Source organism: Prochlorococcus marinus CUG1417, from assembly GCF_017695975.1.
GTDB lineage: Bacteria > Cyanobacteriota > Cyanobacteriia > PCC-6307 > Cyanobiaceae > Prochlorococcus_A > Prochlorococcus_A marinus_AG.
Map to the genome: position 1 here is coordinate 634,388 of NZ_JAAORN010000001.1, position 53,141 is coordinate 687,528.

The 53,141-nt window shown below is 29.7% G+C and carries 83 protein-coding genes and 1 other RNA gene (2 of these 84 running past the window's edge); 37 read left to right on the forward strand and 47 right to left on the reverse strand.

Translation table 11 applies throughout. The annotated features are described in order from the left end of the window. A protein-coding gene (locus HA140_RS03550; protein ID WP_209039760.1) for a CPP1-like family protein crosses the window boundary here: on the forward strand, positions 1–241 show its final stretch. It extends 434 nt beyond the left edge of the window; 241 of the gene's 675 nt are visible here — the last part of the coding sequence; its start codon lies beyond the left edge, outside the window; its stop codon occupies positions 239–241. Here HA140_RS03550 and hslO read toward each other — a convergent pair. Further along, positions 236–1,144: an Hsp33 family molecular chaperone HslO gene (hslO, locus tag HA140_RS03555; RefSeq protein ID WP_209039761.1), complete on the reverse strand. Its 909-nt coding sequence runs from the start codon at positions 1,142–1,144 to the stop codon at positions 236–238. The genes HA140_RS03550 and hslO overlap by 6 nt on opposite strands. Then, positions 1,134–1,781, reverse strand: a complete 648-nt coding sequence (locus HA140_RS03560) for an ABC transporter ATP-binding protein (protein ID WP_209039762.1) — start codon at positions 1,779–1,781, stop codon at positions 1,134–1,136. The genes hslO and HA140_RS03560 overlap by 11 nt, the downstream gene beginning before the upstream one ends. A gap of 83 nt (positions 1,782–1,864) precedes the next feature. On the opposite strand from HA140_RS03560, the gene HA140_RS03565 reads away from it, so the two are divergent. The 3 genes from HA140_RS03565 to HA140_RS03575 are packed head-to-tail and all read left to right on the forward strand — an operon-like array spanning position 1,865 to position 3,840. Further along, complete coding sequence (locus tag HA140_RS03565) at positions 1,865–2,308, forward strand: DUF3531 family protein (RefSeq protein WP_209039763.1); 444 nt, start codon at positions 1,865–1,867, stop codon at positions 2,306–2,308. Between the two features lie 8 nt (positions 2,309–2,316). Beyond that, positions 2,317–3,090: a 16S rRNA (uracil(1498)-N(3))-methyltransferase gene (locus tag HA140_RS03570; protein WP_209039764.1), complete on the forward strand. Its 774-nt coding sequence runs from the start codon at positions 2,317–2,319 to the stop codon at positions 3,088–3,090. Between the two features lie 6 nt (positions 3,091–3,096). Next, positions 3,097–3,840, forward strand: coding sequence for a TIGR00297 family protein (locus HA140_RS03575; protein ID WP_209039765.1), 744 nt, complete (start codon positions 3,097–3,099; stop codon positions 3,838–3,840). Between the two features lie 16 nt (positions 3,841–3,856). Here the strand turns inward: HA140_RS03575 and HA140_RS03580 are convergent, their stop codons facing one another. The 5 genes from HA140_RS03580 to HA140_RS03600 are packed head-to-tail and all read right to left on the reverse strand — an operon-like array spanning position 3,857 to position 8,880. After that, positions 3,857–4,501 carry a GDSL-type esterase/lipase family protein gene (locus tag HA140_RS03580; protein ID WP_209039766.1) on the reverse strand — a complete coding sequence of 215 codons (645 nt, stop codon included), beginning with the start codon at positions 4,499–4,501 and terminating at the stop codon, positions 3,857–3,859. Positions 4,502–4,550: 49 nt separating this feature from the next. Next, on the reverse strand, positions 4,551–6,053 hold the full coding sequence (locus tag HA140_RS03585; RefSeq protein ID WP_245156185.1) for a phosphonate ABC transporter: 1,503 nt from the start codon (positions 6,051–6,053) through the stop codon (positions 4,551–4,553). A 4-nt stretch (positions 6,054–6,057) separates the two neighbouring features. Beyond that, complete coding sequence (locus tag HA140_RS03590) at positions 6,058–6,798, reverse strand: ATP-binding cassette domain-containing protein (protein ID WP_209039767.1); 741 nt, start codon at positions 6,796–6,798, stop codon at positions 6,058–6,060. Next, positions 6,795–7,688: a putative selenate ABC transporter substrate-binding protein gene (locus HA140_RS03595; RefSeq protein WP_209039768.1), complete on the reverse strand. Its 894-nt coding sequence runs from the start codon at positions 7,686–7,688 to the stop codon at positions 6,795–6,797. Before HA140_RS03595 ends, HA140_RS03590 begins: the two co-directional genes overlap by 4 nt. A gap of 13 nt (positions 7,689–7,701) precedes the next feature. Then, the gene (locus HA140_RS03600) at positions 7,702–8,880 is read right to left on the reverse strand and encodes a pyridoxal phosphate-dependent aminotransferase (protein ID WP_209039769.1); all 1,179 of its coding nucleotides are present in this window, start codon (positions 8,878–8,880) and stop codon (positions 7,702–7,704) included. Positions 8,881–9,041: 161 nt separating this feature from the next. On the opposite strand from HA140_RS03600, the gene HA140_RS03605 reads away from it, so the two are divergent. The 3 genes from HA140_RS03605 to HA140_RS03615 all read left to right on the forward strand — a co-directional run bounded on the left by HA140_RS03605 (position 9,042) and on the right by HA140_RS03615 (position 12,194). Further along, the gene (locus tag HA140_RS03605; RefSeq protein WP_209039770.1) at positions 9,042–9,545 is read left to right on the forward strand and encodes a uracil-DNA glycosylase; all 504 of its coding nucleotides are present in this window, start codon (positions 9,042–9,044) and stop codon (positions 9,543–9,545) included. 34 nt (positions 9,546–9,579) lie between these two features. After that, on the forward strand, positions 9,580–10,797 hold the full coding sequence (ispG, locus tag HA140_RS03610) for a (E)-4-hydroxy-3-methylbut-2-enyl-diphosphate synthase (RefSeq protein WP_025890605.1): 1,218 nt from the start codon (positions 9,580–9,582) through the stop codon (positions 10,795–10,797). A gap of 62 nt (positions 10,798–10,859) precedes the next feature. Then, positions 10,860–12,194: a S41 family peptidase gene (locus tag HA140_RS03615; RefSeq protein ID WP_209039771.1), complete on the forward strand. Its 1,335-nt coding sequence runs from the start codon at positions 10,860–10,862 to the stop codon at positions 12,192–12,194. On the opposite strand, the gene nadA is transcribed toward HA140_RS03615, so the two are convergent. Continuing rightward, positions 12,191–13,150, reverse strand: a complete 960-nt coding sequence (gene nadA, locus HA140_RS03620; protein ID WP_209040233.1) for a quinolinate synthase NadA — start codon at positions 13,148–13,150, stop codon at positions 12,191–12,193. The two genes, HA140_RS03615 and nadA, sit on opposite strands and share 4 nt — an antisense overlap. A gap of 118 nt (positions 13,151–13,268) precedes the next feature. Here nadA and HA140_RS03625 point away from each other — a divergent pair, with 118 nt between their 5' ends. After that, the gene (locus HA140_RS03625; protein WP_245156187.1) at positions 13,269–14,042 is read left to right on the forward strand and encodes a TIGR04168 family protein; all 774 of its coding nucleotides are present in this window, start codon (positions 13,269–13,271) and stop codon (positions 14,040–14,042) included. Between the two features lie 23 nt (positions 14,043–14,065). Here HA140_RS03625 and HA140_RS03630 read toward each other — a convergent pair whose 3' ends face one another. Continuing rightward, a complete protein-coding gene (locus HA140_RS03630) occupies positions 14,066–14,863 on the reverse strand; it encodes a TPM domain-containing protein (RefSeq protein ID WP_209039772.1) in 798 nt (265 codons plus the stop codon). A 31-nt stretch (positions 14,864–14,894) separates the two neighbouring features. On the opposite strand from HA140_RS03630, the gene HA140_RS03635 reads away from it, so the two are divergent. After that, positions 14,895–16,085 carry an SAM-dependent methyltransferase gene (locus HA140_RS03635; protein WP_209039773.1) on the forward strand — a complete coding sequence of 397 codons (1,191 nt, stop codon included), beginning with the start codon at positions 14,895–14,897 and terminating at the stop codon, positions 16,083–16,085. Here HA140_RS03635 and aroB read toward each other — a convergent pair. Beyond that, positions 16,082–17,173: a 3-dehydroquinate synthase gene (aroB, locus tag HA140_RS03640; protein WP_209039774.1), complete on the reverse strand. Its 1,092-nt coding sequence runs from the start codon at positions 17,171–17,173 to the stop codon at positions 16,082–16,084. The genes HA140_RS03635 and aroB overlap by 4 nt on opposite strands. Positions 17,174–17,298: 125 nt before the next feature. Between aroB and HA140_RS03645 the strand changes: the two genes are divergently transcribed. From HA140_RS03645 to HA140_RS03665, 5 genes are all read left to right on the forward strand, one after another. Beyond that, the gene (locus tag HA140_RS03645; RefSeq protein ID WP_209039775.1) at positions 17,299–18,489 is read left to right on the forward strand and encodes a 5-(carboxyamino)imidazole ribonucleotide synthase; all 1,191 of its coding nucleotides are present in this window, start codon (positions 17,299–17,301) and stop codon (positions 18,487–18,489) included. Between the two features lie 17 nt (positions 18,490–18,506). Further along, positions 18,507–18,691: non-coding RNA, 6S RNA (gene ssrS / locus HA140_RS03650), on the forward strand. A gap of 161 nt (positions 18,692–18,852) precedes the next feature. Then, positions 18,853–19,152, forward strand: coding sequence for a DUF1651 domain-containing protein (locus HA140_RS03655; protein WP_209039776.1), 300 nt, complete (start codon positions 18,853–18,855; stop codon positions 19,150–19,152). Next, complete coding sequence (locus HA140_RS03660) at positions 19,149–19,289, forward strand: hypothetical protein (protein WP_012007506.1); 141 nt, start codon at positions 19,149–19,151, stop codon at positions 19,287–19,289. Before HA140_RS03655 ends, HA140_RS03660 begins: the two co-directional genes overlap by 4 nt. Continuing rightward, positions 19,264–19,431: a hypothetical protein gene (locus HA140_RS03665; RefSeq protein WP_209040252.1), complete on the forward strand. Its 168-nt coding sequence runs from the start codon at positions 19,264–19,266 to the stop codon at positions 19,429–19,431. Before HA140_RS03660 ends, HA140_RS03665 begins: the two co-directional genes overlap by 26 nt. Positions 19,432–19,554: 123 nt before the next feature. Here HA140_RS03665 and HA140_RS03670 read toward each other — a convergent pair whose 3' ends face one another. From HA140_RS03670 to HA140_RS03685, 4 genes are all read right to left on the reverse strand, one after another. Continuing rightward, positions 19,555–20,304 carry an NAD-dependent DNA ligase gene (locus HA140_RS03670; RefSeq protein ID WP_209039777.1) on the reverse strand — a complete coding sequence of 250 codons (750 nt, stop codon included), beginning with the start codon at positions 20,302–20,304 and terminating at the stop codon, positions 19,555–19,557. Next, positions 20,305–20,499 (reverse strand): hypothetical protein, encoded by a 195-nt coding sequence (locus HA140_RS03675; RefSeq protein WP_245156188.1) that lies wholly within the window; start codon positions 20,497–20,499, stop codon positions 20,305–20,307. It lies immediately after the preceding gene. A gap of 43 nt (positions 20,500–20,542) precedes the next feature. Next, positions 20,543–20,800, reverse strand: coding sequence for a Notch domain-containing protein (locus tag HA140_RS03680; RefSeq protein ID WP_209039779.1), 258 nt, complete (start codon positions 20,798–20,800; stop codon positions 20,543–20,545). 69 nt (positions 20,801–20,869) lie between these two features. Continuing rightward, positions 20,870–21,106, reverse strand: coding sequence for a hypothetical protein (locus HA140_RS03685; protein WP_209040235.1), 237 nt, complete (start codon positions 21,104–21,106; stop codon positions 20,870–20,872). 194 nt (positions 21,107–21,300) lie between these two features. Between HA140_RS03685 and HA140_RS03690 the strand changes: the two genes are divergently transcribed. Together HA140_RS03690 and HA140_RS03695 are read left to right on the forward strand one after the other, a co-directional pair. Continuing rightward, positions 21,301–21,591, forward strand: coding sequence for a DUF1651 domain-containing protein (locus HA140_RS03690; RefSeq protein ID WP_209039780.1), 291 nt, complete (start codon positions 21,301–21,303; stop codon positions 21,589–21,591). Between the two features lie 2 nt (positions 21,592–21,593). Then, entirely contained in the window at positions 21,594–21,827 is a 234-nt protein-coding gene (locus HA140_RS03695; RefSeq protein ID WP_209039781.1) for a hypothetical protein, read from the forward strand. A 489-nt stretch (positions 21,828–22,316) separates the two neighbouring features. Here the strand turns inward: HA140_RS03695 and HA140_RS03700 are convergent, their stop codons facing one another. From HA140_RS03700 to HA140_RS03735, 8 genes are all read right to left on the reverse strand, one after another. Further along, the gene (locus tag HA140_RS03700; RefSeq protein ID WP_209039782.1) at positions 22,317–22,496 is read right to left on the reverse strand and encodes a hypothetical protein; all 180 of its coding nucleotides are present in this window, start codon (positions 22,494–22,496) and stop codon (positions 22,317–22,319) included. A gap of 6 nt (positions 22,497–22,502) precedes the next feature. Then, complete coding sequence (locus HA140_RS03705; protein ID WP_209039783.1) at positions 22,503–22,700, reverse strand: hypothetical protein; 198 nt, start codon at positions 22,698–22,700, stop codon at positions 22,503–22,505. A gap of 98 nt (positions 22,701–22,798) precedes the next feature. Then, positions 22,799–23,053, reverse strand: a complete 255-nt coding sequence (locus tag HA140_RS03710; RefSeq protein ID WP_209039784.1) for a chlorophyll a/b-binding protein — start codon at positions 23,051–23,053, stop codon at positions 22,799–22,801. Positions 23,054–23,569: 516 nt separating this feature from the next. Further along, positions 23,570–23,740, reverse strand: coding sequence for a hypothetical protein (locus tag HA140_RS03715; RefSeq protein WP_209039785.1), 171 nt, complete (start codon positions 23,738–23,740; stop codon positions 23,570–23,572). 98 nt (positions 23,741–23,838) lie between these two features. After that, entirely contained in the window at positions 23,839–24,051 is a 213-nt protein-coding gene (locus HA140_RS03720; protein WP_209039786.1) for a TIGR02450 family Trp-rich protein, read from the reverse strand. Between the two features lie 180 nt (positions 24,052–24,231). Then, positions 24,232–24,441, reverse strand: coding sequence for a hypothetical protein (locus HA140_RS03725; protein WP_025955515.1), 210 nt, complete (start codon positions 24,439–24,441; stop codon positions 24,232–24,234). Continuing rightward, the gene (locus tag HA140_RS03730; RefSeq protein ID WP_209039787.1) at positions 24,431–24,622 is read right to left on the reverse strand and encodes a hypothetical protein; all 192 of its coding nucleotides are present in this window, start codon (positions 24,620–24,622) and stop codon (positions 24,431–24,433) included. The genes HA140_RS03725 and HA140_RS03730 overlap by 11 nt, the downstream gene beginning before the upstream one ends. A 59-nt stretch (positions 24,623–24,681) precedes the next feature. Continuing rightward, on the reverse strand, positions 24,682–24,888 hold the full coding sequence (locus tag HA140_RS03735; protein ID WP_209039788.1) for a hypothetical protein: 207 nt from the start codon (positions 24,886–24,888) through the stop codon (positions 24,682–24,684). Positions 24,889–25,063: 175 nt separating this feature from the next. On the opposite strand from HA140_RS03735, the gene HA140_RS03740 reads away from it, so the two are divergent. Next, entirely contained in the window at positions 25,064–25,729 is a 666-nt protein-coding gene (locus tag HA140_RS03740; RefSeq protein WP_209039789.1) for an SDR family oxidoreductase, read from the forward strand. 540 nt (positions 25,730–26,269) lie between these two features. On the opposite strand, the gene HA140_RS03745 is transcribed toward HA140_RS03740, so the two are convergent. From HA140_RS03745 to HA140_RS09400, 5 genes are all read right to left on the reverse strand, one after another. Further along, positions 26,270–26,524 carry a hypothetical protein gene (locus HA140_RS03745; protein WP_209039790.1) on the reverse strand — a complete coding sequence of 85 codons (255 nt, stop codon included), beginning with the start codon at positions 26,522–26,524 and terminating at the stop codon, positions 26,270–26,272. After that, a complete protein-coding gene (locus HA140_RS03750; RefSeq protein ID WP_209039791.1) occupies positions 26,524–26,751 on the reverse strand; it encodes a hypothetical protein in 228 nt (75 codons plus the stop codon). Before HA140_RS03750 ends, HA140_RS03745 begins: the two co-directional genes overlap by 1 nt. A 90-nt stretch (positions 26,752–26,841) precedes the next feature. Further along, positions 26,842–26,997 (reverse strand): hypothetical protein, encoded by a 156-nt coding sequence (locus HA140_RS03755; protein ID WP_012007524.1) that lies wholly within the window; start codon positions 26,995–26,997, stop codon positions 26,842–26,844. Positions 26,998–27,012: 15 nt separating this feature from the next. Then, on the reverse strand, positions 27,013–27,264 hold the full coding sequence (locus HA140_RS03760; RefSeq protein WP_209039792.1) for a molecular chaperone DnaJ: 252 nt from the start codon (positions 27,262–27,264) through the stop codon (positions 27,013–27,015). Positions 27,265–27,546: 282 nt separating this feature from the next. Next, complete coding sequence (locus tag HA140_RS09400; protein ID WP_257469844.1) at positions 27,547–27,672, reverse strand: hypothetical protein; 126 nt, start codon at positions 27,670–27,672, stop codon at positions 27,547–27,549. Between the two features lie 533 nt (positions 27,673–28,205). Between HA140_RS09400 and HA140_RS03765 the strand changes: the two genes are divergently transcribed. After that, a complete protein-coding gene (locus HA140_RS03765) occupies positions 28,206–28,442 on the forward strand; it encodes a hypothetical protein (protein ID WP_209039793.1) in 237 nt (78 codons plus the stop codon). Positions 28,443–28,463: 21 nt separating this feature from the next. Further along, positions 28,464–28,706, forward strand: a complete 243-nt coding sequence (locus HA140_RS03770) for a hypothetical protein (RefSeq protein WP_209039794.1) — start codon at positions 28,464–28,466, stop codon at positions 28,704–28,706. Positions 28,707–28,726: 20 nt separating this feature from the next. Here the strand turns inward: HA140_RS03770 and HA140_RS03775 are convergent, their stop codons facing one another. Then, a complete protein-coding gene (locus HA140_RS03775) occupies positions 28,727–28,921 on the reverse strand; it encodes a hypothetical protein (protein ID WP_209039795.1) in 195 nt (64 codons plus the stop codon). Positions 28,922–29,014: 93 nt separating this feature from the next. Then, entirely contained in the window at positions 29,015–29,326 is a 312-nt protein-coding gene (locus HA140_RS03780; RefSeq protein ID WP_011818215.1) for a DUF3303 domain-containing protein, read from the reverse strand. A 283-nt stretch (positions 29,327–29,609) separates the two neighbouring features. On the opposite strand from HA140_RS03780, the gene HA140_RS03785 reads away from it, so the two are divergent. The 12 genes from HA140_RS03785 to HA140_RS03835 all read left to right on the forward strand — a co-directional run bounded on the left by HA140_RS03785 (position 29,610) and on the right by HA140_RS03835 (position 37,366). After that, positions 29,610–29,996 carry a DUP family protein gene (locus HA140_RS03785; protein ID WP_209039796.1) on the forward strand — a complete coding sequence of 129 codons (387 nt, stop codon included), beginning with the start codon at positions 29,610–29,612 and terminating at the stop codon, positions 29,994–29,996. 92 nt (positions 29,997–30,088) lie between these two features. Next, complete coding sequence (locus HA140_RS03790; RefSeq protein WP_209039797.1) at positions 30,089–30,226, forward strand: hypothetical protein; 138 nt, start codon at positions 30,089–30,091, stop codon at positions 30,224–30,226. 121 nt (positions 30,227–30,347) lie between these two features. Continuing rightward, positions 30,348–30,701, forward strand: coding sequence for a DUF1499 domain-containing protein (locus HA140_RS03795; RefSeq protein WP_209039798.1), 354 nt, complete (start codon positions 30,348–30,350; stop codon positions 30,699–30,701). A gap of 77 nt (positions 30,702–30,778) precedes the next feature. Continuing rightward, positions 30,779–30,910: a hypothetical protein gene (locus tag HA140_RS09405; protein ID WP_011818220.1), complete on the forward strand. Its 132-nt coding sequence runs from the start codon at positions 30,779–30,781 to the stop codon at positions 30,908–30,910. Between the two features lie 183 nt (positions 30,911–31,093). Then, the gene (locus HA140_RS03800) at positions 31,094–32,149 is read left to right on the forward strand and encodes a potassium channel family protein (protein WP_209039799.1); all 1,056 of its coding nucleotides are present in this window, start codon (positions 31,094–31,096) and stop codon (positions 32,147–32,149) included. A 54-nt stretch (positions 32,150–32,203) separates the two neighbouring features. Next, positions 32,204–32,557 (forward strand): c-type cytochrome, encoded by a 354-nt coding sequence (locus HA140_RS03805; protein WP_209039800.1) that lies wholly within the window; start codon positions 32,204–32,206, stop codon positions 32,555–32,557. Then, positions 32,558–32,926, forward strand: coding sequence for a hypothetical protein (locus tag HA140_RS03810; RefSeq protein ID WP_209039801.1), 369 nt, complete (start codon positions 32,558–32,560; stop codon positions 32,924–32,926). A 166-nt stretch (positions 32,927–33,092) separates the two neighbouring features. Next, positions 33,093–34,064, forward strand: a complete 972-nt coding sequence (gene pstS / locus HA140_RS03815) for a phosphate ABC transporter substrate-binding protein PstS (RefSeq protein ID WP_209039802.1) — start codon at positions 33,093–33,095, stop codon at positions 34,062–34,064. A gap of 105 nt (positions 34,065–34,169) precedes the next feature. Then, positions 34,170–35,117, forward strand: a complete 948-nt coding sequence (gene pstC / locus HA140_RS03820; protein WP_032524262.1) for a phosphate ABC transporter permease subunit PstC — start codon at positions 34,170–34,172, stop codon at positions 35,115–35,117. 6 nt (positions 35,118–35,123) lie between these two features. Continuing rightward, positions 35,124–36,017, forward strand: a complete 894-nt coding sequence (gene pstA / locus HA140_RS03825; protein ID WP_209039803.1) for a phosphate ABC transporter permease PstA — start codon at positions 35,124–35,126, stop codon at positions 36,015–36,017. Beyond that, positions 36,018–36,827, forward strand: a complete 810-nt coding sequence (gene pstB / locus HA140_RS03830) for a phosphate ABC transporter ATP-binding protein PstB (protein WP_209039804.1) — start codon at positions 36,018–36,020, stop codon at positions 36,825–36,827. 392 nt (positions 36,828–37,219) lie between these two features. Beyond that, complete coding sequence (locus HA140_RS03835) at positions 37,220–37,366, forward strand: hypothetical protein (protein WP_002808068.1); 147 nt, start codon at positions 37,220–37,222, stop codon at positions 37,364–37,366. Between the two features lie 188 nt (positions 37,367–37,554). Here the strand turns inward: HA140_RS03835 and HA140_RS03840 are convergent, their stop codons facing one another. The 9 genes from HA140_RS03840 to HA140_RS03880 all read right to left on the reverse strand — a co-directional run bounded on the left by HA140_RS03840 (position 37,555) and on the right by HA140_RS03880 (position 46,557). Further along, positions 37,555–37,857, reverse strand: a complete 303-nt coding sequence (locus HA140_RS03840) for a hypothetical protein (RefSeq protein WP_209039805.1) — start codon at positions 37,855–37,857, stop codon at positions 37,555–37,557. Between the two features lie 203 nt (positions 37,858–38,060). Further along, entirely contained in the window at positions 38,061–38,711 is a 651-nt protein-coding gene (gene pdeM, locus HA140_RS03845; protein WP_209039806.1) for a ligase-associated DNA damage response endonuclease PdeM, read from the reverse strand. Further along, positions 38,712–41,198 carry a ligase-associated DNA damage response DEXH box helicase gene (locus HA140_RS03850; protein ID WP_209039807.1) on the reverse strand — a complete coding sequence of 829 codons (2,487 nt, stop codon included), beginning with the start codon at positions 41,196–41,198 and terminating at the stop codon, positions 38,712–38,714. Further along, complete coding sequence (locus HA140_RS03855) at positions 41,195–42,835, reverse strand: ATP-dependent DNA ligase (RefSeq protein ID WP_209039808.1); 1,641 nt, start codon at positions 42,833–42,835, stop codon at positions 41,195–41,197. Before HA140_RS03855 ends, HA140_RS03850 begins: the two co-directional genes overlap by 4 nt. A gap of 2 nt (positions 42,836–42,837) precedes the next feature. Beyond that, positions 42,838–43,824 (reverse strand): ligase-associated DNA damage response exonuclease, encoded by a 987-nt coding sequence (locus HA140_RS03860; protein WP_209039809.1) that lies wholly within the window; start codon positions 43,822–43,824, stop codon positions 42,838–42,840. 35 nt (positions 43,825–43,859) lie between these two features. Continuing rightward, complete coding sequence (locus HA140_RS03865; RefSeq protein WP_209039810.1) at positions 43,860–44,273, reverse strand: competence protein ComC; 414 nt, start codon at positions 44,271–44,273, stop codon at positions 43,860–43,862. 84 nt (positions 44,274–44,357) lie between these two features. Then, on the reverse strand, positions 44,358–44,639 hold the full coding sequence (locus HA140_RS03870; protein WP_209039811.1) for a translation initiation factor IF-2 N-terminal domain-containing protein: 282 nt from the start codon (positions 44,637–44,639) through the stop codon (positions 44,358–44,360). Between the two features lie 98 nt (positions 44,640–44,737). Then, a complete protein-coding gene (locus HA140_RS03875; protein WP_209039812.1) occupies positions 44,738–46,057 on the reverse strand; it encodes a DUF2130 domain-containing protein in 1,320 nt (439 codons plus the stop codon). Between the two features lie 131 nt (positions 46,058–46,188). Beyond that, complete coding sequence (locus HA140_RS03880) at positions 46,189–46,557, reverse strand: CopG family transcriptional regulator (protein ID WP_209039813.1); 369 nt, start codon at positions 46,555–46,557, stop codon at positions 46,189–46,191. Between the two features lie 231 nt (positions 46,558–46,788). Here HA140_RS03880 and HA140_RS03885 point away from each other — a divergent pair, with 231 nt between their 5' ends. Next, positions 46,789–46,992, forward strand: coding sequence for a hypothetical protein (locus HA140_RS03885; protein WP_209039814.1), 204 nt, complete (start codon positions 46,789–46,791; stop codon positions 46,990–46,992). A gap of 6 nt (positions 46,993–46,998) precedes the next feature. On the opposite strand, the gene HA140_RS03890 is transcribed toward HA140_RS03885, so the two are convergent. Then, positions 46,999–47,172: a hypothetical protein gene (locus tag HA140_RS03890; protein ID WP_011818237.1), complete on the reverse strand. Its 174-nt coding sequence runs from the start codon at positions 47,170–47,172 to the stop codon at positions 46,999–47,001. A gap of 137 nt (positions 47,173–47,309) precedes the next feature. Between HA140_RS03890 and HA140_RS03895 the strand changes: the two genes are divergently transcribed. Further along, the gene (locus HA140_RS03895; protein ID WP_162503331.1) at positions 47,310–47,507 is read left to right on the forward strand and encodes a hypothetical protein; all 198 of its coding nucleotides are present in this window, start codon (positions 47,310–47,312) and stop codon (positions 47,505–47,507) included. A gap of 24 nt (positions 47,508–47,531) precedes the next feature. Here HA140_RS03895 and HA140_RS03900 read toward each other — a convergent pair whose 3' ends face one another. After that, positions 47,532–47,726, reverse strand: coding sequence for a hypothetical protein (locus HA140_RS03900; RefSeq protein WP_079297247.1), 195 nt, complete (start codon positions 47,724–47,726; stop codon positions 47,532–47,534). A 143-nt stretch (positions 47,727–47,869) separates the two neighbouring features. On the opposite strand from HA140_RS03900, the gene HA140_RS03905 reads away from it, so the two are divergent. Next, positions 47,870–48,052, forward strand: a complete 183-nt coding sequence (locus HA140_RS03905) for a hypothetical protein (protein ID WP_079294261.1) — start codon at positions 47,870–47,872, stop codon at positions 48,050–48,052. A 310-nt stretch (positions 48,053–48,362) separates the two neighbouring features. Here the strand turns inward: HA140_RS03905 and HA140_RS03910 are convergent, their stop codons facing one another. The 3 genes from HA140_RS03910 to HA140_RS03920 form a co-directional block, all read right to left on the reverse strand. Beyond that, a complete protein-coding gene (locus HA140_RS03910; RefSeq protein WP_209039815.1) occupies positions 48,363–48,713 on the reverse strand; it encodes an alpha-2-macroglobulin in 351 nt (116 codons plus the stop codon). Between the two features lie 41 nt (positions 48,714–48,754). Continuing rightward, positions 48,755–48,931, reverse strand: coding sequence for a hypothetical protein (locus HA140_RS03915; protein ID WP_209039816.1), 177 nt, complete (start codon positions 48,929–48,931; stop codon positions 48,755–48,757). Between the two features lie 90 nt (positions 48,932–49,021). Next, complete coding sequence (locus HA140_RS03920) at positions 49,022–49,450, reverse strand: hypothetical protein (protein WP_209039817.1); 429 nt, start codon at positions 49,448–49,450, stop codon at positions 49,022–49,024. A gap of 128 nt (positions 49,451–49,578) precedes the next feature. Here HA140_RS03920 and HA140_RS03925 point away from each other — a divergent pair, with 128 nt between their 5' ends. Next, entirely contained in the window at positions 49,579–49,848 is a 270-nt protein-coding gene (locus HA140_RS03925; RefSeq protein WP_032518735.1) for a hypothetical protein, read from the forward strand. Between the two features lie 13 nt (positions 49,849–49,861). Here HA140_RS03925 and HA140_RS03930 read toward each other — a convergent pair whose 3' ends face one another. After that, complete coding sequence (locus HA140_RS03930; RefSeq protein WP_209039818.1) at positions 49,862–50,068, reverse strand: hypothetical protein; 207 nt, start codon at positions 50,066–50,068, stop codon at positions 49,862–49,864. 40 nt (positions 50,069–50,108) lie between these two features. Then, complete coding sequence (locus tag HA140_RS03935; protein ID WP_209039819.1) at positions 50,109–50,387, reverse strand: DUF2103 domain-containing protein; 279 nt, start codon at positions 50,385–50,387, stop codon at positions 50,109–50,111. Positions 50,388–50,503: 116 nt separating this feature from the next. Between HA140_RS03935 and petN the strand changes: the two genes are divergently transcribed. Beyond that, the gene (petN, locus tag HA140_RS03940; RefSeq protein ID WP_011376303.1) at positions 50,504–50,605 is read left to right on the forward strand and encodes a cytochrome b6-f complex subunit PetN; all 102 of its coding nucleotides are present in this window, start codon (positions 50,504–50,506) and stop codon (positions 50,603–50,605) included. 140 nt (positions 50,606–50,745) lie between these two features. Here the strand turns inward: petN and psb29 are convergent, their stop codons facing one another. Further along, complete coding sequence (gene psb29 / locus HA140_RS03945; protein ID WP_209039820.1) at positions 50,746–51,402, reverse strand: photosystem II biogenesis protein Psp29; 657 nt, start codon at positions 51,400–51,402, stop codon at positions 50,746–50,748. A 32-nt stretch (positions 51,403–51,434) separates the two neighbouring features. Here psb29 and clpP point away from each other — a divergent pair, with 32 nt between their 5' ends. Continuing rightward, a complete protein-coding gene (gene clpP, locus HA140_RS03950) occupies positions 51,435–52,025 on the forward strand; it encodes an ATP-dependent Clp endopeptidase proteolytic subunit ClpP (protein ID WP_308788990.1) in 591 nt (196 codons plus the stop codon). Here clpP and ftsH read toward each other — a convergent pair. Further along, a protein-coding gene (gene ftsH, locus HA140_RS03955; protein ID WP_209039822.1) for an ATP-dependent zinc metalloprotease FtsH crosses the window boundary here: on the reverse strand, positions 52,022–53,141 show its 3' portion. It continues 794 nt past the right edge of the window; 1,120 of the gene's 1,914 nt are visible here — the last part of the coding sequence; the start codon falls outside the window, past its right edge — the gene reads right to left on this strand; its stop codon occupies positions 52,022–52,024. The two genes, clpP and ftsH, sit on opposite strands and share 4 nt — an antisense overlap.

Genomic DNA, 53,141 nt, shown 5'->3' on the forward strand with positions numbered 1-53,141 from the left:
TAATAGACTTTTGCTTTCTATCTCAACATTAATACTTACTTATACTCAAATCAAATCGGGAAAAAGATTTATTGGCTCTCTGGGTTGGAGTGTTACCTTTCTTTCGATAGGACTAATATTTGGAGGATTACTTGAAAATAACTCTTTAATTCAGGAAGTATCAAACAATTCTTTATCAATGCAAAAAATTCAAAGTATTCCAGCCATGATTATTTTATGGCTAGGCGTGATTTTCTTATGATTGATTTTCAATCATAGATTTAATTTCTTGAAAATTTATAAGATATTTATTTTTGCAAAATTCGCAAACCAATTCTGCTTTGCCATCTTTCTTGAGTATGTCTTCCAACTCGCTCTTATCAAGCATTTTCATTGCATTTAAACTTCTTTGTTTGGAACACTTGCATTTAAAACTAACTTCTTGAGAACGAGCTTTTTCAGATATTGATTTATCGTCAATATCGGGGAATATATTTCTTATTAATGAAAGAAGATTATCTTTTGACTGGAATAGTTCTTCGCTAAAAGAATTAATTTCTTTACATCTTTCTTCAAGTAGTGAGACTAGTAAAGGGTCAGTGTCTTTTTTAGGTAAAACTTGAGCTAACAAGCCACCACTACAAATAACGCCTTTATTTTGAATTTTCTCTCCAATGAATACAGCAGAAGGAGTCTGTTCTGAATGATATAAATATGAAGCTAAGTCTTCTGCAATATTTCCATTTACTAATTCAACTGTGCTTGTAAAGGGTTCTCCAATACCGCTATCCCGAATAACATTTAAGTATCCAGTACCTAACGCTTTTGTGAAATCAAAAGAATATTTATTATTATCTATTTTGACTAGATCTAATTCTAAATCGGGATTCCCTACATAACCTCTGACTTTGCCGTCTCGCCCTGCATCAACCAGCAATCCATTCAAAGGTCCGTCAGACGTAACTCTTAAAGTTACTCTCCCATGCATTATCTTCATTGAACTTGCTAAAAGCAGTGAAGCACTTAATGCTCTTCCTAATATACAGGTGGTTAAATAAGAAAGACCGTGTCTTTTTTTTGCTTCTAGAGTAGATTCAGTTGTTAACACCGCAACTAATCTTATTCCTCCATTTGCTGCAGTAGCTCGAACTATCCTATCCTTCATGATTTTCTTTTTTAAGATTTTTGATTTTCCCTTTTTCCAGTATTAATATCCTAGACGGAATGCCCTCAAATAAGGCAGGTTCATGAGTAACAATAATAATTGTATTTTTATTTTTTAGATCAAGAATTAAATTCTTCACATCATTTCTCATTGAATAATCTAATCCAGCAGTTGGTTCATCAAGTAAAAGAATTGACGGGTTTCTAAGTAGCTGAACTGCTACAGCTAACCTTCTTTGTTGTCCACCACTTAGTTGTTCTGGTGGTTGGGTCAGATTAATTTTTTTTAAACCAACTTTACTTAAAACTATTTCTATATTTTTATCTCTTAAAGATTTATGTCCTATTTTTAATTCTTTCCCAATGGTTGTACCGATAAAGTATCTTTCAGGAAATTGGAATACTACTCCACAAAACCATCTTCTTTGTCTAGAAGATAAAATTTTATTTTTCCAAGTAATTTCCCCTTTTTGGGGATTAGTTAATCCGCTTATTATTTCAAGAAGAGTTGTCTTCCCAGAACCACTATTACCACAAATTAAAATAATTTCATTTTCATGAACTTTAAAATTTAGATTGTCTATTATTTTTCTTTCACCATTTTGAGGTTGATAAGATATTTCTCTTAAATCAAGCATTATTAATTAAGTTGTGAGTATGAATTTTAATCTAGTGATAACTTACTTATAATAGCTATATATCAAAAAAGCTATTAGACAATATGAATATTATTTTTAGAGAAGTTGATCCTTTTAATTGTTGGATATGGATAAAGTTTTCAGAATCACCAACTCAAGATGAAAAAAATTATTTAGACGGTGTTTTTGATAGTTGGTACGTTTTAGGAAGGTTGGGAGGATTTAATTCTGAAAATTTGCAAACTCATGAAGAAGGTTCAGATCTCAGTTGGATGTCCTACGATAATGACCAAAAAAATTCATCTCTTCCAGCATTAATGCATAATTTGGGAATTATGGAATATCAAAACCTGTGGGGTAGATGTTGGGTTGATTTCGGAACTTCCGACTCCATTGCAATAGATATATTAATTAATTCTTTGAATGAGATATCAAATAATTATGTAAAAATTGAAGAGTTAATTATTGGGGGTGAAAATAATGATTGGGCAATTGAAGAACATGAAGATTTAGTTTTCAAAGATTAAGAGTTTAGATGGAAGACTTAACAAGATTAATTATTTCCCATGAAAGAATTGAAAATATTAAGAATAATAATTTAGAACTTTCTAAAGAAGAGGCTCATTATATAGATAAAGTAATGAGGATAAAAAATGGTAAAGAAATATTTATATCTAACGGAAAGGGCTCATTATGGAAAGCTATAAAAGTTAAAAACGATTGTTTAGAAATAATTCAATTAAAAAAACCTTACTTATTTCAAGAACAAGAAATTTACTTATTAGGAATAGCTGTTGTTATACCAAAGAGTGGTTTTGAGGATATTTTAAAAATGTGTACTGAAATAGGAATTGATTTTATACAGCCTTTATTTTCAGAAAGACAGATAAACAAAAAATTAAATTTTTCTAAAAAACTTTTGAGATGGAATTCAATTATCAAAGAAGCAGTTGAGCAAAGTGAGAGATTATGGAAACCATCTATTTTAAATGGTATGGATATTATTGAATGGCTAAAAAGTATAGATAATCAAGAAAGGGTTTCAATTTCTATAACTAGAGAAGATACTTGTTACGACTTAAATCGATGGTTAAGAAAACAACAAGAATTTGTAATTAAAAAAGGAGGTATTTTTTGGAATGTAATTGGCCCTGAAGGAGGTTGGTCCTCTAAAGAAATTGATTTTTTTCATAAAAATAATATTACCCTTGTTAAACTTTCAGACACTATCTTAAGAACTTCAACGGCTAGTATTAACGCATCCTCAATTCTAAATCAGTGGAGAATAGACTTGAAATTAAGGAATTAGATAAATATGGATTTAATTAGAAATCAATTTTTTTTAGGTTTTTGTATTAATTTTATTTTGATTTTTATTTTCTGTAAAATTCCTTTGATGACAAAAAGTGGTTGGATAAGTGCAGGCATTTTAGGCACAATTTTATGGGGATGTTTGTCTTGGCAGGGATGGATGTCAGTTGTAATTTATTTATTATTTGGATCTCTCGTTACTAAAATAGGATTTAAATTTAAAAAAGAACAAGGAATAGCTGAAAAAAGAGGTGGGAGAAGAGGTCCTGAGAATGTATGGGGATCTGCAGCAACAGGATTATTTCTTGCAATTATGACCAAATTTAATGCTGCCAACGTAGTGATGTTTAAAGTGGGTTTTGCTGCAAGTTTTGCTGCAAAGTTGGCGGATACTTTTGGCAGCGAAATTGGAAAAAGATTTGGTAAAGACACATATTTAATTACTTCACTTAAAAAGGTTGATAGAGGAACTGAAGGAGGAATAAGTATAGAAGGAACATTAGCTAGTGTTTTGGGATCAATATTTATGGCTTTTATAATGCTTCGTCTATCAATTATTTCCTCAAAATATCATTTTATAGTTGTTGTGGTTTCTGGATTCTTGGCAACACTTTCTGAAAGTATTATTGGTGCTAAATTCCAAAACAAATATAAATTAAGTAATGAATTGGTAAATGCTATTCAGACAAGTATTGCTTCTGTCTTCGCTATTTTTGCTCTTATTTTATATTCATATTTTTTAAATTAATAATATTTGGGAAGACCTAGGATTCCTTCCATTTTGTAAGAATCTCCCAGCTTTTAAGTCTTTGGAAAAGCCAGAAATGACCTTCGGAATTTAGATGAATTCCATCATGAGTAATCCAATTTTTACTCCTTTTATCAGAGTACATTTCTCTAAAAGTAGGAAGAAATGGGACATTCTGATTGAGGCATACTTCCTCCATTCTCCTTTCATAAGTATTACAAAAATCATTTGAGTACCATAGACATCCTGCGAACGGCATTTTGCTTTCGTCAACTGGTGTCAGACCAATAACAAATACATTTGTTTGAGAGTTCATTTCATTAATTAGCCTCTCTAATCCATATTCAAATCCATCTATATCTAATTGATGTCTTCCATTTATCTGACCAATTGCTGCAGTGTCGTTAAGACCTACATTTAGTAGGATTGCTTTAGGTTTATTTCTTCTAGTTTCTCCTCTAGATGACCATTCTTTTTCCCATCTAGATGAAACTTTTTCTATCCCATCCCCCCTAACGCCAAGTTGATAAATAACTGGCCCATTGTGGTTATTGCACCAATCTTTTCTAAGCCTCTCACACCATCCACCTCCCTCATTATCTCCCCATCCATAAACTGAGCTATCTCCAATTACAACTAGTTGTTTTGGTAAACTAATCACTATAACCGGAAAAAAATAATTACTTGATTTAACAAATTATTCTTACAAATCAAGTTAAACTATTTTTGATTTTACCATTTATTAATTCGCCAACTATTGCGATGGAGCTATAAGCTATCAAAACTATGGTAACTTCTTGCCATGCGAAGGAACTTAGTGATTCTTGCAATTGCCAACCTAGACCAACACTTCCAATAACCCCAACAATTGCAGTTTCTCTAATAATGATGTCAGATCTATAAGCGCAATATGCTAAGTAACTTTTTGCTTGTTGAGAAAATAAACCTAAAAGCCAACTAGTCTTTTTTGAGATTCCTAGAGATTTCATCGCAATATAATTTCTCTTGTCTTGGCTATCTAGATTTGTAAAAAGTAATTTGCTAGTAATACCAGCGTTGTGGAGACCTAATGTTAAAGCTGCTAAAGATAAAGAAGGATTATTAAAAGTTAATAGAGTTAGAAGTATCACAGGTGTAGGTATTAAACGTAATAAAAATGCAAAAATTTTTATAAAAATTTTAGAAGTATTGTTGTTAAAAATTCCTATTACTAATGGAGGTAAACTAATTGCGATTCCTGTTGATAAAAAACTTAAAATTATTGTTTCTAATATAAGTTTTAAGAAATCAAATAATCCTAAATCTGAACTTGATTTAAATAGAGAACTAATGGAATTAAAATTTTCAAAATTATAATTAAAAATAAAATAAAGAAAATATGAAAAAGAAAATAAAATTGTTATAAAAAAAACTGCAATAAAAAAAATAGATAGTATTTTATTTGTAGTAATAAATTTTATTTTTTTAATTATTAATCCAGAAAGAATTATTAAAATTGCTAAGGACCATAAATAAGTCCATAACTCTCTAAAATTCAAAGTTTGGAAAGATAAAAAAATACTGGTACCTATTCCTCCAATCCCAAAAATTCCTAAAATCACAGTACTTCTTATTGAACACTCTAATCGATATAAACCAAAGTTTTTAAATGTATTTATTATTGGATTCCATATTAAAGTTAGTAAAGAAGAGAATTTAGGTGCATTTATTTGATTTATAGATTCAAAACTTTTGTAGTCAATAGTTTCTAATTGTTCAGCAAAAACTTTTGAATTTACAGCAATATAAGGTATACATATAGCTATTATTGCTATCGAAAAATTTATTCCATATATTTGCATTAATAGTATTCCCCAAACCACTTCGTGTATAGATCTAATTATTATTAGAAAAAACCTTATTATGCGATAGAAAAAATTTGGAATATTAAAGATTTTATAAAAAATATTTGAGGAAATTATTCCAAAAATTACTCCAAAAGTAATACTTACTAACCAACTAAAAAAACCAATTAAGATAGTTTCATTTAATCGCTTAATTACGGTAATAATGATTTCATTATCTATCTTGGGATTAAATGCAGAAATTAAGAATTCTTGGAATAATTTAAATCCTCCAAAATGAATATTGTTTATTAATTGATACCCTAGAGGTATGCATACCAAAATTGGAAGAAAAGATAATGAAGTATAGTTTAATTTTAATTTGTTCAACTAATTAATATATTTTGTCTAAATGAATCTTCTTTAAGTTATTTCTTTTAATATTAAAAAAAATTTTACCATCCCTGATTCCAATAACTTTATCGAAATCGTTCAGCAAATCTAATCGATGTAATGCAACTAATGCCGTCTTTGGTGATTTTTTTGTATTATTTTTATCGACACTTTCAAGCATAAGGTTTTTAATTGTTGTTATCAATTTGGGATCTAGATTATTAAAAGGCTCATCTGCAAGTAATATATTTGATCCTTGAATTAATGATCTGGCTACAGCCACCCTTTGTTTTTGCCCGCCAGATAGGTTTCTGATTTTTTTGTCGTAAATAGAGTTATGAAGTCTACATAATTGCATATATTTATGCGCCTTCTTAAAAGAACTTATATTTAGTAAATTTTTAAAAGCGAAATAAAAATTGTTTTCCGCTAGTAGTCCACAATTAACATTTTGTTCTGCAGAGAGATCTTCTATTAATCTTAAATCTTGCCATATAGTTGTTATTTTACTTTTCTGCTTTCTATCTAATTCCTCGAAACTTTTATTGAATAATTTAACCTCACCTTGAGTTGGCTTGATAGTGCCATTAAGGACTGATATAAGTGTAGTTTTTCCTGAGCCGCTTTTACCTAAAAGTGCAATTTTATCCCCAGAATTTATTTTTAAGTTTACTTTATTTAGGATCAGATTATTTTTGTATTTATAAGATATATTTTTTAATTCTAAGACAGTATTATTCATCTAATTTTTTTTAATTTCCTCCCGATTTCCTCTATTTTTTCATATTGTTTTGCTTCTGCCTTAATAAATCTTTTTGCATTGAACATATCTAATATCTGTTTATGTGATTTTTGCTTTATATCTAAATTTAGAATTACTGATTTAAGTTCGTTTGTAAACCCTTCCCCGAATCTATTGTCAAGATCCCCTTGAGCAATCCAATGATAGTCAAAATATTCTGGGGTGATCCAGAATAATTCTGAATTACTTGTTCTTTTAGGATTATTTTTAAGAGTGTTTTCCCAAACTTGTTTATTTAAAGCTCCAGAATCAAATGCCCCACTATTAACTAAAGCTATAGTGGCATCATGACTCCCACTAAAACCAGCTTTTTTGCCTTTAAAGTGTTTAATTTCTAACCCTGCTTGATTTAAAAAATATTCTGGCATTAATCTTCCAGAAGTTGAGTTTTCAGAGCCAAAAGTAAATCTCAAATTTTTTAGTTTTTTAAGTCCTTTAATGTTTGAAATTGGTTTAAGTTCTAAATTTTTGTTTACGATAAAAACACTTTTAAATTCCTTATCGATATCTCTTTGAGCTATGACAATTGAATTAGGAGTTTGCAGTCTGGCTTGAACTCCTGATAAACCGCCAAACCAAACTAAATCTAAATCTTTAGTTCTAAATCCAGTTACTGCTGCAACATAATTAATAACAGGAATGTATTTGACCTTTACATCAAGTTGTTTGGATAATTCTTTTGAAAATAAATTAAATCTTTTGTCCAAAACATTTTGGTTTTGATCAGGTATTGCTCCAACTTTTAAAACTTTTGGATTTGAAAATACAGGTGATGAAAAAATAGAAAATAACAGAGATGAACTTACTAGGAAATTTTTTAAATTAAACATAAATTTGTTTAAATTAATAGTATTCAGAGATTGCTTTTTCAATCCTTTGTAGTCCATCATGTATTTTTACCTCTGAAGCTGCGCAAGATATTCTTATATATTGATCAGCCCCAAAAGCTTTTCCGGGTACAACAACTAATCCGTAATCTTGAAGAGCTTTATTGCAGAAATCAACAGAAGTAATTGAGGAATTAGGTAATTTTGGAAATGCGTAAAATGCTCCGTTAGGTTCTTCAATATAAATACCATTTATATTATTAAGGCCCTCATAAAGAAGTCTTCTTCTATGATCATAATGGCTATTTATCATTGAGAAAAACTCATTATTAATTTTTAAAGCCTCTAAAGCACCTTTTTGAACAAAAGAGCAAACATTACTTGTACTTTGACTTTGTAATGCTGAGGATGCTTTTATTACATCTTTGGGACCTACTAAATAACCTATCCTCCAGCCAGTCATAGCCCATCCTTTCGCAAATCCATTTATTATAAAAATCCTATCTTTTAAGTCATTTGCTAATGAAGATAAACTGTAGTGTTTAAATTCTTTTTTAAGGATTAGTTCGTAAATCTCATCAGAAAGAATATTGATATTTGGATTTTCTCTAACTAAATCGGCAATTTGTAATAATTCTTTCTTTGATATAACTCTTCCAGTAGGATTATTTGGAGAATTGATAATTATAAATTTAGTTTTTGAAGAGATTTTAGACTTCAAATCTTCTATGTTTATTTTGAATCCATCTTCTGCTGAAGAATTTGTAAAAATTGGCTTCCCACCTGCCAATCTAACCATCTGGGGATAACTTAACCAATATGGAGAAGGAATAATAACTTCGTCTCCAGTATTTAACAAGACTTGGAAAAGATTATATATTGCTTGCTTAGCCCCATTTGTGACCATTACATTTTCAAATTCATAATTTAAATCGTTTTGAATTTGAAGTTTATTTGCAATTGCTTTTCGGAGATCTAAATTCCCCGCTGCGGGCCCGTACTTTGTAAATCCATCAAATATAGCTTTACTTGTAGCCTCTATGACTTCTTTTGGGGCATCAAAATCAGGTTCTCCTGCACTTAAATTGCAAATATCTACTCCTTCTGCAGATAATTGATTTGCTTTAGCACTTATCTGCAATGTAAGAGAAGGCTCAATTGAAAGTGCCCGATCAGATAAATTAACTTGACTCATTGACTTATGACTTTTCAAATATGACTTTTAATAATGACAAATGCATAAATTAAGAATAAATAAAACTATCACACAATGGTTTAATTTAGTTCATTTTCTTAATCTATTTTATTTTCATGTTTTGAGTTCTTAAGATAAAAATATTTAAAGTTTTATTTTCGGTGAAAAGGTTAGTAATTGGGAGAGGAAGTGTATTTGCAGATTTGGTAATAATTGGTGAAGCACCTGGAGCACAAGAAGATTTAGAAGGAAAACCTTATGTAGGTAAATCTGGTAAGTTATTAAACGAATTATTAATACATGCTGGGATTGACTATCAGAAGGATGTTTATTTTTGTAATGTAATTAAATGTCGTCCACCAAATAATAGAAAACCCACTAGTAGAGAAATTAATATTCATAAACCTTGGTTATTACAGCAAATAAAGCTAGTTGATCCAAAATTTATATTACTTACTGGTTCTACTGCAATGAGAGCTATTTTAGAAATTAAAGATCCTATAAGTAATTTAAGAGGTCAATGGATTCAAAAAGATGGGAGAGAAATTATGGTAATTTTTCATCCATCTTATTTGTTGAGATTTCCTTCAAAAGAAATCAATAAACCTTACCATTTAACTTTGAAAGACTTAGAGAATGTAAGTAGTAAACTATATGCCTTATAATTTAAAGAATCCTTTTTGAATATTAAGAATTTTAATGTCATTAACTCAATCAAAAGAGGTTAATAGTCTCTCCAAAAGATATTCAACTCATATTGAGAGAAGGATAACTAGAACTGTAATGGTTGGTGATGTAGCTATTGGAAGTGATTATCCAGTAAGAGTTCAATCGATGATAAATGAAGATACGATGGATGTCGAAAATGCCTACTTAGCAATCAAAAGACTTCATGATGTAGGTTGTGAAATAGTGAGATTAACGGTCCCTTCCTTAGCGCACGCAAAAGCAGTAGGAGATATTAAAGCAAAATTATTAGAAAATAATATAAATACCCCTTTGGTAGCTGATGTTCACCATAATGGTATGAAAATTGCAATGGAGGTTGCAAAACATGTTGATAAAGTAAGAATTAATCCTGGATTGTTTGTTTTTGAAAAATCAGACCCTACAAGAACTGAATATACAGATGAGGAATTTGAAACTATTAAACAAACAATACTTAAAAGATTTACCCCTTTAGTTGAAGTTTTAAAGGCTGAAAACAAAGCTCTAAGAATTGGAGTTAATCATGGATCTCTATCTGAGAGGATGCTTTTTACTTATGGAGATACTCCATTAGGAATGACAGAATCTGCGATGGAGTTCGTCAAAATTTGTGATGAGCTTGATTTTCATAACATAATTATTTCTATGAAAGCTTCAAGGGCACCTGTCATGATGGCAGCTTACAGAATGATTGCAGATAGACTTGACTCAGAAGGGTATAACTATCCCTTGCATTTAGGAGTGACTGAAGCTGGAGATGGTGATTATGGAAGGATTAAAAGTACTGCTGGGATTGGAACTCTTTTAGCAGAGGGATTAGGAGATACCATTAGGGTTTCTTTAACAGAAGCCCCAGAAAAGGAAATACCAGTGTGCTATTCAATTTTGCAATCTTTAGGATTAAGAAAAACAATGGTTGAATACATAAGTTGTCCTAGTTGTGGGAGAACACTTTTCAATTTAGAAGAAGTTGTAGATAAAGTTAGGAACGCTACTTCACATTTGACGGGGCTAGACATAGCAATTATGGGATGTATCGTTAATGGGCCAGGAGAAATGGCAGACGCTGATTATGGTTATGTTGGTAAAGGTAAAGGAACTATTGCCTTATATAGAAGGAAAGAAGAGATAAAAAGAGTACCCGAAGATGAGGGGGTTAATGCCTTAATCCAACTTATTAAGGATGATGGGAAGTGGATTGATCCTTAAGTATTTGTCAAAGTTTTGAAATTATAAATAAATTCTTTTTATAATATAAAAAAATGAATTTTTTGAAAATAAGAAAATTGCTTAAAAAAAAATTTATAATTCTCTTTGCGACAACCTTTTCTGGGTTATTTTTAAATAATTTTGCAGAAGCAACAGTTTTAAATAATAGTTATAAAGAAGTAATTGATCATGTTTGGCAAATTGTATATAGGGACTTTCTTGATTCAAGCGGAAAATTTCAAAAGTCTAATTGGATCAATCTAAGAAAAGAAGTTTTATCAAAAACATATTTAGATAGTAGTGAAGCATATGATGCGATTAGAGATATGCTTTCTAACTTGGATGACTCTTACACAAGATTTTTAGAACCTAAGGAACTTAATCAAATGAGAATCGATACTTCTGGTGAATTAACTGGAGTTGGTATCCAAATAGTTAAAGATGAAGAATCTGATGATTTAATAATTATTTCTCCTATAGAGGGTACACCTGCATTTGATGCTGGAATTAAAGCTAAAGATAAAATATTATCTATAGATGATATTTCTACTGAAGGTATGAATATAGAGGAGGCTGTGAAATTAATAAGAGGACAAAAAGGCACTAAAGTTAAGCTTGAAATTCTTAGAGGTTCTAGATCCTTTTTTAAGATTTTATCTAGAGAAAAGATTGAGATAAAATCTGTATCTAGTAAAGTCAATCAAACCAAAAACGGCCTATTAATTGGCTATGTAAGAATTAAACAATTTAATGCAAATGCATCAAAAGAGACGAGAGATGCTATTAAGGATCTAGAAACAAAAAAAGTTTCAGGATATGTTCTTGACTTGAGAAGTAATCCTGGAGGTTTATTAGAATCAAGCATTGATATCTCAAGGCACTTCATTAACGAAGGCGTAATAGTAAGTACAGTAAGTAAAGATGGTTTAAAAGAAACAAAAAGAGGTAACGGTCAAGCTCTTACAAAAAAACCCTTAATTGTCTTAGTTAATGAGGGTTCTGCTAGTGCTAGTGAAATAGTTTCTGGTGCAATAAAAGATAACAAAAGAGGAAAATTAGTTGGCAAGAAAACGTTTGGTAAAGGTTTAGTTCAATCTATGAGAACATTAGTTGATGGTTCAGGGTTAACTGTTACAGTCGCTAAGTATTTAACTCCTAATGGCACTGACATAAACAAATTTGGAATTATTCCCGATATAGAAGTAAAAATGAATATCAACCCTATTCTCCAAAGAGAGATTGGAACTAGAAAAGATAAACAATATAGAGCTGGTGAAAAAGAGCTAATAAATATAATTAATAGAAAGAAAAAGATAAGTGAATTTAAACCTAATACTAAAAACCTTAATGCATTCCTAAAAATCAATAATAAAGGTCAGGTATTTGCTTTTAATTAATTACTCATATCCAGCATTCTCTTTATTGGTACGTAGGCTTTTCTTATTATTTCTGGGTCAAGTTCGATAGACGGGGAATTATTTTTCAAACAATCAAGAATTTTTTCTAAAGTATTTAATTTCATATATGGACACTCGTTACATTTACAACCTTCAATATCTGGGACTTCAATAAAAATTTTGTTAGGTTCTTTCTTCTTCATTTGATGTATTATTCCAGGTTCAGTTAATACCATGTAAGTTTTAGATGGATCTTTACTGACGAAATCAAGTAGTTTACTCGTTGATCCAATAAAGTCTGAGAGAATTAGTAAATTTTGACTACATTCAGGATGAGCAATGACTTTAGATCCTGGATTTTGATATTTTAATTTTAGAAGTGCTTCTTCACTAAATGATTCATGAACAATGCAGCTGCCAGGCCATAATTTAAGATCTCTTCCTGAATTCTTTTGCACCCATCTCCCAAGGTTCTGATCTGGAGCAAAAATTATTTTTTTATCTTCAGGTATTTTTTTTACTAATGAGACTGCATTACTGCTTGTACATATCAGATCACTTTGCGCTTTTACTTCTGCAGTACAATTTATATAACTTACGACATAGTGATCTGGATTTTCTTCCCTAAATTTTTGAAATTTATCTGAGGGACAATCGTCTGCTAATGAGCATCCTGCTTCAATATCAGGTAAAAGGACTGTTTTATTAGGGCTAAGTATTTTTGCGGTTTCGGCCATAAAGTGAACTCCGCAAAAAATTATTATATCTGCATCATTATTGGCAGCTTTCCTAGATAGATCTAATGAATCTCCAATGAAATCTGCAATTTCCTGAATCTCTGGAGCTTGATAATAGTGCGCAAGAATAATGGCATTCGCCTTTTTGCAAAGCTCCTTTATTTCAGAAATCAAATCCTCTTCGTTTTGAACTGATTTCTGTTTTGCAGTAGAAGTTATACTGGTCAGGATTTAGAATATCTCTAAATAGATTATATGCCTTTAAACAGAAAAAATTCTGACAAATTTAAAAATTGCTATTGTTGGTGACTGTCATGGTCAATGGTCTGAATTAGACTTGAGAGTTTTATCGATTATTAAACCAAATATTGTTTTATTTGTTGGTGATATTTCTGATGGGAGTGTCAAAATAATTAAAAAAATAAATGAGATCAAAATTCCTACTTTTGTAATTTTAGGAAATCATGATAGAGGGAAGGATTCTACAGGCGAAACTCTCTCCAAGCAGATACGTGTTCTTGGTGGAAAATATTGTGCATGGGATTTGAAAGTTTTTAATAATCAAATAAATTTATTGTCTGCGAGACCATGTAGTTCTGGAGGAGGTTATTATCTTTCAAAAGAAGTAAAAGGCGTTTATGGACCGGTAACCGAACAAGATTCAATAAATAAAATTATCAAATGTTCGGAAAATACTGTTGAAGATATACCTTTAATAATTATGTCGCATGCTGGCCCTTCGGGTTTAGGCTCGGAACCTAAAAGCATTTGTGGGAAAGACTGGAAATTACCCTCTTTAGATTGGGGAGACAGAGATTTATCTGTGGCTATTTCTCAAATACAAAAAAGAAGAAAAATTGATCTTGTAATTTTTGGTCATATGCACAATAGGCTTAAAAGAAATCTTGGTTTAAGAGAGATGTTTAAAATTGATAGCAAAGGAACAATTTATTTCAACACGGCTGTAGTTCCAAGATATAAAAATGATGATGATGGGAAATTACTAATTAACTTTTCATGGATTGAGTTTGAAAAAAATCAATTAATACATGTTTCGCATCGATGGTATTCAGAGTCTGGTGAGATTTGTGAAGAAAATAAATTTCTTTAGAATAAGATATTTTTGACCATATTTTAAGTATTATTCGGCTTTTCATATCTTGAAAATAATGTTTGAGACAAGATATAACCCGCAATTCCTGCGGCTGTAAAAGCTAAACTATTTTTAAATAAAGGTAATAAATCATTTGTTCTGGATATGATCGGTGCCAAACCAAAAATTCCAAATAACATTCCCCATAAAGGGGAAAGAAGAGCCAAAAAACCAATCGATATGACTTGACCTTCTTTTCTTGGGGCAGAAGCAAAACCTGCCACTAAACCTCCAAGAATAGATGTACATAAAGTCCATATATATTGTTCTTTGGGTAGGCCAGGGACAACTTGACACCCTCCTCTCTCAAGGCAAATCTTTACTGAATTAATTGCATCTAGTACTGCGCCATCCTCACCGTGATCTTTTACATAATATTGATTGCCAAATCTTGTTTGAAGTTCAACCCAAAATAACCTTGGCATAAAATTAAAATAAGCCTCTCCGACATTAAAGTTCAATAAATTTCCTCCTCTAGGATCTGCGACTATCAATAAACTTGTCTCATCTAAATCCCAATAGTCCTTTATTGCACTGCCAGGGGAGCTCTCAAACTGAGATAAATATTTAATTTTCCACCCACTTTCAATTTCAAGATTATTGAGCTTGTTTTCTAAAGATTTTTTCTGATTAGGGCTTAATGTTTTAGCTAAATCAATTACTGGTGTTTTTTCTTCTGGCAAGAGATTGGGATTATTTATAGCGAAAACGGGTTTATGTGAAATTAAAACTAATATAGATAGAAATATTCCCAATAAATAGTTAATCTTTGAAGGCATAAATAAGTTTTGTTTCTTTATATTTTCGCCGATGAATAGCTTACCCGCGAATAATCCAGATTGGTTAGTAAAAAAAATAATAAAAATGGGTGGGACCATAAGTTTTTATGACTATATGAATTTTGTTTTAAATGATCCTTCTAATGGTTATTACGGTAGCGGCAAAGCTGAGTTGGGTGTTCGAGGGGATTTTGTCACATCACCATCTTTATCTGATGATTTTTCTTTTTTGGTTGGTAAACAAATAGAAGATTGGTTAAATCAGTTCAAAAGTAGTTTTTTATCTAATCACAAATTAGTTGTAATTGAATTTGGAGCTGGAGATGGAACCTTTATGAGTGGATTAATTAAATATTTTTTAGAAAGCAGCAAGAATTTTTTGGAAGGGGTTTCATTTGTAATTATTGAACCTAATGAAGGGATGGCAGAAAAACAAAAAAATAAATTGGAGGAATTTTTAAACTTAGGCATTGATATTTTATGGAAACGTTTGGAAGAATTAGAGGAAAATAATATCAATGGAATAGTTATAGCGAATGAGGTTTTGGACGCTTTGCCGGTAGAGAGAATAATCTTTTCAAAAGGAAAATTACTTCGACAAGCTGTATCTATAGACAAAAAATCTGATAAATTATTTCTTGATGAAATGCCAATTACAATTGAATTGGGAAAAAGTATCGAACTTGCTAAAAGTGAGTTGGGAATCTCTATTCCGCCTGAAGATGCTCTTGAAGGATGGACGACAGAATGGCATATAGATAATTCAAAATGGTTAAAAGCTATTTATGGAAAAATTAATAATGGTATTTTATTGATAATTGATTACGCTAAAGAAGCTAAAAAATACTACAACTCTAAGAATTCTGATGGGACGATAGTTTCATATGAAAATCAAAAAATGATTAATAATGTCCTAAATTCACCTGGGAATTGCGATTTAACATCTCATTTGTGTATAGAAACTTTAATTAATGGCGCTGAGACTCTTGGATTTAATACTGTTGGAATCGCTAAACAAGGAGAAGCTTTGTTGGCACTTGGATTAGCAGAGAGACTTTATGGAATTCAGAAGGAGTTTAAGGAGGATTTATCAAATGCTCTTTTAAGAAGAGAGGCATTACTTAGACTCGTTGATCCTGTATGTTTAGGTGATTTTAAGTGGTTTGTTTTTAATAAGTTTAAGGGTACGGAAATGAATATAAATTCAATCTGTTTGCGTTAAGAAAAGAATTTTAAAAATAATGAATCCTCTACGTCATCATATATATCTACTGCGCCAATTTCTTTCGGTAATATAAATCTCATTTTGCCATTACGAACTTTTTTATCGCCCATAAGTATTGTAAGAACATCTTCTTTGTTTATTTTGGGGATCTTGGTAGGAAGATCGTAACTCTTCAAAAGATTCTTCTGCCTTTCTAATTCTTCTTTAGACCATAACCCTTTCGAAATTGCTATTTCCCCCGCAATATTCATACCAATTGATATTGCCTCACCATGTAGAAATTTGCCGTATCCACATAAATTTTCAATAACGTGACCAAAAGAATGGCCATAATTCAATATTGCTCTAACACCATTTTCATGTTCGTCTTCAGAAACAATATGAGACTTTGTTTTTATTGAACTATTAATTATTTTAATTAGATAATCATTCTTGAGATTTATAAGTTCATTCTTGTTTTTTTCGATTTCTAAGTATTCGAAAAGTTCTTTATCTCTTATTACTCCGTATTTTATTACTTCGGCCATGCCTGCATTGAATTCTCTTTTGGGCAAACTTTTTAGAGTTTCCGGATCAATAAAAACTGCTTTTGGTTGATTGAAAGCTCCAATTAAATTCTTACCTTTTGGATGATTCACTCCTGTTTTTCCTCCTACAGATGAATCAACCATTGATAATAATGTTGTTGGAATCTGAATATATTCGATACCTCTAAGCCAAGTAGCTGATGCGAAACCACTTACATCTCCAACAATTCCTCCTCCAAGGGCAATAATTATTGAATTTCTGTCTAAGCCAAATTCAAATGCAACATCATATATTTCACTTAAGGTTTTTAAGTTTTTATATGATTCTCCAGCCTTGATAAGGAACATTTTGGCCTGAAATTGATTATCTTTTAAATTATTTAAGAATTTTTCTCCATACAAATTTGATATTTCTTCATTTGAAATCACAAGTATTTTTCTATTCTTTGTTATTCCAATTCTTAAAAGTTCTTCGCTGATATTATTCAGTATCCCTGCTTCTATTGTTACCTCGTATGACTTATCACCTAATGGGACTAATATTTTTCTCTTATTCACAATTGATTACCCAGTTAAAATTTAAAAATATTTGGTATTAAATACTTTATATATTAGCAAAATCTAAGCTCTAGATACTTAAAAATTCAGTTGTTAAGAATTAGAAATGGTAATAAAATCATTCTATGAGTTTTAAAAAAAATATAAACGATATTAAGAAAAATTATTCCCTAGGAATAATTGGAGGTGGCCAACTGGCTTTGATGTTAACCGAAGCAGCAAAAAAAAGAAATTTAGAAGTATGTGTGCAAACAAAATCTTGTGATGATCCTGCTGGATTAAAAGCAGATCATGTCATAGAAGCTGATCCCTTAAAGATAAGAGGCAATAAATCATTAATTAATGAATGTGAAAAAATAATTTTTGAAAATGAATGGATAAAAATTGATAAATTAAATTTAATCGATAATAAAGATATTTTTGTTCCAAGCCTTAATGCAATTAAGCCATTAGTAGATAGGTTTTCTCAAAAAAAATTAATAGATAGAATGAATATCCCCTGTCCAAAATGGATAAGTATTGAAGATTTTAAAAATCTCTCAGATGAGGAAGTCAGTAGTTGGACCTTCCCTCTAATGGCAAAATCAAATAAAGGTGGATATGACGGTAAAGGGAACAGAAAAATAAATACAAAAGAAGATTTAGATTCTTTTTTAACAGAGAATAATTCTGATGAATGGTTAATAGAAGAATGGATAGAGTATGAAAAAGAACTTGCTCTTGTTGGTTCGAGAGACAGGACCGGTAAGATAAGATTTTTCCCAATCGTTGAGACATTCCAATTAAACCATGTCTGTGATTGGGTTCTTGCTCCTGGAATAAATGAATATGATTTGAACTTATTTGCAATAAATATTTTCTCTTCAATAGTTAATGAACTTAATTACGTTGGAGTTTTAGCTATTGAATTCTTCTATGGAGATAATGGTCTTTTAATTAATGAAATAGCTCCTAGAACACATAACTCAGCACATTTCTCTATTGAGGCTTGTACTTCAAGTCAGTTTGATCAATATGTTTGCATTTCTTCTGGGATAATGCCACCGGAAATCAAAATGAACTGTGAAGGGGCGATTATGATAAACCTATTGGGATTAAAAAAGAATTTCCCGATTTCAATGGAAACGAGAGTCAAAATGTTATCTGAAATTGAGGGTTCTAATATTCATTGTTATGGCAAATCTCGCGAAATTCTGGGAAGAAAAATGGCTCACATCACATTTTTATTAAATGGTAAAACGCATATAGAAAGATATGATGAAGCTCAAGTTTTATTAACTATGGTAAGAGACATTTGGCCATCTCCAAATGCATAAAAAAATAAGTTAAAGTTAGAATACTGGATCTTTGGTCAAGTTCTTCTTTATGTGCTCTGATCTGACTCTCTTTCGACATGAGGAGACTGTCGTGGTGCGGTAGTAAACCGATCTTGTAATCGGAAACGAAAGCCCACTTTGAATCCTCTTCTGGCATTTCCAGGTCGATGCAGCAGAGAACTGACGGGGATCCGGTGTTACCTATCAAAATGCTTGTTATAAAAGGCTTTTGGTAGGTATTTTATTTTTTAGGAATAGCTGAGCTGTTTTCACTCTCTATCAGCGTAAATTATTTGTTGCCAAAACACTTGACGATTCATTTCTAATGTATTTATATTAATAGTACATATGTATTAGCAAGAAATGACTTTAGGAGGAGCTAATGTTTGGACTAATTTTTCTTACGGTTATCGTAATGAGTCCCCAAATGGTTGGTTGCTTAGCCCAGACCGCAGCAGATTAATTTTATTCGTGAGGAATAAAAAATCCCCAAGAAATAGTATGAGAATTTTTGCTCATACATATTATGCAAATGATCTTGGTGAGCCAATTGCAATTAAATCATCCACTCAAATGTATTTGGATAATGCTTGGGATAAATGGCATGACCTTCAATTAGAAGGCTGGACTTTTGAAGAACTTGAATTACCTGAATCACTATGACTAACTTAAATCCAATCAAAAAGAAACTATCAAAAGCAGATAGAAAGATATCTATACAAGACCCATCAAAATTATTAGCAGAATTTTTTAATGGTGTTGTTATTGAACTTGATGAAGAATACAAATATGACTCATAAAGAATTGATAGATCAAGTTTCCGCAAATTTATTTAAGCAAAGTGGAAAGTTAGAAAGCAGAAGATCTTGGTTGGCAATGAGAAATTATCTCGAGCAATTAGACAGCGAACAACTTAAATCCATGCTTGAGGACCGCGGATGATTTAAAAACTTTATTTAGTTTTAATTTTTTTGTTAATTCTTAGAAAACCATAAGTTCCAAAACCAACCAAAAACATGTCCAGGTAAATATGCCAAGTAGGAAAAATCTGATGTATTAATTCCATTAACTTTTTATAGCAACCTGCCAATAAGGATAATCTAAATTTGATTTTTCTCTAATTAATTGTAATTTTCTAGAATTTATTTTTACTACTATTCCATCTGTAGGATATTTACTAAAAAGCTTCCCTTCCAGCCATTGTTTTCTAAATATTTCAACTTGGCTCGTAAAGTTGCATGAAATATCTTGAGGGATTGTGAAGCCTAGCTTAGAAAGACTCTTTTTGGACTCATATTGGTTAAGTGTTGAATTAAGTATTTGAAATGCGCAGAAGCTAAGACTTTCAGAAAATCCTTCTTTAGCTCTTAGAAATCCAGAAGAGATTCTCTGTGAGATATTTGGACTTTGGTTGGGTGCATATAATTCACCTCTAACTTGAAGAACTCCTCGTAAAGGGAGATCATTGGGAATGCCCTGGACATTAATAATTTTACTAGTAACGTCTGTCCCTTCTCTTGAAATTGCTTTCTCCAAGGTCCCATTCCTATATTGCAAAGCAATAGCACAACCATCAATTTTAGGTTCAATTAATAATCTGGTATCTACTAATAATCCTTTCAAAAATTCATCTATTGAATCCTTTACTAATGAAGGTAAAACTAGTTTATTTTTCTTTTTAAAGTAATCACAATTAGGATTTATTCTTAATAAATTCTTTTCAAGTTGGTCGAACTGCTTATCAGAGATTAAAGCATTACCATTTCTATAATTATAGTCATACCATTCAATTCGTTCTTCTAAATAAGTCTTCATTTAATAAGATGGCTTAAGTTTTTGGCTGGGCATCCAACTTGGTTTATCTATAATCCATTTTTCTCTATCTTCATATTTAACAGTCCATAAAAGAAATGAAGAAACTTGTTTTAGAGATATGCCAACCAGGTATCGTGTTTTGGGACTTATTGATATGAATCCAAATATTAATATCAATAAAATAAGTTTAAACATACCCTTAATCATCTAAAAAACTCAGCGTAATTTTGCAAACTTTTTAATTAATGCAATTCTTATAACCTTCTATCTTCGCCAGTTCTTTAATATTCAAACCTGTTTCGTCTAATAAAGTTTCTCCGATATCGTCCTTATTAAACTTAGTTAATGCTCCATTAATAGAGTACTTAATACATTGGTTTTTGTATTTTGCTTCTTTGACAATAGGAGATAAATAAAAACCAAACAAGATAATAAAAGCTCCATAGGTTACAACTTTTCTATGGTTTTTCCACCATTCATAAAATTTATTGGACACGAAAAATAAATCACTAACCTCTATTTTAAATTGATTGTCAACAATTTACTTTAGTAATTGAAGGATTGCTTAATTTATTGTTTTTTGATTAATAGATTTAATCCAAGAATAATATCTTGATTTTCTAATCCTTTGCTCTTTAGAGACTAATCTATCCGCAGATTCTAGGGGTGATTCTCCTTCCTCAACTTTTGTTGTAATAGATATACCAAAACCTTTTGCTTCAATTTTTGCGATGCCTCCCTCTAAAAAAAATAAAAAAGACCAACCTTTGTTCCATCCTAAATAGAAGGGGTTTCGATGCATTACATTTTTTTTGATATTCTCTTTAAATAATATTTTCCTTTTCAAGGAGTTACTTGTATACACTATTACCAAATAAAAAAGTTTATGGAGGATTATTTCTGGAAAGTAATTTTAGTATTTAAATAATTACTTGGAGGGATACTTGACGTCAACGAATAGTACATTTATATTAATAGTACAACTGTATTATCTTTATGAATTCAGGAGTCGCTAATGTTCGGACTTATTTTTATCGTGGCAGCCTTATTGACCCCCCAACTGGCTGGTTGTTTAACAAAAAAAGTGGTTTATTAATTTTTTTTGAGAGTTATAAGAAATCTGTATCTAATAACTTAAAGGTATATACGCATCTTTTCTATGCAAATGAATTAGGTGAACCAGCCCAAATTAAAAATTCAAGACTTCATTCTATTGAGTGTGCTTGTGAAACATGGAATGAATTAATTTTAGGAGGTTGGCAAATTGTTACTAATAAATTCCAGTAATCATGACCGAGGTAAATCCTTCAAAATGGGAATATCTAAAGCCATCTACCCTAAAACGAAAACGAACAAAGATTTGTATTACTTGCAATCACTTTCGCTACAGCACCACAGAAACTTTTGCTACTATATTGATCTGTCCAAGATACGAAAAACGCATACCACAGGGTTATCATTTACTTAAAGGTTGTGAGTATTGGCAAAAAAATAGAACGATATTTTCTCCTGAAGCATCTTAATTACTCTCTAATTAAAATTCTCTAGGTAGAGATATTTAATTATGTAAACAAAGCATTATTTTATACAACTTAAAAAATTCTTTTTAAGTATTTTTGAAACATGATTCAATTTTACTTCTCCATATTTTTATTAGTAGTGCTTACATTTTTTGCACTTTTATTAGATGCACCAGAATTGGCTTCTTTAATTCAAACATTCTAGAAAATAATAAATCAGCATTTTTACTGATTTACTTTTTTTATAAGTAAGGCTTAGGTTTAACTTGTTGAATAGGAGGGATCTAATGATTGACAGTCCACCAGAGGAGTTAGATTATAAAATTTAAATCTAGATAAAACTAATGCTAAATCTGGAATGAATCTTCTATTTTAGGTTCATTCCTTTTTAATTTCTTTCTAAAAACTATAAATATTAAATTTTTAAAGTAAAAAATCTGTTTATATTAAGATGATTTGATGGCAAAGTTACATCTTAGATAGTGGCTAACTTTACCTGAATCCAAAAGTTTTTTGTTCTTCTTTTTCTTCCCATTCATTAATAATTAGTTTTAGTAAACTTTTTACTTCTAAATTAGAAGCATCTGTATCTTTTTGAAGATTTATACAAATGTTTTTTATTTCCTCATAAGCATTATCAATTAAGATTGTTTTTTGATCTGGATTCGCCATTGAATTTCAAAAAGCCCCATTACAGTTGAATCCACTGCAGTTAATAATCCTAAAAATAATTTTTACAAAATTGTGGAATCTTTCATCAAAAAAAAATGCCCAAGTCGTAAATATTGCAAAACTAGAAACAACGAAAGCAGCATATTGAAGCCAATGTATTCCATAGCGGTCAATCCCATTTTTATCAAAATCAGTATTACTCAATTGTTTTTTTTTCTTATAATAAAAAATTTTTTTTAAAAAAAGGAGAGTTTGTTTTAAACGAGAGATTTTTTTAATTGAGTCTTAATTCTATTGATAACTTAAATTAAACCAGGTATTATCCATCCAAAAAACCCGTAGTTTATTATTAAAGCTAAAAACCCAATCATAGCTAATCTCCCGTTTGTTATTTCAGCATTTTTCCAATACTTGCCAATATAGTTTTTCATTTTTTTTGAATTCTTACTTATCAAGTAATTCGGCTCTAGAGGCTCCTGTAACCTTTTAATCGCGTATAAAGAGAATTGGATTGTAATAGCTATAATAACAATTATAAAACTAGTAAGAGCATCCATTTTTAAATTTCATATGTGATCAATTGTTAGGTCAAAGAGTAAATTTGTATTTATCAAAAATTCCTGGTACCTGCTTTATATGCAGAGGAACCCATGCCTAAATTATTAATAAATGTAACATATTTAAAAAAAAATAGTATGAATTCTTACATTTTCTTTGGATTTCACATTTTATACTTCATAAGTGTGTCATTTATGTATCAGAAAATTCAATCATTGGTTATGATAGGATTAGAGTTAGTTTTAAAGTATTATTTCTCCAATTCAATAAAGTATTGAAAATTTTTTTAATAGGAATATATTGTTAATGTTACTTAGAGTAATTTAAATAACTAGAAATGATTATTTCTGCTTGATTTCGGGAAGGTAGAATCTATTGCCTAATGTATAACCTATTGACATAAGTACGAACCCAATAAGTTGAGGTAAATGAGAATTTGCAAGAGAGATTTTTTCAATCATTTCTCAATCTATAAAATAATATAATAATAAAAAATATTTAATTCCGTAAATCGATCATTTTTTTGATTCTTTAATCTCTCCAGATTTTTTTAGTGAATTAACAAGCCTTTCATTTTCTGTTTTTAAATTTTCTAATGCAGATTTTGTAAATTGTTCTTTAGCCTCAAATCTTGCTGAACTTATAACTTTTTTATTAGGCAGTTTTTTATTCGGTTCTGGCTTCATATTAAAGTGCTTTTTAAAAATCTTATAAGTTATTTTTTTTGTATTAGGTATTATTTTTTACAGTTTTCTGGTTAATAATATTTGTTTACATAAACAAATTAATCTTTATCTTTTGGAAGCCTTAACCAACCAGTAGTCCATCCTGATTTTAGTTTTGCCCATGAGATCCTTTTAATATCTTTTTTATTTTTTGTAGGAAAAATATCAACCCATCTATTTTCATTTTTACCACCATAAGCTTTAACTTGAAAATGCCTATTACCATTAATGGTTTTTGGTGCAGTCCAACAAAGAGTGGGAGGCCATTTCATTAGAAATCTTTAAACTTTAAAAACTAAAGGTTGCTTTGCCCAGTCAAAACTAAACCATAATATGCAACCGTACCAAGAATAAGTATGATACCAAGTATTCTAATAATCATGCTTAAATATTTTTAAATTCAGGTCATATTAAAGAAGTTTTATAAATTTGAGTTGAAGATTTAATATTTTCTAATTTTTCCTTTTTTTATTTCTAACTATGGAGTGGCAAGATTCAGGATGCCATTCATTCTGAATCTTGCCAATAAAATCATAAATAAATGAATCGGGACATCCAGTTTCTTTTTGAAGTTCTGAAAGTTCTTCTTTAATGAATTCATAAACTCTCGTTATTACCCCTAAATTTTCTTCTTGGGAGGGGGCCCATTTTTTATTCTCCATTATTATTTTTTAAATTATTTTCCACAATATCGTAATAGGTTATGTCTCCATAATCAGCATCTGAACAACATAAATCTCCATATAGTTCCTCTAATAAATCGTATGCATCTGAATACTTGTCAAAACTTTGAGAGGTTAATTCGTCATCTTTTCCATCAATTCTAATTATTTTGTAGGTCATTTTTTACTTAGAAGCAAAAAGTATTTTTTTATTCTTAGATTATCTTATTAATAAAAATCTTATTTAGTAGTATTAGTTGGGTAAAGCTTCTGAATTTTGTTTTTCTGAATTTCTATTTTTTTTCGTTCATATTTTTTTGCCATTATTTTCCTAATAAATAGTTGTGGGATAAGCCAAACTAATGCAATAGCTATAGCCATGAAAGGAGGATTTCTCCACGTTAACCTGATAATCTGTTGTATAGTTTCTTGATTGAAAATTTCCATATATTAAATCTTAATGATAAAGATATCTTTGTTTTATTTTTTATTTAATCATTTAAATAATAAAACTAATCATAACCTTTAAAAATCTAATAAGGAATTTTATAAATTTTTTCTTTTTCTAGTTTGTTTATTTTATATTTGGATTTAGATTAATTTTTTATTTTTTAGTTTAGAGATGTCGACTTATCTAATAACAGGATCAAATAGAGGTATTGGATTAGAACTATGTAGGCAAATTCATAAAAGGGGAGATAATGTAATTGCTACGTGTAGGAAAGCTTCAAAAGAACTTAGAGATTTAGGAGTGAGAATTGAAGAGAATGTAGAAATTTCCTCGGATGAGTCGATAACAAATTTGTGTAAAAAACTATCTGGAGTTAATTTAGATTGCTTAATTCATAATGCAGGAATTTATGAATTTAATTCTTTCGAAAACTTAGATAAAAAAAATATTTTGCGGCAATTTGAAGTCAATGCATTGAGCCCAATATGTATGACTAAATCACTTAAACATCTTTTAAAAAGATCTTCTAAAGTTGCATTTATCACAAGTAGAATGGGATCTATTGAAGATAATACATCAGGAAGCTCTTATGGTTACAGGATGTCTAAAGTTGCCTTGTCGATGGCAGCAAAATCTCTTTCAATAGATTTATCAAGAGAAGATATTTATGTGGCTATTTTGCATCCTGGGTTAGTGAGTACAAGAATGACTGGATTTACAAGAAATGGAATTAGTCCTGAAGAATCAGCAAATGGCCTCTTAAAGCGTATTGATTCTTTAAATAAAAGTAACTCAGGTACTTTTTGGCATGCCAATGGAGAAGTTTTGCCCTGGTAAAATCTTTCCATTCGTATTGAAGAGATTTAAGATTTATGTCGTTAATTTGTTAAAAAACTTTTAAATTTTTAACGAATTTCTTTCCTTGTTTAATACTTTTAGTTATCTTTAAAAAAACATTAGTAAAGGAGGTGATTCATTGTCGTATCTACCGAAAAATGCGGTTATCATAGAGACCGTGAATTCAGTATCTTCATCACATTCATCGGTCTCTTTTTCTTTAATTAAGAAAAAAGGTTTTATTATCAATAGATTTATATAAATCAATCACATAATAATCAAAGGCTCTTCATCTCAAGTAGTTGTAGAGCTTTTTTTTTGAATTTAAATAGTCTTTCAAAATGTACTTTATCTTTTTTGGCCAAAGTAAATTAAGGCTAAAAAAGATAAAGTGCTTACTAAAGCGATTAAGTACCACCCAGTTGAGGAGTTGCTAGTTACTTCTGTCATTTATTTTGATTTATCGGAGGAATTGATTATTTGAGTGAAAATCACAATTGAAATCATTAAAAAAAATAAAAGGATATAAGTTACGTTCATTTATAGAAAAATGCTAATTATCAAAAAGATGATTCCTAGAACTACCGTAACAATTGCTCCATCTACCAATAAGTCTTTCCATGTATAACTTTTAAGCATCCTTGTTTTATCTTCTTCACTCATAAGGTTTTTTAACCACGTCCAATCTAAAAGCTGTGTCATTGCAACACCAAAAATTAAGTGACCAAACAAAATACCAATTAGATCAATTCTAGAAATTTGTCTAGTGAGATTTGTAATAATAAAAAAGTCCACTAGCTTTTTTCTTTATTAGATAAAGCTCCACCTTCTTCTTTGTATTTTTTCCAAGCTTCACTTAATTTTGCTTTAGAGAAGTTTTGTTTCCCCTCAGAGAATTTATCTTTGAGATTATTAAAACTTTTTGTTAGTTCTTTTTTTGTTGGTTCATCAAGAAAGTTTGATGTTAATTTCCATAAGTACCAGCTACTTGCTAGAAGAAGAATTAATCCCAGTAATTGCATATTGGTTTTTTTTCTATGCTACAACTTTTTAAATGGTTTCGATAAATTACTTATTTAATAACCGCAGAGTTTTTTTGACCTAAATAAAAATTAAAACTTTAACCAGTGGAAAAATATTCTATCCAGCAGCCATATAGTTAAACCCCCTTCCAGGAAAGCCAACCAGTACATCCCATAATCAGAAAACCCCATTTGTTCTTTTACTGTTTTAATTAATTTTTTGTGAGCTTGAATGAGATCTTTCATGAACAATCAAATTTTTTAAACCTGCTTATTTTCTTTAATTAGAAAACCTTTCCCATAGCAAGATAGACAAGTTTTAGTCTCATCTAATGAAATTCTTAGAAAACCTGCTCCATTACATCTAAAGCAATTTAATTTAGAAGTTGAGTAAAGTTTTGACTTGATTTTAGCAGCTCGGTTTAAGTAAGAAACAGTTTCTTTACGACCGTTTGCTTGAGCAGCTTTATTCAAAAGCTTTTTATAATTGGCTTTTAGTTCTTGGGCATTCATCTTTTGATAGAAACAATGATTCTGAGACAGGGAAAATAAATTGTTTATAAAAATAAAAAACTAGAAATTTTCCGTTTATATTTATGATCTAATCTCTTACTGAGATTTAAATAATATAACTAGGATTTGATTTATATGTTTTGTATCTGCAGTATTAACTTGTATATTTAATAGAAATTTTATATTTGGCAAATTAAGAATATTTTGAGTAATCATTATTGCTCCCTAGAAAGGAATTTTTGAAAATTTTGTTGTTTAAAAATATTTTTTTGCTCAAATAAATCATCCAGCCTTTTTGAGGTTTTTTACTAAAAAATCATTTTCATTAGTAAGAACTTGGAGCTTAGATTTTTCTAACTCTTTTCTGATTTCGGGATTCAAATCCTTTTTTGTCTCATTTTGATTCATAAGATTTGTTCTTAAAATTATTTAAAAGACCGTTGAGATCATAGTGATCTAAAAAAAAATTTGTGGATAGTTTTTTACTAAAAGAGGATAATATTTTATTTTGCACATAGAAATTCAAATTTAATCAACATATTGTGGAAAACCCTGTTGAAAAACGCTTAAAAAGTGGATAACTCTTCGGGAGCATGATCAAAACAAGCTTTTCTGGAAAAATTTTAAGTATTAATACTTCATCAAAAAAAAATAAAATATAGTTTAAAAAGTAACATAATCTCTTGTTATAACTGTGGGATCATTACTTTTTGAAAAAGATAAATTTTCTATATCAGAAGCTCATGTTGATAAAAAATTTAAAAAGTTTTTTCTTCATGATGTATCAAATTGAAAATTAAAGTGAAGAAAAATCAATCAAAACTTGAAATTTTTAATTTTTGTCATAGATGAGTATAAATTGTTTAATTCGGTTTCCTCTATGCAAATATTTCTCAAACCTAAAATTAATCCGATAAATTAGATTAAGCTAAAAATTCTAAATGTCAGAAGAAAAAAAGGATTCAAAAAAGTGTTCTGGAAAGAAAAACATCATGTTTGCTTATGGTTTTATACAACTGGGTTCTAGTTTCGTAACTGCAATAGCTTTAGCTGCAATTGCTTTTGGATTCTGTTCAGTAAAAAAAGAGTCTAAACTTTTCAATAAATGTGTCGCAGAAATTATTGAAGATGGTGGCACCAATTCTGAGGCGGTAAGGTATTGCAATGGGGGCAATTAAAAACCCTCTCAGATTAGTTAAATGGATTCAACCTGTGATTTGATTATTGATTCCATAAAAGAGGAGCCAATTGGAGAAACTGATCATTTTATTTGGTTCATAACAGATATTGGGATTGTTGCCCTATTTAAAAGAGAGGAAAACTTTGAAACTTATAGTTCGAATGTCGAAATTGAGGCAAATAAAATTGCTTTAGATATAACTAAAGAAGAGAAAGAGTACTTTAAAATAAAAGAGAAACAGCTTTTCTTGTTTTATTCATAATCTAGGATTTAGTTCTTGATTTAGTAAGATGGCTCAAGGTTAAAGGCCGGTCCCATAATATTGTTTTCGCTAATTAATTCGTATGTAAGCTCTTTATTTAGAGCATTTATATAAGATGTATAAAGTTTTCCCCAAACAAATTCAAATTCATCTTTGCTTAAATTCTTGAAAAGAATTTCTCCTTTGAAGTAAATGTGATAAGAATCATTCATCATGGAAAATTAATCTTATTCTTTTTAACGCAGTGAAATATGTATGTAGTATTAGGTGCTACTAAAAGGAAATTTATATTTGGAAATCAAATACTTTTAAACTATCCGTGTATTCATTTTTTGTTTTTTGAATAATCCAACTGTCTCATCAAGATCCATACACGGCTGAATACTTATATCCATTAACCTTCTCCAGGGATGCCATTGTTTCCAAATTGTCTCAAGAGAATCTGCACTTACTACAGAATGTCCAATCCCATTTTGAACCATAAAAATCCAAGAATGAACCTCATAGTTTTCAGGCCTGTTTTGGGGCCCACCTGATTCGTACCAATTAATTAGCATTTCTGCGCCTTCTTCTTGATCCTCGCCATCTGTAAATTCGTAGGAAATTAAATACCTTTGCATATAGATTATTTTTAAAATCTTTAAACTATTTTAACTCTAGATTTAGATATTGCCTCCTAATTTAATTAATGCTATCAAGTTTATATAAGTGATTATTTTAAATGTCTGAAAGATTTGGGAAAATCAAAAAGAATATTTTGATTAATTTATTATTAATAAATAGGACAATCTTGAAGTATTTTCAAAACCATGATCTTTTCGTATAGCTTCAGTTAACAGATAAAATTTGATACTTTTTAAAATACCTTAAATTAGTTACCATATTTGTACTGTATAGATACCAATGATAAATAAAAAGGATCAAAGCGATCCAATTGATAATTTAGAGTATGAAAAAGTTCTAGAAGAAGAAATAATTAATTCGTACGAAAGTAAATTTCAGAAAGATACTGAAGAAGATATTAAAAAGATTAAATTCTACAGACTTAAAAGAACTCCATTAGAAATATTAAATAGGTCATTTTTCTTTTTCTTTATTGGAAGTTTTCTTTTCTCTTTGTTTTTAGCTTATTCAGAGAGTAAGTTATGGTTCATACTTTATGTAATAAGTGCATTGTCTTGTGTTTTCTATACTCCTAATAGAAAGGCACTAAAAGAATTAATAGCAGCTTGGCCAAATATAGAGGATCTTATCAAAGGGAGGAGTATGTGGAGAAAAGGCAAGAAATAGATTATGAAACCTTTAAGTGCATTTAAAAAATGGTTATTAAATATCCTTGTGCCATATATCGAAGGCACCAACAAGAAAAAAGAGGATAAAAAATGAGCCTTATACAGCTTGGAATTATTGTTGAAATATTTTTGTTTGTAGTAGTTTTTATATGGGTTAGGAAACTAACTAGTAAAAAAGGTAGACAACCATCTCTATCAAAAAAAACAATTAAAAATCTCAAATTTTAGAATTTTGATCACAAAATAAGGAATCTTTATAAAGAGATCAAATTTATGGGAGAATTCTTTACTTTTTCCCTCTCACTTTGTGTATGAAATCGGTTAGAACATCTATATCGTTTTTAAAAATATGGTTTCCTCCATTCAAGGTCTTGCTCCAATAACTAATCCATTAAATAGTGTCTTAATAGAAAAGAAACTAATAAATGTTGATCAAAAGTTCATTCAACTTGTTTCTCTGGCAGAAGGGTTACCTAGGACAGAAGTTATTGAAAGTGGAAGGAATTATTGGAGAGGTATTTGTAGAAGCTTGATTTTTAGATTCCCTGATGATCTTGAAATTTTAAAGCTTGATGTAAGAAGTTATGTAGATAGATCTAAAGGAATCATTCAAATAAGATCTGCCGCAAGATTAGGTCAATCAGATTTAGGCGTTAATCTAAGAAGAGTGGAATACTTGTTTAATCAATTAGATAAATTTTAATTAATCTGTTTTTTATAAATTTAAGGTTCTTTTTACTAAATAGGTGTGCTTTAATTCATAAGAATATTTGAATTGCCATGGTAAAGATAATCTTAGTTGGAATTATTGTCGCACTTGTATATTCTCAACCTGACCTTCGTCTTACTGTCGCTGATTGGTTAAAAGCAGCTTCTGATTTTCTTATTGAATCAGTGCAAGTAAAACCTTGAATTAATTTTTAATGAATTATTAAATAATACTTGAGACAGTAATCATTTGTTTAACGCATAGAGCTACGAAAATAAATATTATTATCCTGCTTAATATGTATTTCACTTAAACAAATAAATAGTTTTAGGAACATAATAGAAAATTTTTTTGAAATTTTTGAATAGTTAACGATAATAAGGGATATGAAGCTTAGATTATTTGAGTTCTATTTTATTAAAGACTATTTAAGACCTTGGTTTGGTCTTATTTATTCTTTATTCTTTCTGTTCTTTTTAGGTGCAATTGGCTATCGAATAACAGAAGGATGGGAATGGAGTGATTGCCTATGGATGGTTCTGATCACAATAACCACTATTGGTTTTGGAGAAGTTCAACCTTTAAGCTCTGAAGGCAGGATCGTAACTGTTTTAGTAATCGTTGGCGGATTGATCTTTATTCAATTTACCTTTCAAAAAGCTGTAAGATTATTCGAATCCGGCTATTTTCAAAGAGTAAACGAATTACGTTTTAAAAGACTTCTTAGAAAAATGGAAAATCATGTAATTTTGTGCGGATATGGGAGGGTAGGTCAGGAAATATCTAACCAAATAAAAACGCAAAATATTCCAATTATCGTTGTTGAGAGTGACGAAGATAGAAAAAAGATTGCTGAAGAAAATGGGTTAGAAGTTCTTTGTGCTGATGCAACTCTTGATGAGACGTTAAAACTGGCAGGATTAGAAAAATGCAAAAGTTTGGTTGTTACTTTGCCCAATGATGCTGCTAATTTATATGTGGTTTTAAGCGCTAAAGGGATAAGAAGTTCTATAAGAGTAATTGCAAGAGCTGGAACTGAAGAAGCCGCAAGTAAGTTGAGATTAGCCGGGGCAAGTATAGTTGTAAGCCCTTATATAGCTGCAGGTAGAGCAATGGCCTCAATGGCTTTAAGACCAATAGCCATTGATTTTCTAGATCTTTTAGCAGGAAGTGAATGTGAAATTGAAGAATTTGAATTAAGTAATGATATTAGTCTTTTTGAAACTGCGGAGAAAAGATCACTTTCTGAACTTGGAATAGGGAAAAAGAGCGGTGCAAAAATATTAGCCATTAAAGAAAATGAAAAGTTGTTCACTAATCCTGGAGGTAATTTCATACTTCAACCAGGTCAGGTATTAATAGCCTTTGGTAGTAAAGAACAGCTAAATATTTTGAATGGTCTGTTAGGTAATCTTGTTGTAGCAGTAGAGCTATTAAAGTAGATTGATCGAGATTCAGAATTAATTGCTAAATTGATTGTGGGTGGAATAAATCAAATGAAAATATTTAAATTTCTATTTGTAATTCCTTTAATAACTTTAATAATTATTTTTCATACCTCTCTGCAAAATAGATATCTAATGGCTTCTGATATTAGAGATGGAGAAACAATTTTTAGAAATGTTTGTGCAGGCTGCCATGTAAGAGGTGGATTAGTCGTTCTCAAAGGATCTAAATCATTAAAACTTTCCGACCTTGAAAAAAGAGGAATAGCAGATGTAAATTCAATAACAATAATTGCTAATGATGGGATTGGTTTTATGAAAGGTTATAAAAATAAATTGAAGGATGGAGAGGATAAGGTTCTTGCACAATGGATTATTCAAAATGCAGAAAAGGGTTGGGAGTAAATGAAAAGCTTATTTTTTGCATCTTTTTTATTTTTATTAGCTGAATATTCTTTTGCTGAGGAATTAACTAATTACACAATTACATCTGATTCTCAAATAAATACTTTAGAAGGTGATTTAGAGGCTAAGGGGAATGTAGTTATTAAGAGTAATAGTGGTAATTTTGAGGCTTATTCTGACAAGCTTTCTTTTGACAAGGATGATAAATCTTTAAAACTTATTGGGAATGTTTATGTTAAAAATATAGAGTCTGAGGGAATTGCAATTGAAGAAACATCTGGAGATGAGCTGACCATATTTACTGATAAAGGACTTTTTGAATTCAAATCTCAAAATAAAAACAGAGTAACAACAAAAATTAAATTCTAAATAAGAAGTTGATATTTAATTGAAATTTGAATTACTAGCTGAGCTCTTAATGCCGATATATACATAATAATTTTATATATCAAAATAATTTGATTTGTATATCTTTAAATTTTTTATTACCTCATGATTGTAATTTATATTTAACAGACTCATTTCTGATTACAAAGTGAGCATTTTAAAAAAAATCCTTATTTTTTCTTCTACTATCTCATTAGTTCTCTCTCAAGGAGCGATTGCTTCAAAAAGATTGAGCGGAGCAGGTGCTACATTTCCCTCCAAAATTTATACTAGGTGGTTTTTTGACTTAGCTAAATCTGGAGGTCCTAGAGTTAATTATCAAGCAGTAGGTTCTGGATCTGGAAGAAAAGCTTTCATAGACGAAACTGTAAATTTTGGTGCTTCTGATGATCCTATGAAAGAAGCTGATATAAAAAAAGTTACTAGAGGACTTGTGCAAATACCGATGGTAGGTGGAACAATTGCGTTTGGATATAACTATGATTGCGACCTGAAACTAACACAAGAGCAAGCAGTACGAGTTGCAATGGGTATGGTTAAAAACTGGAAAGAATTAGGCTGTAAATCAGGAAAGTTAACTTGGACACATCGTTCCGACGGTTCAGGCACGACTAAAGCTTTTACAAATTCTATGGAGGCTTTCTCTAAAACTTGGAATTTAGGTACTGGTAAATCAGTTAAGTGGCCAGCAGGCGTTGGAGCAAAAGGTAATTCTGGTGTTGCAGGTGTAATTCAAAACACTCCAGGTGCAATTGGGTATGTAAATCAGTCATATATTAAAGGTAATGTTAAGGCTGCTGCACTTCAAAATCTTTCAGGGGAGTTTCTAAAACCATCTGCAGAAGCAGGAGCTAAGGCTCTTAATGGTATTACGTTAGATGAAAATCTTGCGGGTAAAAATCCTAATCCAACAGCAAAAGGAGCGTACCCTATAGCTTCATTGACATGGATACTTGCTTACGAAAAAGGTAATGGTAGAAATACTAAAGCAATCAAACAAGCCTTTAATACATTGTTAAGTGATGAGTATCAAGATAAGGCTTCATCCCTTGGATTTATCCCCTTAAAAGGGAATATCCTTTTGAAATCAAGAGCTGCCGTTGAAAAAATAGGTAGTTAAATTTTTTAATAGATGTTAAATTATCATGACTTTCATATACCTTTAAGTCCTCTTAAAGTCTTTTACAGCATTTAGTAGTAGATTTATAGAGATATTCTTTTTTTAATGGAAGAGAAATTAACTCTTTTCAAGAATCGTAAAAGATTCGGTATCGAAAAAAATATAGATATTATCTTCAAGAATACTGCCCTAGTCTTGTCTAGTTTCGTAGCAATAATACTTTTAGGAATTATTTTAGTAGTTTTTTTCCAGTCATTTGAATCCTTTTCAAGGTATGGATTGAAGTTTTTAGTAACCTCTGAATGGAATCCTGTAAAAGATGAATACGGAGCTTTTACTGCAATATATGGAACATTAGTAACTTCATTCCTTTCGTTATTAATAACTATTCCTTTGGGTGTTGGAACTGCAATATTTATTACCGAGGACTTCGTCCCGAAAGTTTTTAGAGAAATAATAGGTTCATTTGTCGAATTATTAGCAGCTATTCCATCAGTTGTCTTAGGACTCTGGGCAATATTTGTTATGGAACCTTTTTTCAGAGCCTTTTTTGTCTTTTTACATAATTTCTTTGGTTGGATACCTTTATTCAGTACAGAACCTACAGGTAGGAATTCTTTGTTAGCAATATTGATTTTAGTAGTAATGCTTTTGCCAATAGTGACATCTATAGCTAGAGATTCTCTTAATCAGGTTCCTAAAAAGTTAAGAAATGCAGCATATGGAATTGGAGCTAGTAGATGGAAAACAATATTCTCAGTAATCTTGCCGGCAGCTTTATCAGGAATTATGGCAGGTGTTTTATTGGCTTTAGGCAGGGCAATGGGAGAAACAATGGCTGTAACAATGATTATTGGTAATTCCAATGCATTTAGTTGGTCTCTATTGTCTCCTGGATATACCATTTCCTCCATGCTTGCAAACCAGTTTGGTGAGGCCGACGGAAGTCAGGTTTCATCACTTTTTTATGCGGCTTTTGTACTGATGATCCTATCTTTAGTAGTCAATATCTTTGCGCAATGGCTAGTTAAGAAATTTAGTCTCAAATATTAGATAATTATGAATTCACTTTTTTACCAGAAAAGATTATCAAGAAATATAGGAGATAAATTTTTTACTTCTTTATCAGTAATTTGTGCATTGATAGCAATACTCCCGTTGATTTTTCTGGTGACTTACATTCTCATCAAAGGTGGATCTCAAATTACACCAGAATTATTTACCTTAGAACCAAATCCTCCTGGAGATGATTTAGATGCAGGTGGTATTAATCCTGCATTAATAGGGACATTGATAATAACTACCATTGCTTCAATTATAGCGATACCAGTGGGTGTTGGCGGTGGAATATATCTGGCGGAATATTCTAAAGGCGGTGCTTTTTCAAGGTTTATTAGATTTGGGGTAAATGTTTTAGCTGGAGTCCCCTCAATAATTGCCGGTGTATTTATTTATGCCTTAATTGTTTCTACAAAGATTTTGTTTGGGAGTATGTACAGTGGTATGGCTGGAGGGATGGCGCTTTCAATATTAATGTTGCCTACTGTGATAAAGACGACTGATGAAGGTTTAAAGCTGGTTCCTAATGAGTTGAGATATGCTTCTCTTGGAGTTGGAGCAAGTATGTATACAACTATATTGAAAGTTACTTTGCCCTCTGCATTTAGATCTATTGCTACTGGCGTTGTGCTTGGAATCGCAAGAGCAGCAGGCGAAACAGCACCTTTGATATTTACGGCTTTATTCTCTTACTATTACATAACAGGCTTTGGAGACTTGTTTTATGAAATGGGTTCTTTAGCAGTTCTTATTTATAATTTTGCACTTGAACCTTACGATGCACAGAATAAATTAGCCTGGGCTGCTTCCTTTATTCTTGTTTTGTCGATACTATCAGTAAATATATTTTCAAGGATATTGGCCGCTTTTACTGAGAAAACTAAGAGAGTATAAATGATTAAAACTAATAAAAAAACTCCAAAGAATATTATTTTATCTCTTGAGAATGTTTCTATTAGCTATGGAAGTTTTGAAGCAGTAAGAAATGTTTTTTGTAACTTTAAAAAAGGAAATATAACTTCTCTTATTGGCCCTTCAGGTTGCGGTAAATCTACTGTTCTTAGATCTTTAAATAGGATGAACGATTTAATTCCTAATTGCTCACTAAAGGGAACCGTCCTTTTTGACGGAACTAATATTTACGATAAAAGAGTAGATCCAGTTGAAGTGAGAAGAAGAATTGGAATGGTTTTTCAACAGCCTAATCCTTTTCCTAAATCTATCTACGAAAATATCGCATTTGGAGCAAGAATTAATGGCTTTACAGGAGATATGGATGAATTAGTTGAAAGTTCTCTAAGAAAGGCAGCATTATGGGACGAATGTAAGGATAAATTAAATGATAGTGGCTACTCTTTATCTGGTGGACAACAACAAAGATTATGTATCGCCAGAACCATTGCTATTGAGCCTGAAATAATTCTCATGGATGAGCCATGCTCGGCTTTAGACCCAATCTCTACCTTGAAAATAGAAGAGACAATGCATGAACTTAAAAAGAATTACACAATAATAATTGTTACTCATAATATGCAACAGGCTTTGAGAGTCAGTGATATGACTGCATTTTTTAATGCTATTGAATATGAAGATGGTGATGGAGGGAAGGTTGGTTACCTTGCAGAATTTAATTCGACAAAGAAAATTTTTAACTCTCCAAAAGAAAAAACCACTCAGGAATATATATCAGGTAAATTTGGCTGATGTTAAATTTTTACTTTTAAAAGAATAATTTTTACTTTTAAGAAGGTTTAGGGGTGGACAAACAGTATAAATACCTATATAGTTATTTCGAATTGATGCACTAGCTTTGAAAAATTATCCTTTTCTACCTTTCTTGATTTTTGCAGGGGCTGTCATAACCACTGCAACAATAGGATTGCCTGTATTTACTTCATAATTTAAAAGTATTTCTATTTCAGGTAATCTTATGGTTTCAAAAATAAATAAAGAATTAATAGGAAGTCCTCATAAAACTTTAATAAAGAGATATTTATTTGACTTTATAAAAAAAAGAGAGAATATAAATTTGTGTGGGAGTCAAAAATCTGTATTAAAACCATTTATGAAAATGGTTAATTTCTAATTTATTTATCATGGATAAAACTAAAGAACAGTTAGAAAAATTAAGAGAAGTAGCAGAAGCCTCTCTTACAAAAACGGATGAACTTCAAAAAGTTCTTGCTCAAATCGAGGCTTTAATGTCAAGAGAAGAATCACAAACATTATCAAAGAAGAAATAAATATTTAAAAGATATTTTTTTAGTTTTTGTACATTTAACTACACCCATGTAATTTAATTGTAGTTATTAATTAAATATGCAGAACCCGTTCCAAAGTTTTCTGTTAGGTCTCGAGGTCTTACCTTCTTTAAGTAAAAGACCTTTTTTATTTGTTTGTATTGATTATTTTTTATTGCGTGTTTATTTATTTAATTAATTACTTTTTGAATTTCTTTCAAACAGACATTTACATCGAAAGATTCAATATTTACAACCTCTAATCCTGTTTTTTCTGTAACTTCAACGGTGGCATTGCATTCGTCTTGTTTAAGGGCCATATAACTTGGCTTTTTATCTTCTATATTTAATTCAGTACTAGATTCAGTATCTTCTTTATATTGTTCCATTACGAGGGTTAGGGCCTCTATCTCAACAGAAAAATTTTCATTTGCTTTTGTAACAAATGGAGTGATAAGAAATGGAAATAAAATCAAGGTTATTAATTTTTTCATTTCTATAAAATGTGTTTATTTTTTTTATAACGTGGATAGCCATCTAAAGAAAGGGTCAATAGTTTTATAAACTCTTTAATTAACAATTTTGTTTAAAAAAATGGATGGCAATTTTAAATTAATTGAAAAAAAAAATAAACGAGGCTTTTAAGTATAAATTGGTATATCTAAATAAAAATTTAATTCATTTTAGAAAGATTTTCTTAGGATTTTATTTCGATAATTTCTTTTTCAGAAACTATTGCCCATTTTCTAAATGACTTTTTACAGGGATATCCTCCTGTTAAGTCTCCAAATGCAGGTAAATATAAAGTTTTTTTATTCTCATCCATCGCAAAACACCTAAAGGATAATTTATCTCCATTATTCTTTAAATGTAGTTTTGGATGATAATGTCCACAAATATTCAAAGTTTTATTATCCTCTAAATTAACTGGCTCATGGCTTAAGGTAATATTGTTCGTTTTTCTAATATCAAAAATTTTTAAATTTTTAATATCACAACCTATATCATGATTTCCAAGGACGAGTTCAACATTAGTTTTTAGAAGTTCAGGAAGATCCTCAACTTTTTTTTTAAGAGTTTTATTTATTGAAAATTTACTGTGGAATAAATCTCCCAAAATTATTAACTTTTCAGGACTATATTTTTTTACTAATTTTTTTATTCTTGCGAAATTATTTTCATCTAAATTATTAGTTAGAGGGATACCATTTTGCTGAAAATACTCAGCTTTGCCAAGATGAATATCACTTATTAACAATTCTTTTGTTTCCGGGAGAAATAATGCTCTTGAAGGAAGCATTTCTAATAATGTATCTTCCCAGTAAAATTTAAACGTACTTTTTTTCATTTAAACACTATAGTTTTTTATAAGTTTTTCTACTCTTTTTTCTATTGGTTCATTACTTAAGGTATTTTTAAGTCTCTCAACTAATAAAGGGAAAGCAAAAGGAGTTGGAGTTTTAATCTCGTTTAATATCATTTTTAAATTTTTTAATCTTTCTAATGATCTAGATATTCTTTTATTTTCTAATTGATATTCTTTTACTTCTTGATGCGCTTGTTTTATCAAAAGATGGCCTTCTTCATATTTAGTGAATACATCGTAGAAAAGACTTGAACTTATTTGAAGTTGAGATGTAGTTTTTGTTTTGGTTGGATTATTTTGATTTACTAGTCCACTAATTTGGGCAATATTTTTAAATCTACGTTTTGTTAATTCTGAAAAATTAATTGCATTTTCTAGATCCTCTTCTAATTTTTTGTTATCCAAAAAGTAATCAGTCTCTTTTCTTATTATGGAAAAATCATAATCTTCAGAGGTTGTTAAGCTGAATCCAAAATCATTAGCAGTAATACTAAATGTAGATTGCTTTAATTTTGCGAATCTTAAAGCCCATAGAAATGCAATACCTTCATTTACAAATTTGCCATCAAGTGAAAAAACAAAAAGATTTGATAAATCCTTGGTTTTATATATTTCTATAAGGAATTCATCTTTCTTTGGAATATTTGAAAGAACCTTTTGTTTAACCAATATTGGGCGTAATGAATTTAGTTCAGGATTTAAGTAATCATAATTTTCTAATTTATTACATATATCTATTTCTTTTCTCAATCTTTCACAAAGCAGATCGGAAATTGCCATTTGACCTCCAACCCATGCAGGAATTAGGGAACTTTTTTTTGTTGATTTTTTAACGTATAAAATCATATCTCTGATTCTCACAAATTGAAGCATTTTACCGGCAAAGTAAAAGGTATCTCCAGGATTTAATTTTGAAGCAAAATTCTCTTCTAAATTACCTAAGGATTTACCTTTCATATATTTAACATTTACAAATTTGTCACTTGTAATTGTCCCAATATTGAACTTATGCATTCTTATTAAAGATTTGTCTTTTACAAAATATTTAAAGTTTTCATTATTATTTTGTGATTCTTCTTTAACTATCTTTTTATATTTTGGATATGCTTTAAGACATTTTCCTCCATATTCTAAAAAGTCAAGACACCAATTCCAATCTTGATCTTTTAAGTTTCTATAACTCCAACAATTTTTAATTCTTTCCTTCTCAATTGTAGGATCAAAGCCATTTCCGCATGCCAAACTTATTAGATGTTGAAGAAGCACATCATAAGATAATTCAGGCAGTCTAATTTCTTCAGATAAACCACTTTTTATTATTCTTCTCATTGCACTAATCTCTAATAATTCTAAAGAATTAGTAGGCATAAAAATTATTTTAGATTTTCCTCCTGGTCTATGAGCACTTCTTCCTGCTCTTTGAATAAGTCTAGCTAAATTCTTTGCACTACCAATTTGGACTATTTGATCTACAGGTTGGAAGTCAATTCCCAAATCTAACGAGCTGGTGCAGACTACCCATTTTATTAATCCGTCTTTAACCCCTTCTTCAACTCTTTTTCTATCTTCTTTATCCAGGGAGCCGTGATGAAGTGCAATTTTGTCTTCCATCTCTGGGAGAAAAAATTTAAGACATTGATACCATCTTTCAGATTGATTCCTCGTATTGGTGAATAATAAGGTGCTTTTATTTTTATCAAGGATTTTTAATAGTGAAGAATGACTTCTAATCCCAAGATGCCCACTCCATGGAAAGGTAGTTTCCTCCTCTGGTAAAACACTTATAATTTCGATCTCTTTTTGAATATTTGTGCTTATAGTTTTGGGTTTAATAGCGCTCATCCCAACTATCGCTCTTGCTGCTTCTTCAATATTTCCAATAGTTGCAGACATTGCCCAAATTTGTAAATTTTTTATATTACCTCTTAGCCAACTTAAAGATAACTCGCACTGGTTTCCTCTTTTACTACCCATCAATTCATGCCATTCATCAATAATTATTGATGACAACTCCTTGAACATATTATTAGATTCTTTATTGGAAAGTAAAAGAGATAAAGACTCAGGAGTGGTAATAAGAATATTAGGTGGTTTAGCTAGTTGCTTTTTCTTTTCATATGGGGTTGTATCCCCGTTCCTAATTTCAACAGTGATTTCTTTATTAAAATGCAAGGCTGCTAATTGTATGGAATTTTTTAGATCTCTACTTAATGCTTTTAAAGGGGTTATTAATAATATATTCACACTTTTATTATTTTTGGGATCTTCTATCTTTGATAGAGGTCCCATTAATGCAGCATAAGTTTTGCCGCATCCAGTAGGAACTTGTATTATTCCACTCTCTCCATTTAAAAATGCTTCCCAAGATTCGATCTGATATGGTAGTGGCTCCCATCCATTTGTGGAGAAAAACTGTTTAATTTTAGAAATTAAATTATTTTGCTTATTATTTTTCGTAATATTTTTCATGATATTTTTTTCATTAGTTCATAAGCATTTTCTAGGCTATCTGCATCATTAATATTTTTATCTTTTCTCCATTTTGTTATTCTTGGAAATCGTACTGCTATGCCTGACTTATGACGTTTAGAAATTTGTATTTTCTCAAAAGATATTTCGAATACCATTTCTGGTTTTAACGATCGAACAGGGCCAAATTTTTTTATTGTATTTTTCCTTATCCATTTATCTAGCTCTTTAATCTCAATATTTGTTAAACCAGAATATGCACTTGCAAATTTAATTAATTCTTTGTCTTTCCATAATGCAAAACTGTAATCTGTATAAAGTCCAGCTCTTCTACCGCTACCGCCCTTAGCGTAAATTAGAACAGCATCCAGTTGCATAGGATCAACTTTATATTTCCACCAAATACCTTTCTTTCTACCAGGGGAGTATATAGAAGTCTTTTTCTTAATTATTAATCCTTCAGTATTATTTTCTCGAGATTTTTCTTTATAAGTTAAAGCATCAGGCCAATCTTTAGGAAAGATTAAATCACATATTTTGAAAGTATCAGAGATATTATTCTCAGTTTTAATTTGCCATTTTGAAAAATATTTTTCTAATTCAATTCTTCTATTTTCTAATTTAATTTCTCTTATATCTCTCCCATTAATCTCTAAAAGATCATATGCAATAAAAATAATTGGATATTTTATTTGGATTGATCTAGTAGGAGACTTTCTATTTATTCTTTTTTGAAGAAAAGAAAAATCACAGGCAATTTGTTCTTTAAAATTCCAAACTAATAATTCCCCATCAAGAACAAAATCATCTTTTATATATGACATTTTCTCTACTAATTCTGGGAAAGATTGATTTACTAATTCCTGCCCTCTTGTCCATAACGAAACATTACCTAATCTTTTAATTAATTGCATCCTTATACCGTCGTATTTCCATTCAAATTGAAAATCATTTATTGAATTTTTGAAGATTTTATTTTCAATAGTATTTGCTAGAAGAAATGGAAATGGTTTGGAATTTAACTCTTGAAGATTGACATTTTTATTAATTAAAAATTCATATGAATCAACTGAAGGTTTAAAATCACCCATTAACCTATGAGAAATAATCTCTTCCTCAATATTAATTAGTTTTGATATTGCTTTTGTGATTAATCCGATAGAGACTCCTACTCTAAAAGTTCCTGTGAGAATTTTATTAAAAATTAGATGGTTATCTTCAGGTAATGTTTCCCAAAGATTTTTAATTTCTAAATTTTTCTCCTCCTCATTAAGTTTTGATAATGCAGGTATTGCTTCGCTTAGTAATTCATTGAGACTGATATTTGATAATTTCTTTTTTCTAGAATTAGTTTTATTTTTAAGTAATAACGTTATTACCTCAGCAGAGTCACCAACTTTTAAATAACATATATCAATTAACCATTTAGGATATTCATATATTTGAGAAAAAAGATTTTTTAAATATCTTCCACTAATAAATCTCTTATTACTTTTTCCAGTTAGTAAATATATTGCCCATGAATTATCTATTGGATCATTAGATAAAAAATAATTCTTTAAAACTTCAATTTTATTATTTGTACTATTAATTGAATCTAGATCACTAAATAATTCTGAAAAATTTTTTAAGCTCATATTTATTTACCTAGTAAAAGGACATTTATTGATTCCTTTTCAACTAAATATTTACTTAAGGCTTCACTATCTCCATGATGAAAAAATACATTTTTTGCTTCAGACTTTTTTACTACTTTCAGAATTCCATCCCAATCTGCATGATCAGAGATTGCGAATCCTTTATCATATCCTGATCTTTTTCTTAGGGCTCTTATTGACATCCATCCACTCGCAAAAGCTGTTTGAATGTTTTTGAAATTTTTTAAATAAGAACCCTTACTTAAAGATGGCGGTAATAATATTAGACTTCCTTTAAGTTCATCTATCTTTTCTTTATTTTCAATTTTTATAGTATCTTTAATATCAATTCCAAGTTCCCTATAACTATTGTTCATTTTGTGAATACTGCCATGGGAATAAATATTGCCTTTAAAATTTGTTTGACTAATTTCGTTTAACAATCTCTGAGCTTTTCCGAGTGAATAACAGAAAAGTAAAGAAGTTTTTTCTGGTGAATTTGTTATCCATTTTGAAATATCATTTGCTATTTTATTTGATTCATCCCACTTAAATATTGGCAAACCAAAAGTACATTCGCTTATTAAATAATCAGTTTTTACTATTTCATATTGTTTGCAAGTCTGATCCTTTTGAAGCTTAAAGTCACCTGAAATTAGCCATTTTTCTGCAGCAAAAATAAATCTTATTTGACTAGATCCAAGGATGTGACCTGATGGATGAAAAGAAATATTAATGCCATTTATCTTAAATTCTTCTCCATATTCAAAAGTCTTAATTTTGATATTATCTCCAACTCTTTCTTTAAGAAGTATCGCAGTTTCCTTAGTAGAAATGTATTCTTCACAGCCAAATGTAAAGTGATCAAAATGAGCATGAGTTATTAATGCCTTTTTTACTGGCTTGCTTGGATCAATCCAAATATCAGCAAGTTCGCAATAAAGATTTCCATCTTCATATCTAATTAAATATTCTTGTTTAGTTCTCAAAACTATATCTCTTACAATGAAGTTAATTTAGCTAATTATGCCCAAGCTTGTTTTGATAAAGCTATCGCTGAAATTGTTAGTAAAGCGATAACTACAAATTTGTTACTCCAATTAATCATGAATGAAGCGATTTTGTTGAAAGCAACTCTATTAGATGGCACAATCTTTTTTTTATTCATAATGTGATGATTTTCATTATTTTCTAAGTAATTTAAATTTTTAATCTCATTTATTAATTTAGATTCGCAAGTTGAGAGTTTTTCTACTTGATTTAATAATTCAATATCTTCTGGCCTTAATAAAGAATTTAATTCTTTAATTTGTCTTTCGTTTTTCAAAAGAAATTCATTAACTATCTTATCTGTCCCTAACCCATTCTTGATATTTAAAAGAATGTCATCTCTTTCCCAAGATTTTTCAAGGGAATTTAAAATTTTGCTTATGCTCATTTTAAGTATTTTTACTTATGATAAATTATTATTTTTTTCTTCTGTGGCTTTTCCCTTTAAGTAATTAAAAAAAATTATTTTTATTTAAGATTTACGAATAAGTCTGTTAGCAAAATATTTTATCTTTACCTTTTCTTTAATTTTTCTAGAACTACTTTTAGTTTTAACATTATTTAAATTGATCACTTCATCTGACACATTTTTGCCCGTTTCAAAATAACTTTTAATTTTTTCTAATTCCTCTTTGTTTAATCTTTTTGTTGCACCTTTTGCATTGATTCCAAGTTTCTTGCAGGCTAATAATATTCTATTACTTTCGACATTAAGATCTTTGGCGATACTGAAAATAGGAATGTTTATAGACATTATTTTCTTTACTATGAAATTTTCCTATTTATAGTATATTTATAATTTAGAAATTGAATATATTTTTAATTATTATTAATTTTAAAAACTTTTTTTAATTAGGCTACTTCATCTTCAAAATTATTTAAATCATTAAACTTCTTCTTCATGGTTGGATTATTTCTGGTTAATTTCTTTACTGTCAAATCTTGAGATTTGCTGTCAGCAGATAAAAGATGTTTTTTTGAGAGAACTAAAGCCTCTTTAGTTTTTTGTAAATGGGTTATTGATTTATCAATTTCTGAAATTGCATCATTAAATCTGTCCTGGGCAAGTGAAACATTTTTACCAACTGCATTTTTGAATTGCTCAAGAGTACTTTCAAAATTAGTTATGTCAAAATTCTCACGTTTCATTAAATCTATTTGTGATTTGTATTTTAAGGTTTCCATAGATGCATTTCTTAGCAGAGAAATAATAGGCAAGAAAAATTGAGGTCTTATGACATACATTTTTGGGAATCTATGAGAAACATCTACTATGCCAGCATTATATAGTTCACTATCTGGTTCTAGAAGGGATACAAGAACTGCATATTCACAAGATTTTTGTCTTCTATCTTTATCTAATTCTTTTAAAAAATCTTCGTTTTTTCTTTTATTAGTTCCATTTAAACTTTCATTCTTCATCTCAAACATAATAGATACGACTTCGGTTTTATTTTTATCAAATTCTCTAAATATATAGTCACCTTTACTTCCTGAAGTGGCATCATTATCCTTTTCGAAATATGAGTTTTTAAATGCAGAGGCACGATTAAGATTAAATTGAGTTTCGCAATGGATTTCTAATGTTTCTCCTATCATCTTTGTAGATAATCTAGATTTCATTTCTCTTAACTCCTGAATAGTAAGGTCCCTTTCACTAATTTTGCTTTTAAACTTTTCTTCAATTAATTTTTCATTAATTGAATGTTCAAGCTTCATCTTTTCAATGGAATTTGTTAAAGATGAGTTTTCTTTTTCTAAAGAAGTAACAGCTTCACTAATTTTGTTTTTTAAAGATAATTCTGAAATTAAAGACTGGTTTTTAATTTCGTCTTTCAACTTGATTAATTCATTATTCAATGAATTAATTTTATTTGTTGCTTGATTTTTTAAATCATTAAGAGCATTTGTTTTCTTTTCTTCAGCTATTTTTAATTTAGATTCAAGAGTTTGGATCTCAGACTCTTTAATCCGACTCTGCTCAATTAACTTTATTTTTAACTCACGTTTTAAAATTTCTAAAGCTTTTTTATTATCTTCTTCAGCCAAGATAAGTCTTTCTTTTATTTGTTTATTAAATTCTTCGTCTTTAATCTGAAGAAGTATTTCTTCAAAGCTGCTGGGATCAATTCGGAAAGTTTTGCCACATGAAGGACATTTAATATCTTTCATTTTTTAATTACAAAATTAATATTAGAAAGGATTTAATATTCGAATTATGTAAAAAGAATATTATTCTTGACTAAGAATAAACAATGAACCAATATTATGCATTAAAAAATAAAGTAATTACTCAATAAAAGTTATATTAATCCTGATTCCTTAAGAATGTTAATTTTATTTGCTAATTCTATATCTGCAGAAGATATTGAGCGGTCTAAAGTTTTGTGAGATGCAACTGTGTAACCACTGTCATCAACAAATTCGTCTTCCCCATCTTTTAAGTGGGTATTTTCATTTTGGAGATCTTTAAAATTATACGAATTAAATGTATTTGACTTGCTGATGTTACTATATCCAAAATTAGCAATTCCTCTTGCATCTAATGCTTCCTCAACTAATATTCCAACTACTTTAGATCTACTTATTGATTCGCTCTTGGATATTTGATCAATAATTTCAAGTACTCTTTTTCTAGGAAGATATCCTATCCTTTTAACTTTATTTTCCATAAGTCTTTACATATGTCAATATTGTAACACTTCTGTCAAATTAACTAGGATTTTGATTATTAGCACTTATGTCTAAATTTAAATAGTAGGATTTAAAGTATAATTTCAAAGAACACTCCTTCAAATTTATTTCTCAAATATTAATGGGGATAGTTTTAAATGCTTCTTCTGATTACTTTTTCAGTTTGGTTCTGATTTTTTGAAATTTTCTAAATTTAAATTCCAAATATTATGAAGGATAAACTATTTGATAATGCTGATAGCTTTGCAATGTCATTTGATGAGAAATGGGAAAATGTTGATTGTTATGATACACGATTAAAGATAGATAAGGTATTAGAACTTTTATCAGATCACCCTTTTTTGATATCTAATCCTGAAAATGCTAGAAAAATGGCAGAATTTAGGATATTTTCATTAAAAAAATTTCAATAATTATTTTTAAATAGTTGGTGAATTAAAAAATCCCTTACTGTATAAAAATATTATTATGCCAATAATTGGGCCTATCCCAAAAACAAAAAGTACTAATTTCGCAGAATTTTTTGTTTGACCTAATTTTTGATCTTTTAAATTTGAATTAGTTTGTTTTTTTTTAGATTTTTTCTTTTTCATGAAGGATATATTACTACAATTCGACTTTAAAAGATTTTGATATGTTATTGGGTTTGAAAAAAAATTTTTAAATTGACAAAACTTATATGGGAGTCAAAAAAGATCGTATTGTATAATGTAAAGAATATAAAGGAAATATGAGTGCAACTAAGAGAGAGGAAGTTTGTTCTCACCTTAGATATATAAGGTTAGAGCTTAGAGAGATGCATCAAATGCTCATTAAAGAAGATTTGTTGCCAGATCTTAATGAAGCAAAGGAAGTACTCGCTCAGCTTGATGCTTTAATGGATTTATTATCAGAAAAAAAAGTAACCAAGATAAAAAGCCAATTTTGAGGGTTTTCAGTTAATTTGAATGTATTAAAGATAATTTGTAGCTGATTCTATTTTTTTTCTATTGTCGTGCATCTGTTCTAATTTATTGTAAATTTCTTTAATTTGGTTTTGTATTAGATCGGTCGAATGTATATTACTTAACGCATCTAATGTTGATAGAAGGCTTTCTTTGGCTTCAATTAAATGTCTACATTCTTTACTGCCTGCTTCGTAGGACATAGGTCTATTATAAAGAAAACTATTATCCTAAATATATTAAAAATTCTTCCGTATTGCTTGATACTCTTATTAAATCAACGCTTATTATTGTAATTTTCAATACAGAATAAGAAATTATTTTTACTAAGATTTAATAAAAACAAATGCAAGAAAACTCCAACGATTATAAATTTTGTATTAAGTTGGCATTAGATAATGCAAAAAAAAGAATTAATTTATTAGATAATTTTGATAAAAAGTGTGTTCTAGAAGAATATAAAGAATGGATTAATGATGGTTTAAATAAGCATACGGTTTTACTTCTAAGAGATGATCCGATCATCTAGGAAAGATGTGAAAATATTCTTTAATTCTTTGTACTAGAAGTAACCCTAAATAAAAAATAAAGACTTACGATAAAAATTACTGACAGAATAAAAGTTAATGGTGAAAAACTATCCATATATATTAATTAAAAATTTGTTTAACTATAGCAGTTAAGTTTAATAATTCCTGCATTCAGTTTTCTTTGAAAAGTGAAAGAATAAATTTATTCAAACTATCTTTTTCTAAACATATTTTTTTATTCTTATAGGTCTTTAATTTCTTAAAAATTAAATCGACTAAGTGTTCTGATTTTGGAGTCATATATTAAATTTATTTTTCCAATAAATAAATTTTCTCTACACCTATTTTATCTGGCATTGTTATTCTACATCCTTTATCTTTTTCCATATTGCAATCTTTTGTGGCAGGAACAGATTTCCAGGTACAAATTTTATCTTGGGATTCTTCTTTTAAAATATTCCATCCATCATCTAAGTATTCTGAAATACCATCCTCTCCACAAGAAAATTTTATTTCCATTCTTTTCTTTTCTGAATTAGGATTATCCTCAATATTTTCCCCCAAATTATTTGTGGGATACTCTTTATTAGTGGATGTCCTACAAGAAATTAAGAAAATTGCGATTAAAATTAACATAGGAATTTGTTTTATTATTTTCATTTTTTTTACTTTTGATGATTCCAAATTATTTAAATTATAGTTTATTTTGATTCTATTAATTTTAATAGTTTATCCATTTTATTCATCAAGTCTTTTACATCTCCTGGCTTCGGTAATATTAATTCTTCCGTAACTTCTAAATGCATTTTCTTTAAGTTTTGCCTCAAAACTTTTAAATGCATTTTTACGTTTTCTTTCTTTTGATTTATATCAGTCATAGGAATAAAATTTAAACTTTATTAAACTTAAAGTTACTATCATAGTATTGAGATGCTTATTTATAGAGAACAATTCAAAATTTAATTTTTTTAATTTTCTATTTCGTAGATTTCTTCGCCACCATAACAAAAATTTGTAGATAACATTTTTATTTCTCTATTATCAATTCCTACGGTATTTTTATTTTTAATAATATAATTTTTTGCAATCGCTTCACAATCTAATTTATTTTTTGCATGTTTAATAACTGGATAAAAATATGCCAATGCAGTAATTACAAACAAAAATAATATTATTGATTTTTTCTCATTTTTAATAAATTCTTTAGATGTTTTTTTTGCTTTTAATATTTTTATTAGTAATTTATCTGGTAATCCTATTTGAACAAATAATAACTCTACCCACCATGGAAGCTCCTTATCTTTCTTTTTCTTTAAGTTTGGGGAATTAATCATTTTCTTGGCTTCATAGTTTTGGTTTTTCAGTTCTTTAGGATTAGTTGTTTCTTTTTTATTCATATCATCTAATGATTTATTTGGAATGTAGAGGTTTTATTTTGATTTGGAAACTATATCTTTATTTTATAAGTTTTAATTTAATTTATCTGTGAATTTGAGTATTGTTAATCTGTATTAAGAAATTTTAAATGGCAAAAAAAAGAAGGAAGTTAAATAAAGATTTTGAGAGAAAAATATATTCATCAAAAAAAAATGTCGAATTAGTACTGGCAAAAATCTATGATATCGATGATGAAGACATACAAAAAGAATATATGAGCGCCTTTAACAAAGTGGTTTATTTGTATGATGAATTAAAAGAAGATTACGAAAGACAAGGATTTTCTGATAATTCCGAAGAACTTCTCACAAGCTATAAAAATGCATTTAATCTTTTCGAATCAGAATTTGAAATTTAAATTCAATTTCTAATTACCGTTTGTAAGGGGTTACAGGTATTTCAATTAGCTTTCCTTTTTGGAGATCAGATCTTTTCTCTTGTAAATTGTTGATACATAAAGATATTCTTTTCTCCTTAGCGCAAAATCTTTTTATTTGGTAATCAGTAAGTGATAATGTTTTATTACTAAATGAAAAAAAGGCCAATAAAAACATAAAAAAATTTAATACCAATTTCATTTGTTCTCTCCTAACTATTTTCTAATACCCTTTAATTTAATTACTTTCTATTATAAAGATTTATGATTTCTTTTAATTCATCTTTACTTAACTCTGTTGAAATAAAAACTTCTTGAGCTGTATTACCCTTTCTTGCGATTGCTTTATATCCGTTTATAGTTTTCACTGACAATCTAATTATCAATTTAGAGGATCTTCCCCTGGCTCTTGAAATGACAGCTGGAGTTATTGTCTTGATATTATTTTCCAGTGCTAATTTTTGAAGTATTGGAATTAGACCTTCTATATTTGTACTGTGATTTAAAACTAACCTTCCCAATTTAATTTTATTACAATTCTATTGGCTAAATTTTGTTTCTGAGAAATTAACTTTAGTTTTAAAATGGTTAAAAAATTTTGGAGTTCTGTTATATTTATAAAAACGATTAAATTCTAATGATCTTTCAAATAGGCTGGGCAGCATTGGCTGCTATTTTTACTTTTTCAATTGCCATGGTTGTTTGGGGAAGAAATGGGGACGGATCCATTGACATATGATTTCATTTTTAACTTATGAAGTCTATTTAAGTAAGTTTCTTATCTTAACATCGTTTGTTTTACTCATATTTATAACATTAGCAGTAATTTATATATCCTATGTCTCTTGGAAAGATAAAAAAAGATTAAAAAAATAGTTATTATTTTTTTTGGTTATTTTTCTTATCTTTAATTCTAAGCTCTTCAATTAATTCTTTTGCTTGTTCCATTTTTGATATACTACTTTTGTAAATTCCAATATCTTTTTCTGCTTTATTAGCAGATAAGCTCAACTTCTCAAAAATATCAAAGGTCATCTTATTTTTATCTGATTCATTTTTCTCATTGAAATCTTGGGAGTTTGAAATTAATATATATATCCCTAAGTTCAAAATCCTTGAAGGATAAAGTTTAGAATTACTTTTTTCTATTAATAATTTTAAAATATCTTTAGATGGTTTATCCTTTAATTCTTTTTGAGACTTTTTAGATATTTCATTAATTTCCTTCGCCTCAAAATTCGTAGAACTGCATAAAGATTCAAAAAGTAGATTCAAGTGTTTTTCAGGTTTATATCCTTTCATTAATTCTTTGAATGTTTCGGTGAGGCCGACACAAAAGAGATAATCTTGCGTAAATTCATTTTGATGGTTCAAAAGATTAAGTTCGACAAGCATTTCATCAACTATTCTTTTATACAAACCTGGAATGACGTAAGGAAATTTTTCATGAAATAACTTTTTGCTATCTGAAACAGTCAATTTTTCTTTCAATTTTTTATATGTAAACCTTAATAAGGTTAGCGTATGTTGACTCAATATCGTTAATATCTAATAAACAGATAAATATTATTATGATCCCTTTAGTTTTAGAAGAATCGGGCGGTAGCGAAAGAGTCTTTGATATTTATTCGAGACTATTAAGAGAGAGAATAATCTTTTTGGGAGAGCAAGTCACTAGTGAAACTGCTAATAGAATTGTTGCTCAATTGTTGTTTCTCGAGGCAGAGGATCCAGATAAGGATATTTTTATGTATATAAATTCACCTGGAGGATCGGTATATGACGGATTAGGTATCTTTGATACAATGCAGCATGTAAAACCTGACATTCATACAGTTTGTGTAGGCTTGGCAGCTAGTATGGGTGCTTTTTTGCTTGCGGCTGGTACTAAAGGTAAAAGAAGCAGCCTTAGACATTCAAGAATAATGATACATCAACCGCTTGGAGGTGCTAGAGGGCAAGCCAGTGATATAAGAATTCAAGCAGATGAAATTTTATTCTTGAAAGAACGACTTAATACTGAATTATCAGAAAGAACTGGAAAGGATTATGACACTATCAAAGAAGATACCGATAGAGATTTTTATATGTCACCAAACGAAGCGGTTGAGTATGGACTAATTGATTTAGTGTTAGACAAGAAACCTATTAAAATTTAATTTAATAGTTGTGGTGTTCTCTCTTTCTCAGGGATTTTGGTGAATTTGGAAAGAATACTCACAAACTCATCACCATCTAATGTTTCTTTTTCGATTAATAGGTCAACTATTTTATCCATAGCTTCTCTATTTTTACTTACAATATCGTAAGTTTCTTTATAACATTCCTTGACCATTACTCTTACGCTTTCATCTATTTGTTTAGAGATTGAATCAGAAACTTCACTTCTAGTCATTAAATCTCTACCAACAAATACTTCTTGATTACCACTTTCTAAAGCTATCGGACCTAAATTACTCATTCCGAATCTAGTAACCATTTGGCGGGCCATTGAAGCAACTTGTTGGAAATCACCTCCCGCGCCTGTTGTAATCTCACCTTCTCCAAAAACTACATCTTCAGCAGCTCTTCCTCCTAAAGCACCCATTATCCTCGCTTTTAATTGTGCTCTGCTAACAAGGGATTGTTCATCGTCTGGAGTAAACCAAGTTAATCCTTTAGCTTGACCTCTTGGAATGACGGTCACTTTTTGAACAGGATCATGGGCTTTAACAAGTGAACCTATGAGAGCATGGCCAACTTCATGATAAGCAATTAATCTCTTGCTTCTACCATCTGTTAATGGAGAGCCTTCCATCCCTGCGACAATCCTATCTACAGAGTCGTCGATTTCTGAAATACTTATGGAGTCTTTTCTCCTCCTTGCCGTTAATATAGCTGCCTCATTTAATAAATTTGCTAAATCTGCTCCAGTAAATCCTGGTGTTCTTCTCGCAATGCTTTCAAGCGTTAAATCCTCTTGGAGTTTTTTATTCCTAGCATGAACTTCCAATATTGATAGTCTGCCCTTGATATCAGGTGCATCTACAGTTACCTGTCTATCAAATCTGCCTGGCCTCATTAAGGCTGAGTCTAAAACATCGGGCCTATTTGTGGCTGCAATTATTATTATGCCACTATTACCTTCGAAGCCATCCATTTCAGTAAGTAATTGATTGAGAGTTTGTTCTCTCTCATCATTACCTCCACCAATACCTGCACCTCTTTGCCTTCCGACAGCATCGATTTCATCAATAAAAATCAAACAAGGACTATTCTCTTTAGCTCTTTTAAAA

Bases quoted from the DNA above. Each gene is read 5' to 3' on its own strand.
- hslO (WP_209039761.1), bottom strand. From the start codon at position 1,144: ATGAAGGATAGGATAGTTCGAGCTACTGCAGCAAATGGAGGAATAAGA.
- HA140_RS03560 (WP_209039762.1), bottom strand. From the start codon at position 1,781: ATGCTTGATTTAAGAGAAATATCTTATCAACCTCAAAATGGTGAAAGA.
- HA140_RS03565 (WP_209039763.1), top strand. From the start codon at position 1,865: ATGAATATTATTTTTAGAGAAGTTGATCCTTTTAATTGTTGGATATGG.
- HA140_RS03570 (WP_209039764.1), top strand. From the start codon at position 2,317: ATGGAAGACTTAACAAGATTAATTATTTCCCATGAAAGAATTGAAAAT.
- HA140_RS03575 (WP_209039765.1), top strand. From the start codon at position 3,097: ATGGATTTAATTAGAAATCAATTTTTTTTAGGTTTTTGTATTAATTTT.
- HA140_RS03590 (WP_209039767.1), bottom strand. From the start codon at position 6,798: ATGAATAATACTGTCTTAGAATTAAAAAATATATCTTATAAATACAAA.
- HA140_RS03595 (WP_209039768.1), bottom strand. From the start codon at position 7,688: ATGTTTAATTTAAAAAATTTCCTAGTAAGTTCATCTCTGTTATTTTCT.
- HA140_RS03600 (WP_209039769.1), bottom strand. From the start codon at position 8,880: ATGAGTCAAGTTAATTTATCTGATCGGGCACTTTCAATTGAGCCTTCT.
- ispG (WP_025890605.1), top strand. From the start codon at position 9,580: ATGTCATTAACTCAATCAAAAGAGGTTAATAGTCTCTCCAAAAGATAT.
- HA140_RS03630 (WP_209039772.1), bottom strand. From the start codon at position 14,863: ATGCCTTCAAAGATTAACTATTTATTGGGAATATTTCTATCTATATTA.
- HA140_RS03635 (WP_209039773.1), top strand. From the start codon at position 14,895: ATGAATAGCTTACCCGCGAATAATCCAGATTGGTTAGTAAAAAAAATA.
- HA140_RS03645 (WP_209039775.1), top strand. From the start codon at position 17,299: ATGAGTTTTAAAAAAAATATAAACGATATTAAGAAAAATTATTCCCTA.
- HA140_RS03655 (WP_209039776.1), top strand. From the start codon at position 18,853: ATGACTTTAGGAGGAGCTAATGTTTGGACTAATTTTTCTTACGGTTAT.
- HA140_RS03660 (WP_012007506.1), top strand. From the start codon at position 19,149: ATGACTAACTTAAATCCAATCAAAAAGAAACTATCAAAAGCAGATAGA.
- HA140_RS03665 (WP_209040252.1), top strand. From the start codon at position 19,264: ATGAAGAATACAAATATGACTCATAAAGAATTGATAGATCAAGTTTCC.
- HA140_RS03670 (WP_209039777.1), bottom strand. From the start codon at position 20,304: ATGAAGACTTATTTAGAAGAACGAATTGAATGGTATGACTATAATTAT.
- HA140_RS03675 (WP_245156188.1), bottom strand. From the start codon at position 20,499: ATGTTTAAACTTATTTTATTGATATTAATATTTGGATTCATATCAATA.
- HA140_RS03685 (WP_209040235.1), bottom strand. From the start codon at position 21,106: ATGCATCGAAACCCCTTCTATTTAGGATGGAACAAAGGTTGGTCTTTT.
- HA140_RS03690 (WP_209039780.1), top strand. From the start codon at position 21,301: ATGAATTCAGGAGTCGCTAATGTTCGGACTTATTTTTATCGTGGCAGC.
- HA140_RS03695 (WP_209039781.1), top strand. From the start codon at position 21,594: ATGACCGAGGTAAATCCTTCAAAATGGGAATATCTAAAGCCATCTACC.
- HA140_RS03700 (WP_209039782.1), bottom strand. From the start codon at position 22,496: ATGGCGAATCCAGATCAAAAAACAATCTTAATTGATAATGCTTATGAG.
- HA140_RS03710 (WP_209039784.1), bottom strand. From the start codon at position 23,053: ATGGATGCTCTTACTAGTTTTATAATTGTTATTATAGCTATTACAATC.
- HA140_RS03715 (WP_209039785.1), bottom strand. From the start codon at position 23,740: ATGAAGCCAGAACCGAATAAAAAACTGCCTAATAAAAAAGTTATAAGT.
- HA140_RS03720 (WP_209039786.1), bottom strand. From the start codon at position 24,051: ATGAAATGGCCTCCCACTCTTTGTTGGACTGCACCAAAAACCATTAAT.
- HA140_RS03725 (WP_025955515.1), bottom strand. From the start codon at position 24,441: ATGGAGAATAAAAAATGGGCCCCCTCCCAAGAAGAAAATTTAGGGGTA.
- HA140_RS03730 (WP_209039787.1), bottom strand. From the start codon at position 24,622: ATGACCTACAAAATAATTAGAATTGATGGAAAAGATGACGAATTAACC.
- HA140_RS03735 (WP_209039788.1), bottom strand. From the start codon at position 24,888: ATGGAAATTTTCAATCAAGAAACTATACAACAGATTATCAGGTTAACG.
- HA140_RS03740 (WP_209039789.1), top strand. From the start codon at position 25,064: ATGTCGACTTATCTAATAACAGGATCAAATAGAGGTATTGGATTAGAA.
- HA140_RS03750 (WP_209039791.1), bottom strand. From the start codon at position 26,751: ATGCAATTACTGGGATTAATTCTTCTTCTAGCAAGTAGCTGGTACTTA.
- HA140_RS03755 (WP_012007524.1), bottom strand. From the start codon at position 26,997: ATGAAAGATCTCATTCAAGCTCACAAAAAATTAATTAAAACAGTAAAA.
- HA140_RS03760 (WP_209039792.1), bottom strand. From the start codon at position 27,264: ATGAATGCCCAAGAACTAAAAGCCAATTATAAAAAGCTTTTGAATAAA.
- HA140_RS09400 (WP_257469844.1), bottom strand. From the start codon at position 27,672: ATGAATCAAAATGAGACAAAAAAGGATTTGAATCCCGAAATCAGAAAA.
- HA140_RS03765 (WP_209039793.1), top strand. From the start codon at position 28,206: ATGTCAGAAGAAAAAAAGGATTCAAAAAAGTGTTCTGGAAAGAAAAAC.
- HA140_RS03770 (WP_209039794.1), top strand. From the start codon at position 28,464: ATGGATTCAACCTGTGATTTGATTATTGATTCCATAAAAGAGGAGCCA.
- HA140_RS03775 (WP_209039795.1), bottom strand. From the start codon at position 28,921: ATGATGAATGATTCTTATCACATTTACTTCAAAGGAGAAATTCTTTTC.
- HA140_RS03780 (WP_011818215.1), bottom strand. From the start codon at position 29,326: ATGCAAAGGTATTTAATTTCCTACGAATTTACAGATGGCGAGGATCAA.
- HA140_RS03785 (WP_209039796.1), top strand. From the start codon at position 29,610: ATGATAAATAAAAAGGATCAAAGCGATCCAATTGATAATTTAGAGTAT.
- HA140_RS03790 (WP_209039797.1), top strand. From the start codon at position 30,089: ATGAGCCTTATACAGCTTGGAATTATTGTTGAAATATTTTTGTTTGTA.
- HA140_RS03795 (WP_209039798.1), top strand. From the start codon at position 30,348: ATGGTTTCCTCCATTCAAGGTCTTGCTCCAATAACTAATCCATTAAAT.
- HA140_RS09405 (WP_011818220.1), top strand. From the start codon at position 30,779: ATGGTAAAGATAATCTTAGTTGGAATTATTGTCGCACTTGTATATTCT.
- HA140_RS03800 (WP_209039799.1), top strand. From the start codon at position 31,094: ATGAAGCTTAGATTATTTGAGTTCTATTTTATTAAAGACTATTTAAGA.
- HA140_RS03805 (WP_209039800.1), top strand. From the start codon at position 32,204: ATGAAAATATTTAAATTTCTATTTGTAATTCCTTTAATAACTTTAATA.
- HA140_RS03810 (WP_209039801.1), top strand. From the start codon at position 32,558: ATGAAAAGCTTATTTTTTGCATCTTTTTTATTTTTATTAGCTGAATAT.
- pstC (WP_032524262.1), top strand. From the start codon at position 34,170: ATGGAAGAGAAATTAACTCTTTTCAAGAATCGTAAAAGATTCGGTATC.
- pstA (WP_209039803.1), top strand. From the start codon at position 35,124: ATGAATTCACTTTTTTACCAGAAAAGATTATCAAGAAATATAGGAGAT.
- pstB (WP_209039804.1), top strand. From the start codon at position 36,018: ATGATTAAAACTAATAAAAAAACTCCAAAGAATATTATTTTATCTCTT.
- HA140_RS03835 (WP_002808068.1), top strand. From the start codon at position 37,220: ATGGATAAAACTAAAGAACAGTTAGAAAAATTAAGAGAAGTAGCAGAA.
- HA140_RS03840 (WP_209039805.1), bottom strand. From the start codon at position 37,857: ATGAAAAAATTAATAACCTTGATTTTATTTCCATTTCTTATCACTCCA.
- pdeM (WP_209039806.1), bottom strand. From the start codon at position 38,711: ATGAAAAAAAGTACGTTTAAATTTTACTGGGAAGATACATTATTAGAA.
- HA140_RS03850 (WP_209039807.1), bottom strand. From the start codon at position 41,198: ATGAAAAATATTACGAAAAATAATAAGCAAAATAATTTAATTTCTAAA.
- HA140_RS03855 (WP_209039808.1), bottom strand. From the start codon at position 42,835: ATGAGCTTAAAAAATTTTTCAGAATTATTTAGTGATCTAGATTCAATT.
- HA140_RS03865 (WP_209039810.1), bottom strand. From the start codon at position 44,273: ATGAGCATAAGCAAAATTTTAAATTCCCTTGAAAAATCTTGGGAAAGA.
- HA140_RS03870 (WP_209039811.1), bottom strand. From the start codon at position 44,639: ATGTCTATAAACATTCCTATTTTCAGTATCGCCAAAGATCTTAATGTC.
- HA140_RS03875 (WP_209039812.1), bottom strand. From the start codon at position 46,057: ATGAAAGATATTAAATGTCCTTCATGTGGCAAAACTTTCCGAATTGAT.
- HA140_RS03880 (WP_209039813.1), bottom strand. From the start codon at position 46,557: ATGGAAAATAAAGTTAAAAGGATAGGATATCTTCCTAGAAAAAGAGTA.
- HA140_RS03885 (WP_209039814.1), top strand. From the start codon at position 46,789: ATGAAGGATAAACTATTTGATAATGCTGATAGCTTTGCAATGTCATTT.
- HA140_RS03890 (WP_011818237.1), bottom strand. From the start codon at position 47,172: ATGAAAAAGAAAAAATCTAAAAAAAAACAAACTAATTCAAATTTAAAA.
- HA140_RS03895 (WP_162503331.1), top strand. From the start codon at position 47,310: ATGAGTGCAACTAAGAGAGAGGAAGTTTGTTCTCACCTTAGATATATA.
- HA140_RS03900 (WP_079297247.1), bottom strand. From the start codon at position 47,726: ATGTCCTACGAAGCAGGCAGTAAAGAATGTAGACATTTAATTGAAGCC.
- HA140_RS03905 (WP_079294261.1), top strand. From the start codon at position 47,870: ATGCAAGAAAACTCCAACGATTATAAATTTTGTATTAAGTTGGCATTA.
- HA140_RS03910 (WP_209039815.1), bottom strand. From the start codon at position 48,713: ATGAAAATAATAAAACAAATTCCTATGTTAATTTTAATCGCAATTTTC.
- HA140_RS03915 (WP_209039816.1), bottom strand. From the start codon at position 48,931: ATGACTGATATAAATCAAAAGAAAGAAAACGTAAAAATGCATTTAAAA.
- HA140_RS03920 (WP_209039817.1), bottom strand. From the start codon at position 49,450: ATGAATAAAAAAGAAACAACTAATCCTAAAGAACTGAAAAACCAAAAC.
- HA140_RS03925 (WP_032518735.1), top strand. From the start codon at position 49,579: ATGGCAAAAAAAAGAAGGAAGTTAAATAAAGATTTTGAGAGAAAAATA.
- HA140_RS03930 (WP_209039818.1), bottom strand. From the start codon at position 50,068: ATGAAATTGGTATTAAATTTTTTTATGTTTTTATTGGCCTTTTTTTCA.
- petN (WP_011376303.1), top strand. From the start codon at position 50,504: ATGATCTTTCAAATAGGCTGGGCAGCATTGGCTGCTATTTTTACTTTT.